This is a genomic window from Rhabdobacter roseus (genome assembly GCF_014202275.1).
Taxonomy (GTDB): domain Bacteria; phylum Bacteroidota; class Bacteroidia; order Cytophagales; family Spirosomataceae; genus Rhabdobacter; species Rhabdobacter roseus.
In genome coordinates this window covers 1-57,671 of record NZ_JACHGF010000010.1, presented here as the reverse complement: position 1 = coordinate 57,671, position 57,671 = coordinate 1, and the positions used below count along the sequence as shown (strand labels likewise).

Sequence of the window (57,671 nt, the reverse complement as noted above, 5' to 3'; positions counted from 1 at the left end):
CCGGGCTTCATGAGCGCCACCATTTCCTCGGTCACCACCAGGGGGCTTTGCCCGTCTTCGGCCCGCATGGCCCCGATGATCACGTCGGCCCGGCTGATGGCCTCCGTCAGCGTATCCGAATCAATGATGGAGGTGTAGAGGTTTTGGCCAATGGCGTACTTCAGGCGCTGAAGGCGGTAAATGTGCTTGTCGAATACCTTGATGTCCGCCCCTACGCCAATGGCAGCCCGCGTGGCGTACTCGGCCACGGTACCGGCCCCCAGGATCACGATTTTGGTAGGAGGTACCCCCGTAATGCCCCCCAGGATGATCCCGCGCCCGCCGTTGGGATTGGAGAGGTATTCGGCCGCAATGAGCAGTACCGTACTACCGGCGATTTCGCTCATAGCCCGCACAATGGGCAGCCCGCCCACCTGGTCCTCAATGAGCTCGTAACCAATGCCCGTGATCTTGGCCTGGTTGAGCCGGTCGAAGTACCCCTTCTCGAGCGAGGGCAGATTCAGCGCCGAGATCAGGGTAGTACCCTGCCGGATGAAGCCAAACTCTTCGTCGATCAGCGGCTCTACTTTCAGGATGAGGTCGGCCTGGTATACTTCCTTGGGGCTGCTCACGATCTGCGCCCCGGCTTCGCTGAACTCGTGGTCGGGGTAGTTGGCTCCTTCACCGGCTCCGCGCTCCACCCGCACTTCGTGCCCATTCCGGACCAGCAGCTTAACCGCCTCCGGCGTGAGGGCGATGCGATTTTCCTGCAAAGAAACCTCCCGGGGCAAACCAATATGCAGCGCATGTTGATTCTTCTTTACCGCCACCAGCGACTCCTGCGGATAAAGGGTCGTTTGCTTGGCAAGTTCTTCGAAGCCGGATATTTGAGGCTGTCCCATAGGCGCGTCGGTCGTTAGTAAGTGGTTACGACGGAGGCATTCAACATGCGTTCGCCGTCTTCGTTTGCAACAATGTTAATCAAAAAATAGGCCAGGGGCCAAAGCGACCGAATGCGTCCGGGCCATTCGATAAAGCAAAAAAAGCCGGAATCCAGGTACTCTTCTACCCCAATGTCCAGCGCTTCGGTTTCGTGCTGGAGGCGGTAAAAATCAAAATGGTAAATCGGGGCGTCCTGGTCGGTATTGTACTCATTTACCAGGGCGAAGGTGGGGCTTTGCACCGTAGAGGTAACTCCCAGCTGCGCACAAAGTTTCTGGATGAGGGTCGTTTTGCCAACGCCCATCGGGCCTTCAAACAGCCAGACCGGTACCTCGGCACCCAGCTCAAGCAGCTGGGCGGCCACGGCGTCCAGGTCGGACAGCGAACGAAAACGAAGCGAAACAGAACGGGCTTTCATGCTGCAAAAATATTACTTTTTTAGCACGAAAGCCCGCAATCTTTTAGGATGAATACAAATCACACCCGCCACTCCTTGCGCAGCGAGCGCCCGGTCAGCTTCGTGGCTTCTTTGTCGTCCACGAATTCTTCCTTCCCGGGATTCCAGCGCAGCGAGCGCTCCAGTTGGTAGGCGATGTTGCCAATGTTGCAAACCGATGCCGTGCGGTGTCCCACTTCGACGTCGCAGATGGGCGGCTTGCGGGTACGGATGGCGTTGAGAAAGTCGGTGTAATGATTTTCACTGACGTACACCTGGTGCCTGGCGTAGTCCCCGGCCGAAAAGGACTTTTCTTTCAGCGACTCGGGCGTGGTCCGTAGCTCGCCCCGCGCTACCCATACTTCGCCCTCGGTACCCACAAAGTGGCAATGCTGCTTGCCCTCTACTGGGCGGTGCACCATTTCCACGCCGTTGGCGTAGCGGTACACCAGGCCACTGGTTTTGCCCGCTCCCGGATGGATAATTTCCACCGGCCCGCTGTCGTCCATGCCCAGCCCCCACTGCGCGATGTCGAACATGTGCGCGCCCCAGTCGGTCATGCCGCCCCCGCCAAACTCGCGGTAGTCGCGCCACTTAGGCCAAAACTTTGCATCCAGGGCCGGAGCCAGCTCGTTGTTGTAGGGGCGTTCGAGGGTGTTGGGGCCCATCCAGCGTTCCCAGTTCAGGTCGGCGGGTAGGGTTTCGGGGGCCAAGTCCCACACCTTGGGCGCGCCGCCTACGTTCACGTATACTTTTTTCACTTCGCCAATGGCCCCGCTACGCACCAGCTGCACGGCCTGCCGAAACTCCGGCCAGGAGCGCTGCATACTCCCCGTCTGAAACACGCGGTTGTGCTTGCGGGTGGCGTTCACCATGGCACGGCCTTCCTTCACCGTGAGCGAGAGGGGTTTTTCGCAGTAAATATCTTTCCCGGCCTGCGCGGCCCGCACGGCCATGGCGGCGTGCCAGTGGTCCGGCGAGGCGATCACCACGGCGTCGATATCTTTGCGGTCGAGCAGGGCGCGGAAGTCGTCGTAAGAATCCATCCCTTTGTAGGTACCTTGGCCCGCCTTGGTAGCGTGCCATTGGTTGGCGGCCTCCACGAAGGTTTTTAGTTTCACGCCGTATACGTCAGAAGCCGCTACGGCCTGTACCTCCCCCGTGTCCAGGAAGCGGTTACGAAGCCCTCCGCTTTGCCGGCCGCAGCCGATGAAGCCCAGCGCGATCTTGTCGCTGGGAGCCAGGTACCCCGGCCCACCCAGGACGTGCCTAGGTACTATAAAAAAGGTAGAAAGTACGGCCCCCGCTTTCAGGAAGTCACGGCGTTTGATCACGTCATTCATTTTTGTCAAGGGATTTAGAAATCAATAAATACTGGATTTAGTTATGTACAAGCCTACTTTAAAGTGCCTCGTAAAAAAGGAGGAGTCGGCGTGGCCAGGCAAGCCTGGCTACGCCGACAAAAATGGATTAGGCAGGTTATGGCTTATAGACCCATTATCGTAATAAAAACCCTTACTGGTACTCTTTATACTACTATCTATTTGCTAAATAATAGCACAATTTCCAAAACGATCCCCTTCCGGGAATACCATCTTGATGGCTTTTTGGCCATTTTAGGATTACCAGAAAGGTACTTTACGTAAAGTACCTTTCTAGAAAACGGCTTGGACTTTGGGGCGTAAAAATCGTCAATGCCCACTTTTTTTGCTTCCTTCCGTAAATAGAAAAATCCTGAATAAGGTACTTCTTCAAGCACTCTTCCTAGGCTCACTTTCCCAAAAATAGTACCTTTGGCTTCCCTTTCGGCCCTAGCTGGCCGAAGTACCTTTCCAAATAATCCTTACAATTTTACCTTATGTCGACAAAAATTCTCAACGTAGGTCTTATTGGCTTTGGCCTCTCGGGTCGGTACTTTCACGCGCCTTTTTTGGCAGTCAATCCCCGTTTTCGTCTCAAAAAAGTGGTGGAGCGTTCTAAAAACGAAGCGCAGGATTTTGACCCATCCATCGAAAATGCCCGCTCCGTGGACGAACTCCTGAGTGACAAAAGCATCGACGTGGTGTTTATTTGCACGCCCAACGACACGCACTTTGCCTACGCCCAGGAGGCCCTCGAAAACGGAAAACACGTGGTGATCGAAAAGCCTTTTGCCAATACCGAAGCCGAAGCCCGCCAACTGGTGGAACTCGCCGCGCAAAAAAAGCTGATCATCACGGGCTACCAAAACCGCCGCTGGGACTCCGACTTCCTGACCATTCAAAAGTTAATGGCGGACGATACCATGGGCGAAATTGTCGAATTTGAAAGCCGCTACGACCGCTACCGCCCCGTGGCCCAAACCAACACCTGGAAGGAGCAGTCGGGCGATGGCGGCGGGAACCTCTACAACCTGGGCCCACACCTGGTGGATCAGGCGCTGGTCCTTTTTGGCCCACCTGCGGCCGTTTCGGCCGAGGTAAAAACGCTCCGGGAGGGTAGTTTGATCGACGATTTCTTCGCCATCCGGCTCCACTACCCCGACAAAAGCGTGCTGGTGAAATCGAGCCTGCTGGTGTATGATAATAGCTTTCGCTACATTCTGCACGGTACGAAAGGCTCCTACCTAAAGACCGGACTGGACGTGCAGGAAGAAACCCTGCGGCAAAACGTACTGCCCGATGCTTCGCCCTGGGGCGAGGAGCCCGAAGACCGCTGGGGAAAGCTCTCCACCGACGCCTACAGCGGCATTCATAAAAGCCTGCCGGGCAACTACATGCCTTTCTACGATAATATTTACGACGCCATCGTACTGGGCAAAGAGCTGGCCGTGAAGCCCGAAGAGGTACTTCGCACTACCCGCGTGATCGACCTGGCCTGGCAGAGCAGCCGGGAGCGGGTGATTTTGGCGTTCTAAATAACCAAAAAAACAGTCCGAAGTACCTTGAATCAAAGGTCCGGTTGTCTTTCAAGAAAGCCGCATGGAACTGCCCTCTGTGCGGCTTTTCCAACGTACCTCTTGCTTAGCCAGGTACCACACCCGAGTACCCGCTAGGTGCTATTTAGCGAATGGTAGCATACATATCCCGCCGTTCCTTTATTTTTGATTATATCCTATACACAACACTACTTTTTGGATTCCACCCTTATGAAAAAAAACTACTTCCTGTTGCTGGGCGCGCTGTGCCTTTCTATTGCCGCAACCTACTCCCAGGCACTTTACATCAACGAAATAATGGCCACCAATAGCCGTACGCTGGCCGATGCCACGGGTGGCTACGAAGATTGGATCGAGCTCTACAATCCCGGCCCTACTCCGGTTAATATTGCCAATTTCTACCTTACTGACAGCAAAAATAACCCTACCAGGCATCGAATTATGCCAGGTACCTCCTCTACGGTGGTTCCTGCTCAGGGCTTTCTGCTAATCTGGGCCAGTGGAGTGGAAAGCCGGGGGAATCTTCATCTGCCTTTCCGGCTCTCGGCCGACGGGGAGTACCTGGCTCTTTACGCCGACGACGGCACTACCCTCATCGACAGCCTTTCGTTTGGTCCTCAGCGCACGGATGTTTCCTGGGGCAGAAAGCCCAACGGAACCGCCGATTGGTTTTACTTTAAACCCGCTACTCCCAACGCCAGCAACAATGCATCGACGGGCTATACGGCTTTGCTGGATCCGCCTACGTTTTCGCATCAGGCTGGTTTTTATACGAGTGACTTATCGCTTAGCCTACAGGCCCCGGCCCCCGGCGCTACGATCCTGTACACCCTGGACGGCTCCGATCCTGACCCCGCCAACCTGGCCGGTACTACCTTTATTTATAAAAATCAGTACCCCCGCGACCCCGGCCAAGGCGTAGGCCCCAACTTACTCGAGACCCTCCAGACCTACGCTTATACTAATCCCATTACCCTCACCAACCGCGCCAATCAGCCCAACAAGGTATCGGTGAAGTCATCTACCTTTGACTATACGCCCTACTATTTCCCTTCCGCTCTGATCAATAAAGCTACCGTGGTGAGGGCCATTGCGTACCAGGAGGGTACCTTGCCCAGTGCTATCATAACCAATACGTATTTCATTAATCCTGCGGGCAGGCCGCGCTACAGCCTGCCGGTTATTAGCCTCTCTACCTCCGAAAAAAAACTTTTTGATTACAATACCGGTATCTATACCGCGGGTAAAGACTTCGTAGATTGGCGCAATGCGTTTCCCAACGAATCCGTCGGGAAGCAGTCGGGCGGAAACTACTGGCGCGAAAGCGACTACAGGTACCCCATGCACTTTGAGTTTTTTGAACCTACCTCCGAGCCCACCAGCGCCCGGGCGCATCGGCAGGATATGGGTTTTCAGATCCACGGGGGTTTCAGCCGCACCAATCCGCGCAAATCCATCCGGCTGTACGCCGATAGTGATTTTGGCGACAACGAATTGGCCTACCCCATTTTCCCCCGTCTTCCTTATACGTCCTACAAACGGCTTATTCTGCGCGACGGCGGTACCGACTGGGCCAAAGCGCTTTTTCGGGACGCCTTTGCTCAGGATTTAGTTCGGTCCCTGAGATTTGACATTCAGGACAATCGCCCCAGCATTGTATTCCTGAACGGAGAGTACTGGGGCATCCATAACATCCGCGATCGGCACGACCGGTTTTACCTCGAAAGGGTATACGGCGTGAGCCGCGACAGTGTCGATATGCTGGTTTTGGATCGGGAAGTAGAAGAAGGGAGTAGCGCCAAGTACACCGAACTGATCAACTACGTGAATGCCAACAACCCGCTCAATGCCGGCAACTACGCCCACGTCCAAACGCTCATGGATACTGATAATTTTGTGGACTATACCGTAGCGGAGATCTTTTCGGGCAATAGCGACTGGCCTTTTAATAACATTCGGTACTGGCGAAAACAAACAACCGGGTATCTTCCCAATGCTCCCTACGGCCACGATGGGCGCTGGCGCTGGATGATGTATGACGTGGACTACTCCTTCGGTTTCGGAATATTTAATAAAGCCAGTTACAATACGCTGGAGTACGCCACGGCCTCCAACGAGACGCTCCCTCCTCCCTGGTCAACGCTGCTTTTGAGGCGTTTATTAGCGAACGAGACGTTCAGAAATAGCTTCATCACGCGCTTTGCCGACCTGCTCAATACCATTTTTCAGGCCAGCCACACCTCGGCCCTACTCACTACCTACCAGCAGGCTTTCCAGCCGGAGATGAACGAACACGTGGCCCGGTGGAACAATAACCCTTCCCTGACCGACTGGAATAACGAACTTACTGAGATGTTCACTTTTTCGCAGCAGCGTCCCGCCCACATGCGTAACCACCTCCGGGCCAAATTTGGGCTTTCTTCGGATCGAAACCTGACCATCCAGATTTCTAACGCCGCCCACGGTCACGTACGGGTAAATACCATTGATCTTCTCCCCACGACCCCCGGCGTAAGCGCTACCCCCTACCCCTGGACGGGCGTGTACTTTCAGCAGGTACCCGTCGTGTTACGTGCCCGGGCGGTCCAGGGTTACCGGTTTGCGCGCTGGCAGGAAGGGGCTAATACGGTGTCTACGGATACGGTATACTCCGTTACGCTAGCCGCCAGCCGTACGTTACAGGCCGTTTTTGAAGTAGATCCCAATTTCTCGCCCATTCCCGCACCCTACACTTTTTCGGATTGTGCCTACGAATTCAGTGGCTGGCCCGCCGATACTACCGCGGGTGTATTTCCCACGCACATGGCTTTCGTCTACATGAATCAGCCAGACCCTCCCCTGACCGCCGAAATAGAAGGCTTTACCAGTGGCGTTTATAATTTTGAAACCCGCAGTAGAATTAACGGCCTGGGGGAAGATGGGATAGCTTTCATCAATACCACCAGTGATACGCCGTCAAATTTTAACGATGGGTACCCCATGGGTAGAATGGGCGGTGCCTTGCTGGGCCTCAATACCCTTGGGCAAAACGCAGCCTACGTGAGCTGGACCGGCGGGACGGTACTTCCCAATAACCGGGAGTACGCCATCCGGCTTCAGTACCGGGTCGGAGACAGCGGGCCTTTCCTGGATTTGCTCGACGAGCAGGGGCAGGTCGTGGAGTACGTGCGAAATCCTACCGCTGGCCATAGTCAGCGCTTTGGCCCCACGGCCCTACCGGCTAACGCCCTAAATCAACCCTACGTACAGCTCCTTTGGCGCTACTACCTACGTACGCCCGGCTCCAGCAACCGGGCTCAGTTGCGCCTGGACGACATCGTGGTGAGCCGGGGTACCTGCGAAAGCCTGGCCTCCGGCGATTGGAATAGTACAAGTACCTGGTCGTGCGGTCGCGTACCGACGCTTTGTGACGAGGTAGTACTACGGCCCGGACACATTGTGACGCTCACTACCCCCGAAAACTACGCCAAAACCCTTCATATTGAGGAGGATTCGCAGCTGGTTTACTTAGAAAACAACACCTTACAGCTTGGTTATTGAAGCCACACTTTGCACGGCTCCACCTTAAACGCCAACGCCCCGGAATCTGCATTCCGGGGCGTTAACCTTTATAAAAGGTACTTCTATTTCAGGCCCAGCTCTTCGCCGATGGCTTTTACTTTGTCCTTCAGGCTGGCGTAGACTTCGTCAAAATCTTCGTTGCGTGTTAGCTCGGCGCGTACGCCCACGTAGAATTTGATTTTGGGCTCGGTACCCGACGGGCGGCAGGTAAACTTGGTGCCGTCGGCGGTGAAGAATTGCAGCACGTTGGATTCTTCGATCCCCATTTTTCCGGCTGGGATGTTGAATACCGTACCGTTTCGCAGATCGGTATTGGTCAAATTTTTGTAGTCGTCCATCCGGATCACCTCCGAGCCCGCCAGGGTTTTGGGGGGATTGGCCCGGAAATCGGCCATCATTTGCTGGATCTCCTCCGCGCCGGTCTTGCCTTTCTTGGTGAGGGAAATCAGTCCTTCGTAGTAGAAACCAAACTGCTTGTACACCTCCATGAGCATATCAAACAGGCTCAGGCCTTTGTCCTTGGCGTAGGCCGTCAGCTCCGCGATGAGTCCGCAGGAAGCAATGGCGTCTTTGTCGCGCACGGCGTCGCCGATCAGGTACCCGTAGCTTTCTTCACCTCCACCGATGAACTCCTCCAGCCCTTCCTTCTCCCGGATCACCTGGGCAATGTACTTAAAGCCCGTCAGGGTATTGTAGCACCGCACGTCGAAGGCATCGGCCATGTTGTCGATGAGGTCGGTGGTGACGATGGTTTTGCACACAAACTGCCGACCCGTCAGCTTCCCGGCTTCCTTCCAGGCGTTGAGCAGGTAGTAGATCAACAGGCTCGCGGTTTGATTGCCGTTCAGAAGCTGGATCTCCCCGTGGTGATTTTTGGCGGCAATGCCCACGCGGTCGGCGTCGGGATCGGTCCCCATCACCAGGTCGGCGTCAATTTCTTTGGCCTTTGCCATAGCCATGGCCATGGCTTCGCTTTCTTCCGGATTGGGGTATACCACCGTCGGGAACTGCCCGTTGCCTTGGGGCTCAGCTTGCTCTTCAATGACGGTTACGTTTTGGAAGCCCATACGGTCCAGCAACGAAGGTACCAGCTTCACGCCGGTACCGTGGATGGGCGTAAAGACAATTTTCAGATCCTTCTGCCGCGCAATGGCCTCTTTGGAAATAGATAGTGTCAAAATGTGATTGAGGTACTTGTCGTCTACCTCCTCCCCGATGGGATGGATGCGCGAGGCGTCGCCCTCAAAGCGGACGTCGTCTATGGACGTAATGGCGTTTACTTCGTCAATGATATTCTTGTCGTGCGGGGCCACTACCTGCGAGCCATCCACCCAGTAGGCTTTGTAGCCGTTGTACTCCTTAGGATTGTGGGAGGCCGTGACCACTACTCCACTGTGGCAGCCCAGCAGCCGAATGGCAAACGAGAGCTCCGGCGTAGGGCGTAGCGCGTCAAAGAGGTATACTGTAATGCCGTTGGCCGAGAAAATATGGGCGATCGTGCGAGCAAACTCATCGGACTTGATGCGGCTGTCGTGCGCAATAGCTACCTTGATTTCCTGGTTAGGAAACGCTTTATTGAGGTAGTTGGCCAATCCCTGCGTGGCGGTCCCTACGGTATAGCGATTCATGCGGTTGGAGCCAATGCCAATCAGGCCGCGGAGCCCGCCCGTCCCAAACTCCAGGTCTTTGTAGAAAGCGTCGGTAAGCTCGGTGGTACTTCCTTCGTCCAGCAGGCTCTGGATGGCCGCTTTGGTGTCGGCATCGTAATTACCCTCCAGCCAGGTATTGACTTTATCTTGTACAGTAGGTTCTAGTTGTGCGGCCATAATCTAGTTTACTTGCAGGTTTAGCTTACGTTAAAATGAATACCGGCAAATGTAAAAAAACTGCGCGTTTTTCCCGTTTTATTCTTTTTCCATCATCAGCTGTTTTTCGGGAACGGCCCGCGCCTGGGCGGTTTTCAGGATCAGCTCCGCTACCAGGCCCGTCCAGCCGGTTTGGTGGTTGGCCCCGCAGCCCCGGCCGTTGTCGCCGTGGAAGTACTCGTAGAAAAGAATATGGTCGCGGAAGTGGGGGTCGGTCTGGAGCTTTTCATCCTCCCCATACACCGCTCGCCGCTCTTGTTCATCGCGCCGGAAGATATTGATCAACCGCTCGGCTATGCCCATCGCCGCCTGGTGGATGGTGGTGAGGTTGCCGGAATTGGTGGGGTACTCTACCTCAAACTCATCGCCATAGTAGGTATAAAACTTCATCAGCGAGTCAAAAATGAGGTAGTTGAGCGGAAACCAGATCGGCCCGCGCCAGTTGGAGTTCCCTCCCATGATGTCGGTCAGGGCTTCGGCGGGCGTGTAGTCTACCTGAAGTACCTCGCCGTTGATATAAAATTTGTAGGGGTTGTCCTGATGGTACTTGGAAAGCGCCCTTACGCCGTAGTCCGAGAGGAACTCCTGCTCGTCGAGCATCCGCTTCAGGATCATTTTCATCCGGTGCCCGCGCAGGATCGACAGCAGCCGGTTTTCACCCTTACCCGACTCAAACCAGCGCGAAATCAACCGGGCCAGGTCGGGGCGGTTGGCCAGTACCCATTCCACCCGACGCTTAAAAATAGGTAGTTTATCCACCATTTGCGGGTCCAGGATTTCTACCGCAAACAGCGGGATCAGCCCCACGATGGAACGTACCTTGAGCAGGATACTTTGCCCGTTCGGAATGTGAATGACATCGTGGTAAAACTGGTCGTCTTCGTCCCACAGGCTGATGGAGGAGGCGTTGCCACCGATGGCTTCCATGGCTCCGGCAATGTGCAGGAAGTGCTCGAAAAACTTGGAAGCCATGTCCTGATAGACGGGTTTTTTGAGCGAAATTTCGACGGAGATGCGGAGCATGTTCAGGGTATACATGGCCATCCAGCCGGTGGCGTCGGCCTGCTCGAGCTTTCCCCCAAAAGGCATGGGCGTGGAGCGGTCGAAGACGCCGATGTTATCCAGGCCCAGGAAGCCCCCGCTAAAGATGTTGTTGCCGGTATCATCCTTTTGGTTGACCCACCACGTAAAATTCAGGAGTAGCTTGTGAAATATCTTTTCCAGAAACTCCACATCCCCCACGCCTTCGTTCTGCTCGCGGTCTATTTCGTACACCTTCCAGGTAGCCCAGGCGTGCACGGGCGGGTTTACGTCGGAGAAATTCCACTCGTAGGCGGGTATCTGGCCATTGGGATGCATGTAGTATTCACGCAGCAGGATTTCGAGCTGGCGCTTGGCAAAATCCGCATCGACCCGCGCCAGCGGAATGCAGTGAAAGGCCAGATCCCAGGCCGCAAACCAGGGATACTCCCACTTATCGGGCATCGAAATCAGGTTCGCCGAGTACAGGTGCCGCCAGCCCGAGTTGCGTCCCCATTTGCGCCCGTAAGCGGGCTCGGGCTGCGAAGGGTCCCCTTTCAGCCATTCGTACACGTTGTAGTAGTAAAACTGTTTGTTCCAGAGCATGCCGGCGTAGGCTTGCCGCTGGATGGAACAGAGGTCGGGCTCTTTGACGTCTTTCTGAAGCTCATCATAAAACTCATTGGCCTCGCGAATACGCTTGGCAAACATATCGTCAAAGCCCCCGAAGGGCTCCGAGATGGTGTGGTTCACCAGCCGCAACCGAATCGAAATACTTTCGCCGGCCTTCACCGTACGGGTAAAAAGCCCCGCCGCCTTGGTACCTATGTGGTTGGGGTTGATGGTGGAGGTACTGCACCCGCCGACTACGTAGTCGTTTATGCCGTCTTTGGGGTAGGCGGTGGCATTGGGCGTACCGTAGAGGCGCTTAAAATTGGTCTCGTTTTCGCAGAAGAGCAGCTCATCCGCGTTATCGAGGTACAGGTTGAATTTCCCGTGCTTGCGGTGCGTCACTTCGATGAGCCGGTTGGCAATGCCGTTCATCATGGGTTTGTAGTTGAAGGCCTCGTACCCCCACGACCAGGTATTGCGGAACCAGATCGTTGGCAGAATGGTAATGGGTGCATCCTCGGGGCCGCGGTTGTGCACGGTCACGCGCATCAGCACGTCTTCCTGGTCCGCCTTGGCGTATTCGATGTCGATGTCAAAGTACTCGTCCGCCGCGAAGGTACCCGTATCCATGATCTCGTACTCCGGGTCGTCCTTGCCGCGACGCGCACTTTCCTGCCGGATTTTTTCGTAGGGAAAAGCCTGCTGGGGGTACTTATACAGCATCCGCATGTACGAGTGCGTGGGCGTACTGTCGAGGTAGTAGTACATTTCCTTGACGTCCTCCCCGTGGTTGGACTCCCGGTTGGTCAGGCCAAAAAGCCTTTCCTTCAAGAACTTATCCCGGTGATTCCAAAAAGAGAACGCCATGCAGATGTGCTGCTTGTTGTCCGAGAAACCGCCGATGCCTTCTTCGCCCCAGCGGTAGGCTTTGGAGCGGGCCATTTCGTGCGTGATGTAGTTCCAGGCGTCGCCGTTGTTACTGTAGTCTTCTCGTACGGTACCCCATTGACGTTCAGAAAGATAAGGCCCCCATTTTTTCCAGCCTTTGTTTTCTTTCTGTAAAGTGAGACGTACCTTCTCTGCGCCGTTAGCCATTCTTTTATCAGATTAGAGGAAATTCGTTACTACTACTTTTAACGACCAGGTGTGGGTACTTTACGGAAAGAGAAGCCGTGGGTGGCTTCAAACAAATATACCTATTTCGTTCGGCAAGCGTAAGGGGCACAGGTACTTCTAAAAATTCTTTCCTGCTAGTTATAACCTCCTTTTTTATCAAACGTTTGCCGGACTTAGAACTATCCAATTTTCTACCCGATCGATACTACTCAAATCCGCTACCCAGGCTACTTCCGCCTGCACCGCACCGGCGTAAAAGGTCGTGATGGGAGCGGCCTTCTGCACGGTTTCTTCGATCAAAGCATCCCGCTGGGTTTGCAATTGGGCCAGTACCTCATCTACCGATTCTTTAAACATGAGCTGGTTTGGTAGAATAAAGTAGTTTTCTTCGCCCTGCTTCAGCACCACCACCGGCCGCGCTTTTCCTTCGGCGTTCAGCTGGCTGTACGCCGCCCGCGCCTGGGCGTACTGCTCGTCCGTGGCCGAAAACACAATTCCCACTTTGGGCCAATCCTGCTGGTGGGCGGCGGTGATGTTCTGGTCCAGCTTTTCCAATAAGCTCCGCAGCTCCCAGGTACCTTTGCCGGTGCGAATCCGCTCCCGGATCGACTGCCGGATGAAGTACGTGATCGCGTGCGTGACGCTCAGGCCAATCTCGGCCATTTGCTTAAAAATCAACGAGCTGGGCGACATGCCCGGGATCGTGTTCGGGTCGTGCAGCAGCACGGTGTCGTCGGCCGTCAGGAAACCGTCGATGCGGGCGCAGACATTCATGCCCAGCCGCTGAAACACCGTGGCGATATGCCGCTGGATGTTCCGGTTGTTTTCCAGCGAAGTACCTACCGGAATGCGCTTGCGGGTAGTGCCGGGCCGGTACTTGGCGTTGAAATCAAATACCTCCACTATCTTCACGACCTCCGTCGGCGGCAGGGCCAGGGGCGTGCCGTCGTCAAACTGGATACAGCCGCAGGAGAACTCCTGGCCGTTGACAAACTCTTCCAGAAGTACCTGATCTTCGGCGTTGCTACTGGCGATCAGCGAGGTACCTTGCTGCTGCGCGTCGAGGTACGTGACGAGCTCCTGCGGGTGGTAGAGCGTAGTACCTCCGGCTACCACCGGAAAGCCGATGCCCTCGTCAAGGTTTGTCACGCGCTGCGCCCAGTGGTGCTTTTCTTCTTTGGCGAGCCGGTGCCAGGCTTCGGTAGGTACCTCCAGCTGAAAAAAGCACTGGTTTATGGCCGCCACAAAGTCGTCGTAGGCGTCATTCTTCACAATGGCTACCCCAATGGAAGAGCCCTGATGCGGTGCTTTCACGACCAGCGGTAGGTCCAGGGTTTCTTTGAGTTTGGCAAAAAGTACCCCTCGGTCTTCCTTCTGCCACTGCTGGTGCGTCACCACCGCCATGCGCTTTTGCTGGCCGTTGGCCAGGGCAATCATCTCGTTTTGAAGTACCTTATCAATCCCCACGGCCGAGCCCATCAGCCCCGGCCCGCTGTACGGAATGCGGTACCACTCCAGCAGGCCCTGGATGGCGCCGTCTTCGCAGTCGGGGCCGTGCATGGCCAGCAGTGCAAAGTCAAAGTACCCCTTGAACTCGTCGGGAGTGATCAAAGTACCTACGCTGGCGGGTACCTCTTCCTGGGCCAGCTGCGGCAGCGACTCCACGTAGGTAAGGTACCCCTCGCGCTGGCTGGCGGGAGCGGGATAAAAATCGCGGATGCTGGTCTGGTACATCCATTCTTTGCGCAAAAGAATAAACCGACCGAAACTATCCACAAACACCGGAACGGGCTGAAACAGGGATTTGTCCAGGTGCTCAAAGGCCGTTTTGCCACCCGCGTAGGAGATTTCACGCTCGCGCGAGGGGCCACCAAAAAAAATTCCGATACGCATACATCAGTAGTTAGGAAGGAATGCAAGATAAGGCTAGAAAATGAAAAAAGCACCTGACAACTACCATCCAAAGGTAGTTGCCAGGTGCGTACTGGTATTGTACAAATTTCTCTTAGGCCAATGCTGCAACATTCACGGCCTCGACGCGCTGCACGTGGGGTACCGCTTTTCGAATGGCGTCCTCGAGGCCCGCCCGGAAGGTCATGACGTTCATGGGACAGCTTTGGCAGGAGCCCATCAGCTCCAGCCGTACCACCAGCTCGTCGGTCAGCTCTACCAACTTCACATCTCCGCCGTCCGCTTTTAAGTAGGGCCTCACCGATTCAAGGGCTTGCTCGATGAGTACCTCGGTCTTTTCTCTTTGGTTTGCGTCCATTGTTCGTAATAATATGCGCTAAAATGCAAAATTTCGTTCAAAATATCAAATGATTGCTCCTTTATCCGCCTCAGACGCGCAGCTCCACCACCTTGGTTTTATCGGCCGAAGCGTTCCGAATGGCTACTTGCTGGGCCAGCGCCTGGGCCACACTCTGGAAGGCCTGGGTTACGAGCGGGTCCTGGTTCATCACGGCGGGGCGGCCTTCGTCGCCCGCCTCGCGGATTCCCTGCACCAGCGGAATTTGCCCCAGCATGGGTACTTCGTAGCGGTCGGCCAGGTACTGCCCGCCGCCTTGCCCAAAGATAAAGTACTTGTGGTCGGGTAGTTCGGCGGGAGTAAAGTAGGCCATGTTTTCCACCACACCCAGCACGGGTACGTTGATTTGCGGCTGCCGAAACATCGCCAGCCCCTTTTGGGCGTCGGCCAGGGCTACCTTTTGCGGAGTCGTGACAATCACGGCACCCGTCACGGGTACGGTTTGCACCAGCGTGAGGTGAATATCAGAGGTACCGGGCGGTAGGTCAATGAGCAGGTAGTCGAGCTCGCCCCAGTCGGTGTCGCCAAAAAACTGCCGTAGCGCCTGGCTCGCCATCGGCCCGCGCCACACCACGGCGCTGTCGGGCGGGGTCAGGAAACCGATGGAGATCATCTTGATGCCGTACTGCCGGATGGGGTTGATGAAGTTTTTGCCGTCGCGGACGGTAATGGTAGGCTGCATGTTTTCGGCCCCAAACATGACAGGCATCGACGGACCCGAAATGTCGGCGTCGATGATGCCCACGCTCGCGCCCGAGCGGTGCAGCGCCATGGCCAGGTTGGCCGTTACGGTCGATTTTCCCACGCCGCCTTTGCCCGACGAAATGGCGATGACATTCTTGACGCCCGGAATCAGCGACGCCCCCTGCCGGATGGACGTCACGTTGGCCGTAAGGTTTACTTTTACTTCTACTTCGGGGCTTATGAGCGTATGAATCGCTTCTTCGCAGCTCCTCCGAATCAGCTCCTTGAGCGGACAAGCCGGGGTGGTCAATACCACCGTAAAACTTAGCTGCCCTACCCCAATTTCAATATCCTGAATCATCCCCAGCGTCACCAGGTCTTTCTTCAGATCCGGCTCCTGAACGGTGCTGAGGGCTTTAAGTACTTTTTCTTTATTCAGTGTAAATTCTCCCATGAGTTGGTTGTGAATCAAAAAAATAGATGGGGGGTCGTTAAAGCCTGATCATTATTGGTTAGGGTACCTTGAGAGGTACTTTCTTCAAATAAGGAACTGGTTATTGAAATACTAACACCCTTGCGCACGAATCAGTTTACGACCGGACCGGAAAGTTCGCCAGTTGCTGATTTACTTCCCCGAGCTCGGCTTGCACCTCCACCGTAGCCGGAAGTTGGTGCAGGCGCTGCCGAAGCTGAAGCAGCAGGCTCCGGTAGCTTTCCGTGAAGCCATGCTGGGGCCGGTGCTGCCGCATCTTTTGGATCGCGTCCCACTCTTCCAGCCAGCGCTGGCTGGCCTCGTCCAGGTAGGTTTGGGCAAAGGTACGAAAGATGTAGGCTTCGGCCAGGGGCGTGGGGTGAATCATGTCCGGCTCGTAGTAGCGGTAGTCGCGCAGCTCATCCACCATGATTTCGTAGCTCGGAAAGTACGTGACGTTGGGAAACGTCTGCGACAAGGCGTGGCAGGCTACCCGCAAGATCGACTTGCTCACCTGGTTGAGCGGAATCGTATCGCGCGTGTGCCGGACGGGACTCACCGTCAGCACGATTTTCAGGTCGAGGCGCAGGGCGCGGATGAGCTTCTCCCACATCCGGACGATCTGCTCCACGCTCAGCAGCTCTTTGATAAACTGCGGCTGGGGTACTTTGTGGCAATTGGACACCACCGCCAAGGTACCTTTGTGGCGGTAGGCGTGGGCCGTACCAAAGGTAAGTACCAGTACCTGCGCCCGCGCCAACTGCGCCCGCACCGCCTCCAGCCGTTGGGTCAATAGCTGCTGCAACGCCTCCCGGCTGGGTGCCCAGAGTGAGGAGTGGAAGTCGTGATGCAGGCAAATGCCGTCGGGGGTAGCTAGGTACAAGTGCGGATTCGGGGCGCGGTTTTCGACCACCATCGTGAGTAGGTTGGCCATTGAGTAGGGATTAAAAACCGTCCCGAAGGGATTGGAAAGTACCCTGAATTTATACGCCTCCAGCTGGCTGCCCAACACCTCCGCAAAGCACGAGCCCAGCGTCAGGATTTCGGTGTGATGGTTGATTTTCCAGTCCGAGGGTTTTGGGGCTACCTCGGTACGGAATTGAAATGACTTCATTATATTTAACATAAATTGTGCTTCTAGCTACAAACTACCAAACCGAAATGAAACAATTCGTACTACTAAGTACCCTGGCCGCGCTGATCGTCTTCGTGGCCTGCCGGGAAAAAGACCAGGTACCTCGGGCCACCGAATACGCTTTTGGCGATAAACCCAGCTGGCAGGATGAGTTCGACTACACGGGCAAGCCCGATCCGCAAAAGTGGGGGTATGATGTGGGTGGCGGTGGCTGGGGCAATAACGAGTTACAAAACTACACCGATAAGTTGGAAAATGCCCGCGTTGAGAACGGAATGCTCGTCATCGAAGCCCGCAAGGAGCCCTCAGGTAACCGTGCGTACAGCTCGGCGCGGCTCGTAAGCAAAGGCAAGGGCGACTTTACGTACGGCAAATTGGAGATTAAAGCCAAACTACCCACCGGCCGGGGTACCTGGCCGGCCATCTGGACGCTGGCCAGCCAAAGTACCTACGGGGAGCGTTTCTGGCCCGACAACGGCGAGATCGACATCATGGAGCACGTGGGGTTTGATCAGGATCGGGTACACGGCAATGTACACACCAAGGCGTTCAACCATTCCATCAAAACCAACAAAGGGAATAGTGTGATGGTACCCCTCGCCTCGGCCGACTTCCACGTGTACGGCTGCGAGTGGACGCCCCAGGAAGTACGGATCCTGCTGGACGGCCAGCCGTACTTTACCTTTCCCAAAGCCGCGGGTTACGGCTGGGCGGAGTGGCCCTTTGACAAACCTTTTCATCTGCTGCTCAACATCGCCGTGGGCGGCAACTGGGGCGGACAGAAGGGCGTGGACGACAGCGTTTTCCCCCAAAAAATGGAGATCGACTACGTGCGGGTTTACCCGCTGGTGGAAAAAAAGTAGCTTTGAAATCCCGCCGCGCGGCGCTAACTTGCACGCATGGATCATTTTGTTGTATCGGCCCGGAAGTACCGTCCTATCACCTTCGACTCGGTGGTGGGGCAGTCGCACATTACTACTACCCTCAAAAACGCCATTCGGACCAATCACCTCGCACAGGCGTTTCTGTTTTGCGGTCCGCGGGGGGTTGGTAAAACGACCTGCGCGCGTATTCTGGCCAAAACGATCAACTGCCAAAACCTCAGCGACGACGTGGAGCCCTGCGGCCAGTGCGAGTCGTGCGTGAGTTTTCAGAACAACGCTTCCTTCAACATCCACGAGCTCGACGCCGCCTCCAACAACTCCGTGGAGGACATCCGTAACCTCATCGACCAGGTAAGGTACCCACCCCAAACGGGTAAGTACAAAATCTACATCATCGACGAGGTACACATGCTGTCGCAGGCGGCTTTCAATGCCTTCCTGAAAACGCTCGAAGAGCCGCCCAGCTACGCCATTTTTATCCTGGCTACCACCGAGAAGCACAAAATTCTGCCCACGATCCTGTCGCGTTGCCAGATTTTTGATTTTAACCGCATTCAATCCGTCGACATCGCCGACCACCTGGCGCGTATTGCCGACAAGGAAAATATTAAAGCCGAGCGCGAAGCGCTGGAGCTCATTGGTCAGAAAGCCGACGGCGGACTGCGCGACGCGCTCTCCATGTTTGACCTGAACGTAACCTTCTCGCAGGATAATTTCCTGAGCTACCAGGCCGTGCTCGAAAACCTGCACATCCTCGACTACGACTACTACTTTAAAATAACCGACGCCCTGCTCAACGGCAGCGTGGCGCAGTCGCTGATCCTGTTTGACGAGATCCTGCGCAAGGGATTCGACGGGCACCTATTCGTGGTGGGCCTGCTGGAGCACTTCCGCAACCTGCTGGTGTGTAAAGACCCGGCTACGGTGACGCTGCTACAGGTATCGGAGTCGGCCCGGCAAAAGTACCTGGCGCAGTCGGCCCGGGCGGAGATGAGCTTCCTGCTCTCGGCCCTGAGCGTGGGCAGCCAGTGCGACATCCACTACAAGGCGGCCAAAAATCAGCGCCTGCACGTGGAGCTGTGCCTGATGAAGCTCGCCAACCTACCCCACATACTCAACCTGGGAGAACTAGCGGCCGTTGACGAAACGGCAAAAAAAAAAGTTGATACCAGCCCGCCCCTAACGGCCAGTACCGAGCCCGCCGCCCCGGCCTACGAAAAACCCAACGGGGTACCAGCGCCTACCCCCTCTCCGGTGGCTACCGCCGCGCCCACTCCGCCCCCGCCGGTGGTAGCCGGTACGGCGCAAAGCCGCCTGCGCAGCACCGTGCACCTCACCGCTCCCGTGGCCGCCCAGGTACCTACCGCCCCCACCGAGGAAGCCTCGGCTATTGTACCTACCCTACCCGACCGACCGGCGCTACCGCTTACCCTGCACAACCTGACGGAAGCCTGGCAGGAATTTGCCGCCGAATGCAAGCGCCTCCGCGACTCCACCACCGAAGAGGTGACCCTCAACCGTGAGATTGAGCTGGAAGGTACTTTGATCCGCCTGGCGCTCGACAACGACCTGCAAAAAGAAACCCTGCAGGCATTAAAAGGTACTTTGCTAGGCTTTCTGCGGAAGCGGTTCAACGAGCCGGGCCTGCGCCTCGAAGAGCGGGTGGCCCCGCAGGAAGTGAAGCGTATGCCCTACACGCCCTCGGAAAAATTTAACTACATGGCCGAAAAAAATCCTCACCTGCGCGAATTGCAGCAAGCTTTGGGGCTGGACGTGGATTTTTAGCTTATCTACCACCAGGCGTGGTTTGGGCATGGGGCAGAGGGCATGGGGTACTTTTGCTTGCGATCCCCTAGGTACCGACCGCGGGGCGGTCGCCCGTTTATAGAAAAAGTGCGGCCTCCACGCGGTATCTCTTCGGTTCCGCTGGGAGTCGCACGAAAAGCCAGCAGTTGCAAAATAGCCGTATCGCTAGCCTTGAAAGTACCCCTTTCAAGGTACCTTACATTCGTCAGACGGTTTTCAAAAAGTACTCATGCAAGCGAAGTACCTGCGGGATAAGGGGAAGGGAATCGTCGTTGGTCAGGACGAAATCGGCCAGGGCCAGCCGTTCGGCGTCGGGTAGTTGCTGCGCCATGATGGCCCGGATCTGGGCGTCGTCGCGGTGAGGGTCCCGCTGCCGGATGCGCTGCAGACGCAGCTCGGCGGGAGCCTGCACCACCACCACGAAGTCGAGGGTATTGTGGTGGCCGGCCTTGTTCATCAGAGCCGCTTCCTTCACTACGTAGGGTACTTCGGCCTGGCGCGCCACCCAGGCGGCGTAGTCGGCATGTACCCTGGGATGAATCAGGGCGTTCAAGCTTTTTAGTAGTTCGGCGTTGCCAAAAACCCGCGCGGCTACGTAGGGGCGGTGGTAGCGTCCCTCGGCGGTGTAGGCTTCGGCGCCCAGCAGGGTACTTATGGCTTCGCGCAGCGGGGGATCGTGTTCGGTGAGCCACTTAGCCCGTTCGTCGGCTTCGTAGACGGGTACTTCCAGGCAGGCAAACAGCCTGCACACTAGGCTTTTTCCGGAACCAATTCCTCCCGTGATACCTACCTGTAGAGGACGTGCTGACTTCATAGCGGCGGCGCTTCGGCGGGAATGGGGCGAAGTACCTGAGCCACCTCAAAGCTTACGTACACGTCGGAGTGGCTCAGCTGCACCAAGGGATGCGGCTGGATGGGTATACGCAGGCTTTCGTCGTAGTTATTCTGGATTCGACGGGTAGGAATCCGGATGTAAAGGGTACTTGGGTAGCTATTTACCAACGAGGCGGGGCCTTCCACGGAAATCAGCGAAGGAGAGACGTTGATGAAGCTCGACACCACGTAGCCGTCGCGCATGTCGATACCCAGGCTATCTACCCGCAGGGGAATGATGCGGGATACCTTGCGCTCAAAACCCAGCTCGAAGGTATCGGCCACGACGTAGTTGACCCGCAAATCGGGAAAATGCTCCGCGATTTGGTCCGTCAGCGAAATGGAATTGATCACCGTGGCGCGCAGCGGGTTGTTCACCCGGTACTCCACCGGTGCGGCGTTCCTGCTCAGCCACGACTTCCGCAGTAGCTTCCAGCCTTCGCCGGAGACATTCACCGAAACCGTCTGGGGCAGGGGCTGCACCGGTACGTAGATGGAATCGTTGTAATCGAAGCGGACCGGGTAGTCCAGCCTCATGGAGTAGTTGTCCTTGTTGAGGGCGTTCATCAACCAAAAAAACGCGGCAGCCAGCAGGCATACCACGTAGGTTTTTAGTCTACTCTTACGGGTAGGTTGACTACTCACAAAACGAAAATTTAGGCCACCACGGCGCGCGAAACCGCCGATTTATCAAACGTAAGCTTCACGCCTTTATCCAGCTCCAGGGTGATGGTCGTTTCGTCCACGGCAAATACTTTTCCGTGCATCCCCCCGATGGTCACAACCTGATCTCCCTTTTTGAGGTTATTCAGCATTTGCTTCTGGTCCTTTTGCTTTTTTTGTTGGGGACGAATCATGAAGAAATAAAATACCCCAATGATACCTACCCACATGACGACCTGGTAAATCATGGCTTGCGAGCCACCGGGCTGAGCCTGGGCTAAAATAGAATAGTGCATAACTTAATAGTAAAAAATTGAAATAATGAAGGTAGTAGGTTCCGGGTACTTTGGAGCCAGGTACCTTGCCAAGGTTAAATTTGGGTAGAGTCAGGAGCCGCTTCTACGATTCCCTGAATGCGCAGCTCCGAGGTGGCGGGCAAGGTGTTGGCGTACACCGTCACCGTCTTAACCTGCGGACCAGGCTTGCCTTTGCTGTTAAACCGCACCAGGATCGTCGATTCGCCGCCGGGCGCAATGGGCTCGCGGGGCCATTCCGGTACGGTACAGCCGCAGGAGGCCGTCACGTTATTGATGATAAGCGGAAACTGTCCGTCGTTCCGAAAGGCAAAGCTGTGCTCTACCGTGGCCCCTTCCTGGACCGTCCCGAAGTCGTAGGCCACGCTGTCCAGCACGGCAAAAACGGGCATTTTGTCGTTCAGCTCCTGAGCCTGCTGCTGGTTATCTTTTTGGGTACAGCTGGCTACGCCCAGTCCCAGCAGGAGCACGGCAATGGCTAGATTTTTCATCAGTGGGGCGTGTTTCATCAGAGGTTTTGGCTTTTTATCTGGGCCATCAGACGGTCCACGTCTTCCAGCAGGCGCTCGGCTTTTTCGCGGGCATCGCTCACTACGCGCTCGCCTTCGGCTTTGGCGAGGCTATCGGGAAAATTCTTCCCTTCGATCAAATCCGCGATCAGTTTTTCCAGTTGCTCCCGGTACTTCGAGAGGCGGTACGTCAGGCGGTCACGCGTTACTTCTCCTTTATCAGGAGCATACAGTACTCCCAGTAGGGCACCCGAAGCGCAACCTAGCAGGAAAGATATCAGACTACGGCTGGTATTACTCATGGCTTAGTATCGATTACGGTATTCAGTTTTTTTTAAACGTTTCCTAACTTTTTGCTTCACGCATGGGGGGCGAGGTGCCGGGTAGTTTGGTAGCTGCACGGGCCCAACCTACCGCACCATTCATTCATCCGGAGGTACTTATTTATTGTCAATAAGCCCCCGTCCACTTTTCCGGATGACGCCCTGCGCCTTTAATTTTTCGGCCAGTACGTCCAGGACACCATTCACAAATTTGCCACTTTTCGGCGTGCTGTAGCGCTTGGCAATTTCAATAAATTCATTGATGGTCACTTTTACCGGAATGCCCGGAAAGTGAATCAACTCGGCCAGCGCGGTTTTCATGATCACCATATCGACCAGGGCGATGCGTTCCAGGTCCCAGTTTTTGAGCTGGTCTATGAGGTAGGTTTCGTACTGTTCATCGTTCTCGATCGTTTGCCGAAAGAGCTCTTCCACAAAAAACTTATCCTCTTCCCAATCCTCGGTCAAGGCCGGGAGCTGCATGGTGGCTCCTTTTTCGGCCGACTTGAGTGTTTTGATGGCCAGGCTGCGTATGAGCTCACTGTGGTCGGCCCAGTAAAGATCGCGCTGTTCGAAGAACTCAACGGGTACTTCGTGTTTCAGCACGATGCGGCGCAGTACGTGCTGAGCCATTTCCTGATCTTCCTCGGCGGTATGGACGTTCTGGCGGCAGTAGGCCTGGTAGGTTTCGTCTTTCCGGACCACGTCGCGAAAAGTCTTGCGCACCAGGCTCATGTCGTTGCTCCAGCTAATGCCCCGCCGGATCACCTCCACCTGGAAGTCATGGTGCTCGCGGAGCTGCCGAAGTACCGAGTTCGTGTCCAGCCCCGACTCGCGCGGCATCTCGAACTCCAGGTCCTGGAAGGCGCGTTCGCGTTCAATCTGGGACTGATGCGCCAGTTCCACCAGCAGCTGCATCACCAGCAAAAATTCGTCGTAGATGGCTTCCGTTTCCTGAAGTACCCGCCGTACCATCTGCTGGCGGTCCGCCTTGGTACTTTTCTGGTAGCCTTCAAAAGCCTGCCGGGCGGTTTGAATCACCTCGAAGGGTACTTCCTCGTCCTCGCTGGGTTTGCCGGTCTTGATGAGCTCATCGAGCGTTAGCGTGGCCAGTCGCTTCATGCCTTCCAGCTTCGGGCGGTTCTGGGGCTCCATGGAGTTGAGATCCGGCAGGTAGGCCTCGGCGATCTCATCCATCGCCAGCATCCGGTTGGAGTCGGTGGCTAATTGGCTGGCATATAGTGCCTGAACGGCTTTGGTTCTTAACAATCTTCTATTGAGCATCGCAACGAGCTAATGGTGATTTAATGAATGGTGCAGTAAGACAAAGAACGTGCCTGAATTAGTAAATAATTGTTCAGAAGGTGACGGCAGGTACTTTCCCGCTCTCTATAACAAAACAGTACTTAGCCTCCGCCCATTTCCCCGTACGCTCCAAACTTACTGCCAAGCGGGAAACTCCGGCCCTCCTTATTTTAGTGCAAAATTAGATTTTTTTGTCAAGAATCGGAAAAGAGAGTTCGGATTAGGAATTTATTTTTGCAACGTTTTGAGAAAGTTGTGTGTTTAAAATTTTACCAGGCCCCCTTAGCCTCGGCCCGTATTCCCCAAAAACCTGTCCGCGTGAAAGCACTTTCGTACCTCAATAAGTACTTAGTCAAATACAAATGGTACCTGATCCTGGGTACTATTTTCACCATCATTTCCAACCTTTTCGGGATCATCCCGGCCCAGCTCGTACGCTACGCCCTCGACCTGGTGGGCGAAACGCTGGACATTTACTACCTCTTCGAGGGGGCGGCCATTCAGTCCAAGATCTACGATATATTCACCTTTAGTATTTTGATGTACGGGCTGCTGATCCTGGGGATGGCCCTGCTCAAGGGGATTTTCCTGTTCATGGTCCGGCAGACCATCATCGTGATGTCGCGCCACATCGAGTTCGACCTCAAAAACGACGTATACCAACACTACCAGACACTCCCGATGAGCTTCTACCGGCGGCACAATACCGGCGACCTCATGGCCCGTATCTCCGAGGATGTGAGCAAAGTACGGATGTACGTGGGGCCTTCGATCATGTACGGCATCAACCTGCTGGTGCTCTTCGTGATGCTGATCGGGTACATGCTTTCGGTGAACGTCCGGCTTACGGTGTACGTCCTTTTGCCGCTACCACTGCTGTCCATCAGTATCTACATCGTCAACAGCATCATCATCCGCCGCTCCGAAGAGATCCAGCGGCAGCTCTCCAACCTTTCTACCTACGTGCAGGAAGCGTTTTCGGGGATTCGGGTCATTAAATCGTTTGTGCAGGAAAGGTACTCCTTCGGTAATTTGCAAAAGGAGGCGGAGGTATTTAAGGATAAATCGTTGAGCATGACGCGCGTCGATGCGCTCTTCTACCCACTGATTCTGCTCCTGGTGGGGTTCAGCAACATTCTGGTGGTGTACATTGGCGGGCAGCAAATCATCAACGGAACGCTCACGCCCGGCAACATCACGGAGTTTATCCTGTACGTCAACATGCTCACCTGGCCGGTGATGGCCCTGGGCTGGACCACCAGCCAAATCCAGCGGGCGGCCGCCTCGCAGGCCCGCATCAACGAATTCCTGGAAGAAAAAACCACGCTGGTATCTACTGAAAACCGGCGCACGCCCGTCGCCGGGGCGCTTTCATTCCGGCACGTGGGCTTCATCTACCCCGACTCGGGCATTCAGGCCTTGCAGGATTTTAGCCTGGAAGTCTCCCGCGGCGAGACGGTGGCCATCCTGGGTACCACCGGCTCGGGCAAAAGTACCCTGGCCAACCTCATCTGCCGCCTCTATGACCCCACCCAAGGGCAGATCCTACTCGACGGCCAGCCGCTCGCAAGCTACGACATCCAGTACCTGCGGCGGCAAATGGGCTACGTACCGCAGGATGTGTTTCTTTTCTCCGACTCCATCGCCAACAACGTCCGCTTTGGTATCCCAGACCTCCCCTTCGAGCAGGTAGAGCAGGCCGTCAAAGACGCCGACTTGTACCAGAACATCGTGGAGTTTCCGCACGGCTTCGATACCCGCCTGGGCGAGCGGGGCATTACCCTCTCGGGCGGTCAGAAACAGCGGCTGTCGATTGCGCGCGCCATCGCCCGCGACCCCAAGATCCTGATCCTGGACGACTGCCTCTCGGCGGTCGATACCAACACCGAGAACATCATCCTCAACAACCTCAAGCGCATCATGGCCAACCGCACGTCGGTCATTATTTCGCACCGGGTTTCCTCGGCCAAACTCGCCGATACCATCGTGGTGCTGGACGACGGCCGCATCGTGGAGCAAGGTACCCACCAGGCCCTCATGGAGCGAAACGGTACCTACCGCGAGCTGTACGAAAAACAACTGCAGACGGAGGAAGTGTAGGGGGGTACTTTCAAAGAGCTGCTATACGGCTCCCTTTTTATTGAAAACCCAGTTATTTCTACTATTTTAATAGTTTATCAAAAAGGCTTCTGATTTTTGGATCACTGGGACGAGGTGCATCAGCATCTATTACTTTTCCATCCTTATCAATAAGGACATAACGTGGGATGGTTGAAATATTAAATTGCTTAGCAATGGTTGAATTTTTTGAGCTAGGCAACAAGTAGCTGCTAGCATCGGGTATGCCTATTTGCTTAGAGGCTCGCTCCCAGGCGGCAGCATTGTCATCAATTGAAACATAAACAAAATTTACTCCTTTTTTTGTATATTCTTCACTTAATTGTTTTGATTCAGGCATTTCTGCACGGCATGGCGCACACCAAGAAGCCCAAAAATCAATATAAATAATTTTTCCAGCATGCTTAGTTTTTAAGTCTTTTAAGGTAAATTTATTTAAAGACTTATCAAAGAAATAAGATGCATTATTGTTTACTAATAGTTTGCTCCTGAATTCAGATTCAATATGATTAATTAGCAAACTATCTTTTACAATTACTTTAAATTTTTTATAATACTTTATATATTCATCACTAGGAAATCTAGATATAATTAACTTTAATTCTTTTGACAATAATCTATTCCTATAGTACTCTCCAAATATTTCACTATTTTCGATCATTTCAAAAACTTCTCTATAATCACGATTCACTCCATCTTGAAAATTCATCTTTTTGACATTTGGCAAAAAATACTTTTCTCTAACATCATCAGTGAATTCCTTAAAATATCGATCAGGAAATAGATTATTTGGATTTGTTTTTAAATTTAATATTTGTTTCACTTCCTCAAAAGTTAATTTATCCAATTTTAAATCTAATGAATAAAGTTGCATTTTTATCCTATCTTTATAAAATAAAAATGCTGAAAATGATATGTTATTTTGTTTATATATAGAATCTAATAAATCATCCTGTTCATTAAATGAATCACGGCTTTTTAAATACAATTCTGAGATTGTATTTTCTATAAAAATAGAGTCTTTTTTATTATCTATTTTTATAAAATATTTTAAATATTTCAATTTTGATAAAGGAGAGTAGTAGTCTGGTTGCACATTTGTTTTGAAAAATTTATCGAATTCAAATTCCATCATAGGAGTTTTTCGATTTAAAACAGAAGGAGTAGGCATTCCTTCTACATAATTAAAAAGCACTGTGTCGCCATTTTGAAAAACAAAATCAAAATAATTCACTGCATCATATCTATGCCTAAGTGTTACTAAACTATCCCGAGTCACAACAGTAATTGTGTCAATTTTATTCAATGGGTTAATAATCAAACCCTTAGAATTATCCCATAATACTACTTCTGGTATCCCTGTAAAAAAAACCGGATTAGTTGATGTTAATTTTTCAATTTTGGGATATTCTTTAAAAATGAAAACCACTTCATTTTTTTGGATGGTTTCTATATTTATTTGAAATAAATTTAATTCTAATAATAGAAATACAATTATTTGAAACATATTTTTTAGTTAAAAGTTTTGTATGTAATTATTTCGATACTAACATATCATAAAAATATATAATTGTGATTTTCAGAAAAAAATTAGGTATTTATTGATACGTGAGTTAGTTCGTAAATTCTTTTGGAGCCTGTACTAGCATCCCCATGATCAGGTAAAGGAAATCCTGTCAGGTGCTTTACAAGCCTCATCAATAATAACTGTTCATTGCCATTAATGGCAATGAACAGTTATTAAATACCTCTCAATCTGGATCGTAGCACCATTTTGCAGTATAACAGCTATCACAGTAATAATTCGTATTTGCTGCTTTTGCTGCTTTCCTAGCTGCTTTTAAGCCTTTAACATAGTACCCACCGGATCCGTTATTTACATAACATCCTCCTCGTACTGCCTTCATCTCTGACCTAGTTAGAGTGAAATCATTGAAATTTGATAATCTGTTCAAGATTTAGAATTTTAAAGTGAATAAAAATTATCTGAATTGGCCAATTCCGAGGTTGGTAAAGGAAGCACAGAGCCGGGGTAGCTCATGCGGGAACAAAAAGCGGGGCAGCTCCACCGCATTTAGAAAATAGGTGGGGGCCTGCATGACACCGGCTAGGTCCATCCACCGCAGATGCAAACCCAATTGCCGGGCGCTTTCTTCATGGGTTTCAGTAGGCGGGTAGGCTGCGCTCCACTGTGCAAAGCGGGCCTCCCCTAACGCAAACCAGTCGCTGAGGGCCGTCGGCCTCTGCCCGGCAGGCAATGCCAGCAGTCGGCGGGCCACCTGTCCGGCAATATCCTCCGCCTGGGGCGAGGCCGCCAGCACCATCAGCACGTGCAGGTTGGTGTACGTTTACACCTCCTTTTAAAGTACCCAGTGGTTGTGGAGGCAGGCGGTACAGCTGGGACTTATCACCATGATGAGGGTGTTCTCGGCCGCGAGGTTGCTCAGACTGATCGTCTGCGTACCCTGGAAAAGTGGGAAAAATCCCCAGAACTCAGCCCTCCCGTCACATTCAAAGATCCAGTTATTGTTTTTACCGGGCTATCTTTTCCTTCAAGTACCCTACGACTCTCGTTATATTACTACCTTGATCAATGATAGCAATCTTGCCGGTCGGGTCTATTAGCACTGTTTTGGGGACTCCCCAGACACCATACTCCCGCAGCAGGGCGTCATCATTCACCACCTGAAACCAGTCCATCCCTTTGGCGGCTACGTGATCCTTCACCTTTTCAAGCTTGTCATCCTTGGCAAAAGAGATAATCACTAAGTCCGAGGCCTCGTAGGCGTCATGGAGTCTCCTGAGGACAGGTATTTCTTCCTGGCACGGGCCGCACCAGGTAGCCCAAAAAACCATCAGTACGTGTTTTCCTTTGAAGTCGGCCAGATGGAGCGGCGTGCCGTGTATGTCCACTGCCGTAAAATCAAGAGCCATAGAGCCTTCACGCTGCAATTTGCCGGTGATCGTACGAAGTACCTCCTGGCCTTCCGGGCTTTGCCGGAACCGCAGCGGGAACGATTCAAACACCTGGATGATACTTGGCTCTAAAGTACCTTCAATACCAAAGAGTACCTCTCGAAACCTGGCGAAGGAGTATTCGTCGGGATGCTCCTGAAAGTACCTTAGTTTCCGGGTAAAGATCTGTTTTTTAGCCGCACCTATAGCATTGTGGGCCTCTTCTGATTGGTAAGCTAGGGTGTCGCCTCCTTCAAACCGGGCTTGAAGCGAGCTGCTGATCGAGTCCAGCACCGCCACTTCCCTAGAAATGAACGCCGCCCATTGCTGGTCATGGTACTGAACGTCGATCACGTTGGTGAGCTTAAAATCAGCTAACGGACAAGTAATTTCCGAGTTACTTTTAGCGAGAAAATGAATTTCGGCCGGTCCCTTCCCTACCCAAAACCGATGCACACAGGTGGGTTGGCCTTTGGCCGCAAGCCTGATGACCAGCCCGGTATAGGCCACATCGGAGAAGCCGGAAACAAAAAAAGTATCCTTTTCGACGCGAACCTGCGTTGGCAGAGGCCCGGAGCCGTTGTCGAGTTCTACATGAACCGTTCGGGGTTCCACCCTTGTCTCAAAGGTGATCTTGACCTGTACCAAATCGGCGCGGGCCGTACCCGTACTGGCTAAAAAAACAAACAGGGAAAAGAGGAATGGGGAGAAGCGTGTCATCATCAATAAGGCGTTGGTGGATAGGGATTAGTGGAGGAACAATCTGGCTTTTGTAGCCCTAGTCAGCCCGTAAGCAAGATACTACATTTCCTTGGTATTCCTCACCGGTTTCATAGTACTAGACGTTGACCGCATCATGAAGTAAGGTACCTATCAGGTACCTCAAGGAGCGCAACGATATTTACCGCGAGCTCTACGAAAAACAACTGCAGACGGAAGAGGTGTAGGGGGTACTTTGAGAGGTACCTACTTGCCACCATCCTGGATTACGGCGAGCAGCCGCTCGGCCAGGCGGCGATCAGCGGTGATGATATCAGCAGAGCCTTTCAGGCCGTTGCGGTAAGCCAGGGGTTTGTTGTAGCGGGTGTGCAGGCCACGGGGTAGGTCTACGTACCCCCAGTAGACACTATCTTTGCCCGGCGTAACGGAGAGCTGCGACAACGTACCTTCCACCATGCCATACTCACGGAAAGGGTAGCCATCCAGTTTGATCAGCACGGTCTGGCCTTCCCGTATTTTACCCAGGTTGGCCTGGGGTACTTTCACCAATCCCTGAAAATGGCTGCTGGGCGGCTCGATGGTCAGTAGTTCCTGCCCAGCGGAGAGACTTTGCTGTTCCTGCCAGGGGGCCGAGAACGAAACCTTACCGGCCACGGGGGCCTGGAGCACGTAGCGCTGCTGCCAGGCTTCCACTCCACTGCGGAGCGTTTGGAGGGCCTGGAGGAAAGTACCCTTTTGCTCGGCGATGGCGTTGTCCAGCTCCAGGAGCTCCTTCTGTTTGGCATTCTGGGCTGTGCGATTTTGGATCAGGGCGGAAGCCAGCTGCTTTAAGGGCATTTCGCGGGTGAGGAGCTTGGCTTTTTCGCGCTGGTACTCCAGCGGCGCTATCACCTTATCCTGGTAGAGCTTTTCCTGTACGTTGAATTCGTCGCGCGCCAGGTCGTAGTCGCGGCGCTGGAGGTCGAGCTGTTCGGCCAGGGTTTGCTCCATCGCGCGCAGGTCGCGCACGTCTTCTTCCAGAAGCAGGCGTTTTTGCAGGTGAAAACCTCCGCCCAGAAACGCTTTCAGCTGGGTTAGCTGCTGGTGGAAGCTCTGGAAGTCATTTTGCAATTCACCCAGTCGCGTATACGGCTGCACGGCAAAACGCGGTATGGCTGCCCAGTTTTGCTGGTCCAGCGCCTGCCGGAGCTGCGTCAGCGTGTGGGCGAGTTGGAGGGCCTGGGCGTGGTCGGTGGTACTTTCGGAGTAGGCAAGTACCTGCCCGGCCCCTACTTCCTGGCCGTCTTTGACCAGCAAGCGGACCAATTTTCCCTCCGCCCGCACGACCACCGTGCGTGGGGCGTCGGTGGCGGTAAGGGTAAACGAAGCCGTGACAATATCGGGGTAGCGCACCCACCAGCTTCCTAGTCCGAGCAGCAGGAGTAGAGCAAAGAACACGGTCATGCCCCAGCGCACCAGGCCGGGTGGCGGGCGACTGATGATCTCGTGCACCTCTTCGCTGTGGAGTTCGCGGAAAACCGTCTTTGCAGGCGGGGAAGAAAGTGAATCGTGCATAGGAAAGGTTGGGTTTAGCCCACGGCCAGCTCCAGCTGGTTACTCACTAGTTCAAAGTACTTGCCCTGCCGGGCTACGAGCTCGGCGTGGGTACCTTGCTCCACGATCTCCCCCTGCTCCATCACCACGATCTGGTCGGCATTCTTTACCGTGCTAAGCCGGTGGGCTACCACGACCACCGTGCGGCCCCGGAAGAACGATTCCAGGTTCTGGATGATGATGGCCTCGTTGTTGGCGTCGAGGGCGTTGGTGGCCTCGTCGAAGAGCAGGAGCTGGGGATTTTTATACACCGCCCGGGCAATCAGGATGCGCTGCTTCTGGCCCTGGCTGATGCCGTTACCCTCGGCCCCGATTTTGGTATGGTAACCCAGGGGCAAAGATTCGATGAAGTCTTGAATATTAGCCATATGTGTGGCTCGGTAAAGCCTCTCCTGATCAATGACCTCTTCGCAAACCGCAATATTTCTCGCAATACTATCCGAAAACAGAAATCCCTCCTGCATTACTACCCCACATTGCTGCCGCCACGCACTGTGCGAAATCCGGTCCAGATTCAGTCCCCCCGAAGCCTTAACAACACCTTCCGGGAGGTCGAAACGGATACTATCCGTCAGTGCCCCCCCTTCTCCTGCCAGGAGAGCGGTCCGGCGTTCCGGGGGCTGGGGGCGGTCCGTCGGTACGGTGAGGTAAATTCTGCCCTTCTGGGGCGCATAAAACCGAAGCAGCAATTTCAACAAGGTCGTCTTACCACTCCCACTGGTACCGACGATAGCCGTAGTCTTCCCGTGCGGAATAGTCAAATTGATGTTGCACAGCACGGGTTCATTGCCCGCGCCGGGATAAGTGTAGGTGAGATTCTCGATCACGAGGTCCTGCTGTGGGTTCCAGTTCTGGCGGAGCGGTGTACCGGCGGGTTCTTCGTCGGCCAGACCGTGTACCTCGTTGAGGCGTTCGAGGCTGATCTGGGCGTCCTGCCAGGCTTGCAGAAAGCCGATCATCTGCTCGATGGGGGCGTTGAACTGCCCCAGAATGTACTGCACCGATACCAGCGCGCCCAGCGTCATCTGCCCGTCGATGACGGCCTTGGCCGCCAAGAAGGTAATGAAGATGTTTTTGCCCTGGTTGATGACCAGCCCCCCGGCCTGCTGGAACTGCGACAACGAAAGACTCTGCACCGACCACTTGAAGAGACGCGCCTGCGTCCGCTCCCACTCCCAGCGCTTGCCCGTCTCGGCCCCGGCGAGTTTAATATCTTGCATGCCCTGAATGAGCTGCACGATCTGGCTCTGGTTCCGGCTTGACACATCGAACCGCTTGGTGTCCAGTTTGCGGCGCTGCCTTAGAAACGCCACCACCCACAGCGCGTAGGCCACCGACGCCCCTGCTGCCACCAGAAAAATCGTCATATTGTAGTAGGCCAGCACGAAGCCGAACACCAGCAGGTTGAACAGAGAGAAGACCACGCTTAGCGTTTGGCCTGTCAGAAATTGCTCGATGCGGTGGTGATCACCGATGCGCTGCATGATGTCGCCGAACTGCTTGACGTCGAAGAACGACAACGGCAGTCGCATGAGCTTGGCCAGAAACTCGGACAGGATGGTTAGGTTGAGCCGGACACTGATGTGCAGCAAGATCCAGCTTTGCAGAAAGCCCACCGCCGAACTGCTCAGCATCAGTACCATCTGGGCGATCAGCACCAGGTACAGAAAGCCGACATTTTGGGTGCCGATGCCGACGTCCACCACGGCTTGCGTGAGGAAGGGTAGTAGCAGCGACAGGCCGCTGCCCGCCAGCATCCCCAGGCCGAGTTGTGCCACCAGCTTTTTGTAGCGGAATAAATAGCCCAGCAGTTGCGTAAGCCGCAGTCCCTCCACTTTCTCACCTTCCTCCTCGTAGAATCGCGTACCCGGTTCCAGCAACAGGGCCAGGCCCTTTTTCTCGCCCTCGTGCTCGCTCGACAGCCAGCGCCGCTCGAACTCCTCCGCCGTGTAAGTAATCAGGCTCGCCGCCGGGTCAGCGATGTGGAAGAGGGCGGTACTGATGGTGGGTTGGGCGTGGGGAGCGTAGGTTTCTTGCTGGTCTTGTCTTAGGATGGAAACGGGTTCCAAATCCAGTGTGGGTTTGCGCCCACCCCGGATGCCTTGGAGAAATCGTCGACTGACGGAGCCCTGGCTTACTTTGTAAAGTACCACAAAATGGTTTTGCCCCCAGTGCAGGATGCAGGGCAACGGGGCTTCCTCCACCAGCTTTTCCAGCGTAACCCGCACGCCCACCGTCTTGAACCCCACCCCCTCGGCGGCCTCGGCAATGCCCAGCATACTCACCCCGTCCTTTCCGATCTGCGCCTTCTCCCGCATGGTCTGCGCTGAATAATGGCGACCGTAGTGTTTGGCCACCATGCGGAGGCAGGTGGGGCCGCAGTCCATTTGGTCGAGTTGGCGATAGTGGGGGAATTTTTTCATATATATTGGTGGGTGAACAGACGTTTCTAGCACACCGGGCCGACGCTTCGGGCCATTTGTTCAAGTTGGCTGCTGTGGGAAAAGGGCTTCATCTCAATGCTATGAACGGATACAGGTTGAAATGATCAAAAGAGTTCTTTAACTGATCATCATTTTTATTCAAGATGACATTAGTATAGTAAAGTGATGTAGATTGGCTGTCCTTCACCATCCTAAAATGAATATTGTGCGGTAATACTCTTCTGGATTTAGTATTATTCAGCAAGGCACAACACTTGAACCAAATATCGTCACCAGTAGGAACTATCTCCATAAAGAGCGATTTGTTCAATACTTCTTCATGTAATGAACCGGGCGGATACAGCACCCCGGAAACTCCAGTCGGCATCAATTCAAAGCTGCTTTCGGTTGATAAGTTATTCTTTCTCTTCATTTCTTTATAAGGCATAAGCGTGACAGTATCCCTTAATCTCAAATCATGCCCCCGATAACAGATAATATCGTTTGGATGGGTCTGATTTGCTTTCATAAGCCCCTCTAACCAATTTCTTGGATAGATGATGTCATCGTCAATAGTGATGATCTTTGCCTTGGGATATTGCTGCCAAGCATAGTATAACTTATTATACGGCCGCAAGTTTTCATCGACAAAATCAATACGCACTCCTCTTTTTTGGAGCCTAAGTAATGAATTGGGTATTGAAGGTTTAGAAAACTCCTTTTTTGCCAGCCACACGTGTATAATATCCGGCTGAACATTTTGCTGAAAAATGGACTCAATGGTCTGGTACAACTTATGCACTCTGGCCGGATACGAGGTAACCGACACAACAATTCCATCTATTACATTAGATAGTTTAACTTTGCTAAACCGATTAAGCAATTTCCAACTTATTTCGAAGAGAAGAGGATTAGAGTACAAGTTCATTTGTAACAGTTTTTATGCCCCTCCCTCATTGTATCGTGCCCAAGGCAATTGGTTGTTGTACTTATCTAACATGAATTGATTTCCTTGCAAAAAATAGTGAGGAGTTGGGGGCCGTCCATCGGTAAGTCTGTAGTTTACAGTATATTTATCTGTAGACTTATATCGAGGTGAAGCTTTTTTTAAATGACTAAAAAAATAGCGATCAGCTCTTAAAGGGTGATACCAATAATGAGCAGATTTTACAAGTGTACTCCGCTTGAACCCATAGCAATTTGTATCTACCAATTTTGGTAGCCTTGAATAAGGACGGTAATCACCAAGGCTCTCACAATTGTCGTTAGCTATAAATTCTCCTTGCTCAGTACATATTTTCCGCATACTATAGGCCCATTCAAGCTTATTATATTCTATAGCATCAATTAAAGAGCTTATATGATTAGGGTCAAACCAATTATCTTCATCCAAAAAGAAAATATATTCTGAATTAATTAAAAAAGGGAATGCTGCATATATTCTATGACCATTCATACCGCCATTACCAGTATTATGTGGCAATACTACAAGTTCATATTTATTAAATTTACATTTAGAGATCGCGGTATAAACTTTCTCTCTAAATTCCATTCCGTCTACTATAATAAAATGAGTGGTATCTGAATACGATTGCTGACATACACTTTCTATAGCGGTAATCAACGATAACTTCCCAATTGTTGGGGTAATTACAGCAGCCTTCTTTGAATTATTATTATTATTAATAATATTATCAACATTAGACCAAATATACTCATTCGCTAAATCATTATTTAACCTTTTATAAAAACAATATTTATTTAGTATATTTTTTATAAAAATCATATATATTTGTAAAACTTTGTACACAACGAGTCTTATTTAATCTTAAGAATATGAAAGCTATAAAGCATCACACACATTTACTCCTCCATTATTATTTATATTCAATTCAGCCATAGTTATAAAACTAGAATAACTATGGCTGATAATAACTTTAAATACAATATTGCAATGTTACCGAATCACATCCAGAACACTCGACAGGCGCACAGTGAGTTTGTCCATTTTCGTGATCATGTTGACATGTTTGTCGCACTTCAAAGCAAGGTTGCAACCCTACACACCCTAAATATATACATTCACTATAACCTCCTTTAATTCTTTTCATTTCACCCCTTGATAGGATATTTTCGGCAAATTGGATTAATAACTTTTTCATAAGTAAAATAGTTTAATTTAAAAATTAGGACATATATATTAAATTTAGACTTTATTTATTAACCTCTAAGATTCGTTTTCGAAAACTCGGACTGGACAACATTTTATTAATTTTTTTCTTTATATGGCTAGAAGTATCTTTATATATATTCCCCTGAAGCCCAAAGCCCTTAGATACAATACGGGCAGCATTACCTGGCTGGTCACTATTATTGCAATTCAGTGGATAAATTAAAACGGGTACTGCTGCCTCTATACATTCACAAACTGAATTCATTCCACCGTGACTAATCATAAGGTCACAATATGGGAGAAGAACCTGCTGCGGAACACTTTCAAATACAAATATTCTAGATTTATTATAAAAATCACCATTCATAGCAACACCTCCAGTAGAAACGATTAAATAAACACTCTTCATTTCTTCTATTGCTAAAAATAATCTCTGATAAAAACGCTTAACTGTTTTTTCATACAATCCACTTAGTGTTCCAAGAGAAACATAAACTAAATAAGCGTTACTATTAGGCAGTAACTTGATTGAATGTACAATTGTTAATAAATTCAAATTTTCTTCGTTCTTTCTAATGTGATAATAATAAGTAAACTCCTCAAATTGATCACATTTATACCAATTATATTCCAAAAATCTTGGCAAGATATGAATAGTATCTACCTTCCTAACTCCCTCATACAATAAATTATATCGATTATAAAACTCATCGAATGGTACGCCATTTTTTTTACTAAATCTTTTAAAAAACAATTTATCATCCGCTCCTAAAAAAACCACATCTCTAAAAACAAAATTAAATTTAGAACTAACTAGATGTCTTAACCAAAAAAACTCTGAAAGCAACCAATAAAATAAATTGTTTTTAAATGGAATAGAACAAGTCAACGGAGGAATACCTAGTTTATGACGAGTAGGTAGTTTTGTATTAATAATTGTAATCTTAGTACTTTTATTTTTTAACACAAAAAAATAAAGGCTCAAATGTTCATCAATAAATATTTCTTGGGGTTTGATTTCCTTACATATTTCTTGAATTGCATAAACAGATTTTAAGAAATTCCGATATCTAACCTTTAACAATTTCTTACTAACTAAATTTACAAATAATAACTTTAGCCCTGTCATAATATTATTCACTACATATTCTTCTACAAGAGGCACATCAACAAACTCAAACCCCTCTTTTTGAATATGGTATCGAAAATTGTTTGATCCAGTAAATACCACCCTACACCCTTTACTTTTCAAAGTATCAGCTAATCCAAAGCTTGAATTATAGTGACTTACAAATGGCAAAATAATAAATAAGGCTATTTTATTCATTAATTTTATCAATATAAAAAATAAACTATAATAAAAACTTTAAAGCCCGCGCATGTATCACAATAACTATTACTTTTTATAAAAAGCTTAACTTCTACATATCATCAATAAATAGACACCAATTTAATCATTTACATTAAGGTATAATAATATATTTATAATAGCAGCTACTTCAAGCAATCTATCTTTATTCAACAAACATTCTAAAAATATACAACTATCATTTGACAAATCCAATAACATATAATAATTATCAAGTAATAGGTTTACATATTTAATTTATAAGACTCCCTCATAACTAGTTCACATGAATTATCAGCTGACACTTTACCAACTTCAATACTCCATTCCTATTCCTCTATCAGACAAAATACTAGCTAGTATTGGTAAATCTTTAATTGTATATGATACAGGTAAACTTACACCGTTAAAATATACAGTTGGCGTTGCTCTAATTTGGGCTAATTGGCACCAACGAGCATGATAATCAACCTGCCATTTAACATCTAGATTTTCCTGCTTGGTAGTAATAGGTATTGAAGCAATCCAGGTTTGAATCGACTGGCTATTATTGTTATACCAATTATGCAAGGCTTTTAGCGCCTTATCCTGAGGAAGTTCGAGTAATTTCTCCGCTACTTGTAAAGCATGAGAAGTGCCAAAAAAAATAAACTGGCATTGAATATTATTCGTTACCCTCATTAATTCTTCGAGCTGTGTATGTAAGCGGCCACAGGGGGCGCATAAAGGATTGGTAACCACGGTCAGTGTATGCTGAGCCCCAGGATGACCCATTTTGATGGTTTTCATTCCTTCAAGGATGGGAGGCATTGTAGGCTGTTTATTAAATAGCTCATTGACATAGTTTGGGTTAAACTTCGTCTTATGAAGTTCCCGCAGGAGTGGGTTTACTTGATAAGATTCCTGTAGTGGCTTTTTGAGCAAAACCCATATTATGATAGGCAGCAAGTAGGAAAGGATTAGTACCGTTAGCGTAGATAGAGATAGCGCAAATGATGTAGAGTGCCATAAACTAAGACTCAAAGCCACTTCTAATCCTAGTAATATTTGCACAGAGAGGCATAGCAGGCACCATTGTCTGGCTACCACAGCCTGATAGTATACTGAGAAGAGAGTATAGGGTAGTGCCAGTAGGCTGCCTATAAGCAGCCAGGGGAACACATTTGCCTGAGGATTAGATAAAGAGAGGAGCAAAGCCGTCAGCCCTCCAGCATAGTAGACGAAGCCGATTTCGGACCACCCGAGCCAGCCCCACAGCCGCGCGGCTTTTGAATGAAGGATGCTGTTGCAATGGTTGCGGCTATCTAAGCTACAAAATGTGCGGATGAAGGGGTTATCAGCGTCGATGCTATGCCAAAGTAGAATACTACAGACCAATGTACCGACTACTTTTACGGCCCATAAAGCGTTAAGTGACCATAATGGAGTAGGAAAGATACCAGGTACACTTACAAACCAAAGTAAGAAACTGGCTACTATACCTACTACTAAAAAGGGGGTCCGTAAATTTTGCCGGATCTCTGCTCTCCTCTTGGAGATATAGTCCGTTTCTCCCGAACGCTCGTCAGGCTCAATTAAAAGCGCGATGCCACTCCACTTTTGGGTGAAGGTAGCTAAAGTTTCGGTTTGCCACCCCTTTTGGGTATCCAACCACTCCACCCTCCCCTTTGACGAAGCTTCACGCACCGGCGCAAAGTACCCTCCGTTGACTTCCAGAAAGGCGATAGCGGGTAGTGGCACTTCGGTAAGTTGCTGGGGCGAGATACGCGGCGCTAGGTTGGGAATATTCCATTCAGTAAGTACATCGCTTAAAGCAGCCATAGAAGGGAAATCGGGATGCAGGTACAAGCGCTCCCGGATCGTATGAGAAGTAACTTGTAGCCCTAAGGCCTGAATTACGTATTTCAAGCTATCTATAGCATTCTTTTCGGTGGCCGTTAGTTTCATAGCAATAGTCTGCAATAACTTTAAAGGCTACATAATGCCTTATAGTAATTTTGGGATAGTCCTCTATGATAAAGCGAGAGTAACAAGTATAGTCTTTCCCATTTCTAGGGAGCTGCCCCTACTCCTACTTACTCTGTAACCCTGCCTATCTACCAGTTTGACCAGGACGAGGTTATGCTGGCAAAATATATAACTGTATTCTTCTAGCAGGGAGCTATATAAGCGAAAGATGTGATATGACTGTGGATAGGAGCTGGTAAAGTTTGCTTATCTATATGAATTAGGGGTAGCACAGTAGCTGATGTGAATGTCTGATTTGAACAATAATTCGATGGAGAAGTAAAACAGATATAGATCATATACAGTGAGGTTTCATAAACGTTGAGCGAGTCAAAATTAAAGCTTCCACAAAAGGAAAACAATGTAATTTCTCAATATTACCATACAAATAATCAATAAATTCAACTCATTGATAATCAATACCCTAACGAACAATAATAAATAATCTCCTTAGTTAAACCTTAATTTATCGCTTTTTTATATAAAAACTACTAGGAGAAATCAACGTCAACCTCTATTTTAGTGACAAATTATCTCTACATCATATAAAGGCTCTACACCATGCCACTGCCCACCCAGCTCAAAGCGCTACGAAAAAAGCACCAACTCTCCCAGACCGTCCTCGCCGAAAAACTGGGGATCACCCAAGGTACCTACTCCGCCTGGGAAAGCGGTAAGACCAGCCCCTCGGCGGCACTACTGGTTAAAATTGCCCAGCTCTACCACATTTCTATCTCGGAACTTGTTTCTTTAGAAATAGAGCAGTCAATAGTAGCGCCTGAAGAAAAAACGTCGGCCCTTGACGCCATCCGAAAAGTCTACGAAGAGTTGATCGCGAGCCAGCGGCACTATTGCCAGCAGCTCGAAACCGAAAATCAACAGCTACGACGAGCGCTGGGACAGAAGCAAATTAGTCACTAAGCAGCCCATAGCTACTTACCACCTCCTACCGGAGAAGGTACCTGACCAGGGTACTTGTCGCGCCGGCTTTTTTGCACAACAACCATCACCTACGTTCCCAGGTCGACCTTACTTGCCAAAAAGCCCCAATAACTTCTTTTTTAAAATATATTATTCCCTAATTTTGTCTAATCGGCTCCGGGAAGGGAAGTCCTGCGGACGAAGCTCCCCGACTTGAAGACCCGCTAGACAAAGTACTATGAGGGAAACGACGGCTCAGGATATTGATCATAAGCATTTTAGTTCTGCGGATGAAGATCTGGGGTACTTTGATGGCCTGTATGAGCAGTACCACCAGGCCGTTTATGCCAACATCCTGAAGCTGGTCCGGCAGCCGGAGCTGGCCGAAGACTTGCTCCAAGACGTTTTTCTGGCCCTTTGGGAACACCGAAGTACCCTGGAGCGCGAGCGCGTAGCCAACTGGCTCTTTGTGGTGAGCTACAACAAGTCGGTATCATACCTCAAAAAAGTACGGCGTGCGCCCAGCCTCACCGACCCGCAAGCCGCCGAGCTGGAAAACGTAGCCGACGGCGTCGAGCTGAGCGAAGAGGAATTTATGGCGCGGCTGGCCATGATTGAAGAGGCCGTGGCGCAGCTGCCGGAGCGGAAAAAGGAGATTTTTCGGCGGTACCGGTTTGAGGGGAGGTCGCTGGAAGAAATTGCCCAGGGCCTGAATCTCTCCGTGCACACCGTCAAAGATCACCTCAAGGTGGCCAACAAGAGCATCCGGGAGTACATTGCCCGCAAGTACCCCCTTTCGCTGACCGCTGACCTCGTGCTCTTGCTGCTCTACTTTTCATACTAGGTACTTTTTTTAAAAAAATTCACAAAGTACCCATCCCTTTTGGGCTTCCGGAGTATTTAGTGGTACCTACTGACTGGTACGACAATGCCCGACATGACCCAACTTCTGGAAAAGTTCTCGCGGGGTGAAACCACACCTGAAGAAGAAAAGTACCTGTTTGCCTGGCTGGAAACGCAGCGCGACGAAGGGGCGCTTTCGCTCTACGAAGAGTACCGCCAGGTACTTTACCAACGGCAACAACCGCTCAAAATCGAAAAATCGGAGCAGCTACTCCGAAAAATCCACGCCCGCCTTCGGGCCGAAGAGCCCGCTCCCGAGGCCACCCGCGCGGTGGCGCTGTGGCCCCGGTACCTCCGGCCGTTGGTCGCGGCGGCTTCGGTGCTGCTGGTGGCGCTGGCGGGCTGGTGGTACTTACAGCCACGGCCAGGTACCCTCTCGCCTACCGAGCTGGCCGTGGCTCCCCTCGCCATGGTTGAGAAAGTAAACCAAACGACGGAGGTACTTCCCATTGCCCTGCCCGACGGGAGCGCCATCTGGCTGCATCCGGCGAGCCGGGTCCGGTACGCAGCGGCCCTGGACGGCCCGCAGCGCGAGGTCCAGCTCTGGGGAAAGGCGTTTTTTGAAGTAACCAAAAACCCCGCCCGGCCGTTCGTGGTCCGGGCCAACGAGCTGGTCACTAAGGTACTGGGCACGAGCTTTATGGTGGAGGCCTTTGAGCACCAGTCCAGCTACGCCGTCACCGTGAAGACGGGTACGGTGTCAGTAACGACCCAGGCACATGACGCCGAGGCAAGTACCCTAAGTACCCCCTCGCCCGTGGCGCTGAAGGCCAACCAGCGGCTGGTTTTCGACCGGACCCGGCGCGCTTTTACGGCGGCGCAGCTGCCCGTTCAGGTAGCTCCGGAGGTACTTCCGCCCACTCCCATTACGTATACATTCAAAGAGGTACCCGTAACCGACATCCTGGCTACCCTCAGCCGCGACTACGGCGTGCCCATCCGCGTGAACGAGCAGGTACTTGCGGGTTGCTCGCTCACAACCACACTCACGGACAAACCGTTTTTTGAAAAATTGAAGATTATCTGCGAGGGCGTGGGGCCCGGCACGTCGTTCACGCTGGAAGACGGTGTCGTGGTCCTTACTTCACTCGGTTGTAATTAGGTTAACCCAAAAAACCCTTTGCCTATGACTTAAAGTACCTTTGATGCTCCTAAACCCCATGTAAAAAGGCCGGTCGTGTTCGCACCACGACCAGCCTTACATCCCCCCGCTTAGCACAACGGGCCTCCCGAAGGAGGCAGGGGATTGGTATGTTTTCCCAGTTCAAGAAAAACAGTTAAATCTATGAAAAAAAAGTGTACAACTACAACCGTATGGTTGACCGTCATGAAAATAACGGGCTTACAGATTTTCTTAACGCTGCTCCTGATGAGTACCGCCCTGGCGGGCAGCTCGGCCCAGGAAATGCTGGACCGCCGCATCAGCATCTCGTTTGACAACGTGCAGCTGGGTACGGCGCTGAACCGGCTCAGTGAAGTGGCCAAGGTACCCATTACCTACAACTCTACCGTACTGCCACGGAGCCAGATGGTTTCGCAGCAGTTTCAAAACAAAAGCGTGGCGGAGGTACTTACGCAGCTTCTGCACCCACTGGGCATTACCTACGTTGTGGTGGACGACCAGCTCATCCTGCGCAAGCAGAAGTCGCTGTTGCCCACGACGATCCTGAAACAAGCGACGAGTGAAACCAGTCAATCCGAGCTGCGTATAGAAGGTACCGTTACGGACGAAAAGGGCGAAGAACTACCCGGCGTGAGTATTGTGCTCAAAGGTACCTCGCGCGGTACCACCACCGACGCCGCGGGCCGCTTTGAGCTCACGGTACCCGACGCCTCGGCGGTGCTGATTTTTTCCTTTGTGGGGTACTTGCCGCAGGAAACCACGGTGGGTAACCAAACCCAGCTGAACATAAAACTGCAATCCGACACCAAGGCCTTGGAAGAGGTAGTAGTGGTGGGGTATGGTACCCAGAAAAAAGCCAACCTGACCGGCGCCGTTGCGACGGTCGATTTCAGCAAGCAGGCCGAGACGCGCCCCATTACGTCGCTTTCCTCGGGTTTGGCGGGACTGGCGGCGGGGCTGTACGTGAACCAGGGCAACGGCCGTCCCGGTGGCGACGGTGCCACGCTGCGCATCCGGGGCCAGGGTACTTTGAACAACTCCGACCCGCTGGTGATCATCGACGGCGCGGTGGGCAACATGAACCACCTCAATCCGCAGGACGTCGAGAGCATTTCGGTGCTGAAAGATGCGGCATCGGCGGCCATCTACGGCTCGCGGGCCGCCAACGGGGTTATTTTGATCACGACCAAAAAAGGGAAAGAGGGGGAATTCAAGGTCAACTACAATTCGTTTTTCTCGACGGCCAAGCCTTCCAACGTGGTGCGGACTATGTCCAACTACGCCAACTACATGGAGCTCATGAACGAGGGCTTCCGCAACTCCGACCCCAACGCTACGCCCATTTTTTCGCAGGAGAAAATTGACCTCTGGCGGGCCAATGAAGGCGGTGACCCGCTGAAGTACCCCAATACCGAGTGGACCGACGAGGTATTCAAACCCAACCTGATCCAGAACCACAACCTGTCGTTTTCAGGAGGTACTTCCACGATCCGGTACTTTGGCTCGTTTGGGTACCTGGACAATCCGGGGATCATCGAAAAAGCGGGCTACGAGCGCTACAGCCTACGGCTCAACCTGGAGGCCGACATCAAGCCCTGGCTCACGCTGGGTACTTTGTTGAACGGCATGGTAGCCAGAACCGACATTGGTACTAACATCCTAAACGATGTCTTTTCGTTTGCCGGCGCCAGTACCCCCGGCATGGTACTTCGCGCCCCCGACGGGCGCTTCGGAGGCCCCAACAACCCCGAGGACGACCCCCAGGCCAACAACGTACTGCACAATTTGTACAGCCGCCAGGGAGATATTCGACAAAACAAGCTCACGACGCGCCTATTCGGAAAGCTACGTCCTTTTGAAGGCCTGACGATTGAGGGCTCGTACAACTATGTCTTCGACGACCGCCTACAGTACCAGCAACCCGTCTTCAACGATCGGTGGGATCTCCTGACGAACACCATCTCGCGTACCGGCGTAGGACGTACCTCGATTATGAACCAAAACAACAAAGACTACCAGTACTGGATGGACGGGATTATTCGCTACGACAAAACCTTCGGCGAGCGCCTGACCATGAACGTCATGGTAGGAGCCAGCCAGGAGTACTACAAGGGTATTTGGTTCAATGCCAGCAAACTAGACTTAATCGACCCCAGCCTGAGCGTGATTGACGCCGCCACGATGGACGCCGCCGCCAACGGCAACGCCTCCGACTGGACCATGCGCTCGTACTTCGGGCGGATCAACCTGAGCCTGGACGACAAGTACCTCTTCGAGGCCAACCTGCGGCGCGACGGTACCTCCCGCTTCGCGGCGGGGAATAGCCGCTGGGGTATGTTCCCGTCGTTCTCGGCGGGCTGGCGCGTCTCGGAAGAATCGTTTTTTGACCTGAGCTGGATGCCTACCCTCAAGCTGCGGGCATCTTACGGCTCGCTAGGCAATAACGCCGTGGGCAACTACGAGTACCAGGCTGTTTATAACGCCGCCAACTACATCCTCAACAACAACCTCAACGTAGGCTTTGCCCAAACGGCCCTTTCCAACGCGGGCCTGACCTGGGAAAGTACCTACATCACCAACGTAGGCGTTGACTTTGGGCTGTTCAACAACCGGCTGGATGGCTCCATTGATGTTTTCAGTAAAAGAACTAAGAATATCCTCATCGACCTGCCCGCGCCGCTGGTGGTGGGCAATGCCTCCATTCCGAAGCAAAACGCGGCGGAGGTACTGAACCAGGGGATCGAGCTCAACCTCAGCTACCGCAACCGCCTCGGCGACTTCAACTACCAGATCGGTGGTAATTTTAGTTTCGTAGACAATACCGTGACCAAGTTCAAGGGCGACGAGCGCACCATCAGTGGCGCCTCGCTGTTGCAAGAAGGCTACGCCATCAACACGCTGTACATCCTGGGCGTAGACCGCATCATCCAGACCGAAGCCGACCTGGCCCTGGTACAAAGCATGATCGACAACGCGCCCGTAGACCCTAACACCGGCCAGAAGCGCAATCCGTTTGCGGCCTACGGCACCCCCAGGATGGGCGATTTGCTGTATAAAGATACCAACGGCGACGGCATCATCAACGACGAAGACCGCTACACCACCGGCCACGGCACGGCCCCGCGCATTGGGTACGGCATCAACCTCAGCGCCGACTGGAAAGGAATCGATTTCTCCCTGCTCGTACAGGGCTCGGGCGGCCTACAGGTGATCTGGCAGGATCTGTACCATACCACCGGCGTGCGTTGGGGCTACCAGATCAACCAGGAAATAGCCGAGGGCCGTTGGTACCCCGGACGCACCGACGCTACCTACCCGCGCCTGCTCAACTACACCGACGCGCGCAACACCCGAAACAGCGACTTCTGGTTGCAAAACCGCTCCTTCATGCGCCTGAAAAACATCCAGCTGGGCTACACCGTACCCCGGTCACTGACCGAAAAGGCCAAGATAAGTACCCTGCGCGTGTACGGTAGTCTGGAAAACTACCTCACCTTCACCCGCTACAAAGGCTTCGACCCGGAAGTGAGCGGCACGCAGTACCCTACCTTGAAGCAAGCGCTGGTGGGCATCAACCTTACGTTTTAATCTAGCACGATCATGAAAAAAATACTTTTCCTTTTCTGCCTGACGTTGTCCGTCAGCAGCTGCTACGACCTCGATACCCAACCCTTCGACCGGGTAAGTGCGGGCTCTTTCTGGAAAACCGAAGAACACGCCCTGCAAGGCCTCATGGGGGTTTATGCCGACATGAAACAGCACGACCTCTTCGGGCTCTATAACATGCTGGACAACCTGACCGACATTGCCGTGGGCTACGATCCGCAAGGCATGGGTGATATCATCAACGGTAATTTTACCGACCGCACCGGCATCATGGTCAACCGCTGGCGGCGCGGCTACGACGGTATTCAACGGGCCAACAACGCCCTGCGAAACCTGGCGGGCATGGACCTCCCCGACGCCTCCAAGAAAGTATTCATGGGGGAAGCCCGGTTTTTGCGCGGCCTGTACTACTTCCAAATGCTGAACCTATTCGGCGGGGTACCTATCTACGACGAAACGACCGACCTGAACCGCGATTTTAACCAACTGCTGCTCCCCCGCAGTTCCGAGGCCGAAGTACGGGCTTTCATCGTGGCGGACCTCACGGCGGCCATCGCCGACCTACCCGTGTCGTACCCGGCGGCGCAGCTGGGGCGCGCCACCAAAGGAGCCGCCTACGCCCTGCGCGGAAGAGTATACCTCTACCACAAGGAGTGGGACAAGGCGATCCAGGATTTTGAAGAAATTGTCTATAACAAATCCAACGCCTACGGTTATACGCTCTACAACGACTACGCCGGGTTATTCAAACTCAGCGGCCACAACAGCAGCGAAATGATCTTTGCCATTCAGAACAAAGGCGGGGTGGGTTTCCCCTACGGAATGCCCTTTGCGCACTACCTGGGTACTCGCTCGATCTTCGGTAGCAGTTGGAACAACGGTATGCCCACCACCACCCTGGCCGACATGTACGAGAACCGGGACGGCACACCGTTCGACTGGAACAAGCACTTCCCCGGCTACACCACCGACAACGCCGTGAAGCGGGCCGCCATGATGGCTACCCAGCAAAGCGGCCGCTTAGTGACCGTACCCGACACGGCCAAGCTGGGCGAAATCTACCGCAACCGCGACCCCCGTATGACGCAAACCCTCGTGGTACCTTACGCGTATCAACTGGGCTGGAACGCCAACGCCCCCCGGCAAATGCAACTGGTCCTGGCCACGGGCGTCAACGAAAACTTCGGTCAGATCCGGAACAACCGGGGCTGGTACACCTACGTATGGCGGAAGTTCGTACCCGAAGGGAATCTCAACGGTGAGCTCACCGACCGAGCCCATACACCGTTCAACTTCCCGCTGATCCGGCTGGGCGACGTGCTGCTGATGCTGGCCGAAGCCTACAACGAAACCAACCAGCTGGACAAAGCCATCGTAGAGCTCAACAAAGTACGCGCGCGCTCGTCCATGCCAGGGCTCAACAGTGGCGGAGCCGCGCTGGCCGTAAGTACCCAGGAAGCCATGAAGCAGCGGATCATTCACGAAAGGGCCGTGGAGCTGGCCGGCGAAGGCCACCGCTACTTCGACCTCAAGCGCTGGGGCCTCCTGAAGGCCTACACCGCCGGGGTGATTGAGAAAAGCATCGTGGGCGACAACCTCCTCACGCGTACCTTCCAGGACCGCCACGTGATCTGGCCCATTCCGGCGCAGGAGATCGAGGTCAATCCTGCCCTAACCCAAAATCCGGGCTGGCAATAACCTGCCAGGTACCCTCGAAGCAGGTAGTCTGGCCGGACTACCTGCTTTTGTTATTTTCCAAAGTACCTATTCCTGTACCCTTCATGAAAAAATACTTCCTGCTATTGGCCTGCCTGGGCCTGCTGACCAGCCCTGGCTACGGCTACGAAAAACGCGACCTTTTACAGAAAAAAGCCAATCTGGAGCAAGTACGTACCCGGCTGCTCCCCAACGCAAACTGGGTACCCTACCCCGCCTATACCGACCGCGCCGGGTGGGAGCGCCTCGCGGGTACCTTTCGGCAAGAACAAATCAGCGAGGGTGAAAAGTACCTTGATTTCGACTGGAAGATCATCAAAGCTACCGACTACCTGGAGTTTGAGCGCAGCGGCTCGCGTACCATCATGCAGGACCCCTTCGGAGCCAATAGCTCGGCTCTAAGCGCGCTGGTGCTGGCCGAGCTTTGCGAAGGCAAGGGTCGGTTCATGGATCAGATCATCAACGGCGTGTGGGTCTTTTCGGAAATGACGTCCTGGGTACTTTCGGCGCACCTGGGCCACTACCAAAAATCCCAACGTTCCCTGCCCGACCACAACGAGCACGTGATCGACCTGACGGCGGGTGACCTCGGCTCGCTGCTGTCGTGGACGTACTATTTCTTCAAAGTACCCTTTGACCGGGTCAATCCCGTCATCGCCCAGCGCCTGCGTCAAACCCTGCAGGAGCGCATCCTGGATACCTACATGCAGCGGAGCGATTTTTGGTGGCAGGCCTTCGATCTCAAGCCCGGCACGACGGTGAATAACTGGAATCCCTGGTGCAATTTCAACGTACTGACCTGCTTTCTGCTGCTGGAAGACGACCCCGCTAAACGCGCTGCGGGCGTACACCGCACGATGGTCTCGGTGGATGAATTCATCAACTACACCCACACCGACGGCGCCTGCGAAGAAGGCCCCTCCTACTGGGGCCACGCCGCCGGGAAGCTCTACGACTACCTCCAGATCCTGAGCTACGCTACCGGCGGTCAGCTTTCGATTTTTGAGGAACCCATCGTCAAAAACATGGGCGAGTACATCGCCAATTCGTACGTGGGCAACGGCTGGGTGGTCAATTTTGCGGATGCCTCGGCCAAGGGCGGCGGGCATCCCGGCATCATATTTCGCTACGGCCAAGCCGTGAACAGCCCCGTCATGACCCAGTTTGCCGCCTACCTGGAGCAGAGACACGCCACCACGGCCATCAACGCGGGGCGCGATCTGTTTCGGGCCTTTGAAGACCTGGCCTACCACGAAGCGCTGCGCAAAACGCCCGCCGCCCTGCCCGCCTACACCTCTGTATGGTACCCGCAGACGGAATTTTGCTATATGAAAAACGGAGGCGGCTTCTTCTTCGCTGCCAAGGGTGGCTACAACGCCGAAAGCCATAACCACAACGACGTGGGTACTTTCTCGCTGTACCTCAACAGCACGCCCGTCTTCATCGACGCGGGCGTAGGTACCTACACGCGTCAGACGTTTGGCCGTGAGCGCTACTCCATCTGGACCATGCAGAGCAACTACCACAACCTACCCCTCATCAACGGCGTACCGCAGGCCCAGGGCCGCCAGTACCGGTCGCGGTCGGTGGTGTTCGACGCGCAGAAGCAGCTCTTTGCGCTCGATCTGGCCGGGGCCTACCCCGACTCGGCGTTGGTTGATTCCTGGAGACGCTCCTACCGGCTGGTGGCCGACGGACTGGAAATTCAGGACGACTACCTACTCAAGGCCGCCAAAGTACCCCATCAGGTCCATTTCCTGGTGTGGCAAAAGCCCGACCTCTCCCAGCCGGGTGCCGTCCTCTTCGACGTCGACGGCCAGCAGGTACGACTCCACTACGACGCCAGGCAATTCACCGCCCAGGCCGAGGTCATCCCCCAGCCCGACACCCGCCTCTCGCAGGTATGGGGTGAGGCTATTCACCGCGTCACGCTCACGGCCACCAAGCCCAGTAAAAAAGGCAAGTACCTTTACCGGATTAGTCAGGTGAAGTGAGGGGGTAGTTTGAAGAAATAAGAAGCAATTAAGAGAAGTCGCTAGGTACCTCTGTGCCCTAGTGGATTCCTGACTGGCAAACTGGACCCAGGTGCGACCGCGCTGCGGTCGGTTTGAGGCGGAATGTCTTTTTGCTATAAACGGGTGACCGCTCTGAGGTCAAAGTTCGAAGAAAGTACCTGTACATCGGGGTAGGTTAGTTTTTTTTGCCCTGGGTACCTTCACTCAATCAATCCTTCGTACAAAACGCGCAGGGTGGAGGCCAGCAGCTCGTTGTAGCCGTGGCTGGCGATGGGATTACAGCCGTTGGTGATGGCCACGAACCCGTACTTTTTCTTCGGGTCAAAAGCCATGAGGCTGTACAGGCCGTAGGCCGAGCCCGTATGGCCCTTTAACGTTACGCCCGGTATGAGCTTATCGGAGGTCCACAGGGCCAGGCCGTAGCGTTCGGCTTTGGCCACGGGCGTTTGCATGCGCTTGGCACTTTTCCGAGACATGATTTTCGTTCCCTGGCTGCGCCCGTACTGCATGTGCATGGCCATGTAGCGCGCCAGGTCTTCGGCCGAGATCTTCATGCCGCCCGTGGGCGAAAAGATGGGGGCGCTGTACCCCATCACGTAGTTCCTAATTTCCTCGCGGCGGGGATTATAGGCCATCGGCGATGGCGTCATTTCGCGCGTGTCCTTATTGTATTCGTACAACGTAGCAAAACGCGTTTGATCCAACGAATCCACGCAGTAGCCGCCGTACAAGCCCAGCGGCTGCAAAATGTGGTGGTACACGTAGCGGTCGAAGCGCTCGCCCGACACCCGCTCGATAACGGTACCTATGATGTTGAAATTCAGGTTGCAATAATCATAGGTACTTCCGGGTTGGTTGGCGCTGTAGCACTTCGCCGCGTTGGGGTTGGTCTGCGGATTGATGACGTCCAGCTGAAAGTACCCCTGGCTGTCGTTGAGGCTGGAAGTATGCGAAAGCAGCATTTTGAGAGTAATGACCTCCTCAGGGTAGTGCGGATTCCGAACCTTGAACCCAATCAGGTTGCTCACGTCGTCGTCCAGCCGCAGCTTCCCGGCCTCCACGAGTTGCATGATGGAAGTAGCTGAAAAGGATTTGGAAATGGACGCAATCCGGAAGATGCTTTGGGTCGTCAGGGGCTCCTTACGCTCTATGTCTTTCTGGCCAAACGCCCGACTGTAAATAACCTCTCTCTTCTTCACCACCGCCACCGACAAGCCCACCGCCTCGTACTTTTGCATCAGCTCGTTGATCGAAGCCTCGATGGCCGCTGGTCGGGCCGCGGTCGATTGGGCCGCCAGACGCAGGGTACTTAATAAAAGAATAGCGACAAAATAGGATGATTTGAAGTTATAAAAAGGGGCCATATCGTACGAAGGGATTTTGGTTAAAGATAGCAAAATCAGCCGGTTGGTAGATTTCTCATCCAAGAAATTCTTGAATGCAACCTCTGATTACGGGAAGTACCTTTCCCACCTCTCACTAAACTATTTTGCTGCCGTTGATCGATGCAAGTACCTTGCTAGGCCGGACCTCGCCAGGCCGGACCTCACCTCGTGCCACCGCCCTGCGGTCGGATTTGAAAAGGGGTACTTTGTTTTCTATAAACGTGTGACCCCTCCGGGGTCGGTCCAACTAGGCGGCACTTCGCCGGGCGGCATCCCGCTGGCGGTCTACTACGTTTGTGCTTTCATAAGATTTCCGGCTGGCAAAAGTACCTCACTCTATTTTTCTATAACTACCTTCTCCAGCCCCGCCAGGTACCCTTCGTCCAGGTCGGCGCCGTGGCCGGGGGTGTCGGGTAGTTCGAGACGGTAGTGGTCGTGGTAGGTAGCGCCGCCCAGCACGGGGTCGTGCGCGTGCTCGAAGGGCGCGTCCAGGTCGTAAAAACGGATGTTGGCGCGGGCCGAAGCCAGGTGCGCATTGGCCGTAATGGCCAGGCGGCTTTCTGACATACACCCGATCATGCAAGGTACCCCGGCGGCCTCCGCGATGGCGTTGATCTTAAGGGCGTTATTGATCCCCCCACTCTTGGAAAGCTTGATATTGAAATAGTCTACGGCTTCGAGCTTAGCCAGCCGCAGCGCGTCAATGTGCGTAAAGAGCGACTCGTCGGCGCAGATTGGCACCGGGCTGTTTTGCCGCACGCGCGCCAGGTTATCCAGGTCCCAGTGCTTCACGGGCTGCTCGCAGTACTCCACGTTCCAGTCGGCAATGCGGCGAAGTACCTTCACCGCCGATACGTAGTCCCAGCCCTGGTTGGCGTCGACCCGAATGGGGAGCTCGGGGCCAATGGCCTCCCGAATGGCCTGCACGCGCCGGATGTCTTCCTGAGCCGAGGTACCTAGCTTCACTTTGATGGCCTCCGCGCCGCGCTGCCGGATGGCCACGGCGTCTTCGGCCATGGCTTCGGGCGTGCCGATGTAGATGGTTTCGTCGGTCACGATGGGGTGCTTTTCGCCGCCCAGGTACCTATACAGCGGCATGTGGGCGTACTTGGCGGCCAGGTCGTAGAGGGCCATGTCGAATGCGCTCTTGCAGGTGTAGTGCCGGGGCAGGTACCGGTCGAGTGCGGCCAGGGTACCTTCCAGGTCGGTGGCGGAGCGGCCCAGCAGCAGCCGGGCAAAATCCGCCCCCGTGGCCAGGCAGGTTTCCTGCGTTTCGCCCACGATCATCCAGAACGGCGAGCCCTCGCCCAGGCCGTAGAGGCCGTCGCTGGTATGAATGCGTACCAGGATATTCCGGGCTTCGGTGATGGTCCCGATCGCGATGGTGACGGGCGCTTTGAGAGGAATGTTATAGCGAAACAGCTCGACGCGGGTGATTTTCATCTTTTAAAATAATCGATACCAAGGCAAGGTACCTAGTTAGGAAACAAGCTCTTGTCCAGGCCGGGGATAATGGCCAGCGCATTTTTGTAGTAGAGTTTCTTAAGTACCTCGTCCGGCAGGCCCAGCCCGTACATGCGCCAGAAGGCGTGGTACTTTTTGTGGTAGGGAAAGTACTCATCCTCCGTTTCGAGCACCCGGAAGTAGGTGTTGTACTCGGCAGGTACCCAGCTGTCTTTGCCAAAAAGTACCCGGTCCTGGTACTTTTCAAAGAACGCCCGCGCCGCCCGCGGCTGCCGTCCCAGCTCCGCAATCACCGCGCCGATCTCGACGTAGGTATTGGGGAAAGCCTGCATGAGGCTATCGAGCTTCTTGAGGTTATTGGCGTACCAGCCCATGTGGGCGTTGATGAAGATCGTTTTGGGGTGCTTACGAAATATGTCGTGCTGCTCGGCGATGAGCGAGTCGAACGGGATCGGATCGTTGAGGCTACGCCGTCGTCCGGGATGCGTTTTTAACTCCAGCCAGCGCTCGTTGTAGCGGTCGAGGGGGTCCCAGAACGAAGGTACGTCGGCCGTATGGATCAGCACCGGAATGCCCAGCGCGCCGCACTTGGCCCAGACGGGGTCTAGGCGCTTGTCGTTGACGGGTACCCGCTTCCCCTGGTCGTCTTTGATGCCACTAAAGCCCAGACTTTTATAAATTTTCAGGCCCTTAGCGCCCAGCTTTACGTCTTCTTCCAGCTGCTGCACGGCGCGCTCGGACCAGCCTTTTTCTCCAAATCCTTTAAACTGAAGATTGGTAAATACCGCCAGCCGCTTGGGTTGGGTCTTGGCCACGTTGGCCAGGGAGCCTTTCAAATGGGCGGTACCTTCGCTCCATTCCTGCGTCCAGCCCCGTCCGCTGAGGTTCACCATGATGCCCATGTTCATGGAGTCCATTTGCGCCACGAGTTGGTTCAGATCCTGGTCGGGCATGCGGTACTGGTGGTTATGAACGTCGATGAAAGGGTACTTGGCGCGGGTCAGCACGTGCTCTTCCACTTTCAGCGTCGAGACGGGGTCGTACTCTTCAAAGCCCAGGGGCGCTTCGACGGGAGCGTTTTGGGCTAGGATTTGGCTGTTCCAGAGCCCTAGCCCAAACAAAAGCAATAAGGTACTTCTTCTCATCAGTCAGGAGGATTTTTTTAGGTTAAATTAGTCGGATTTCGGTTGATAAATCAGTGCCACGCAGTGGGCCGCAATGCCTTCCTGGCGGCCCACAAAGCCCAGGTGCTCGGAGGTAGTGGCTTTGATGGAAATGGCCTCCACGTCTACGGCCATCACCCGCGCCAGGCACGCCTTCATGGCCGGAATGTGCGGATTGAGCTTAGGCTGCTGGAGCACCACCGTCACGTCCACGTTCCCAACTTCGTAGCCTTTCTGCCGGATCATCTCAAGTACCTTGGCCAAAAGTACCTTGCTGTCGACGCCTTTCCACTGGGGGTCCTGATCCGAAAAATGGTAGCCAATGTTGCGCAGATTAGCCGCACCCAGCAGCGCATCGCACAGCACATGGCAAACCACGTCGGCGTCGGAATGGCCTTTGGCTCCGTGGGTGTGGGGAATCTGGATGCCGCCCAGCCAAAACGGGCGGTCGGCTTCCAACTGGTGTACATCGTAGCCTTGTCCTATGCGGAAGGGGACCATATGAAATGAAAGATTGAGGGTCGGATGAATCGAAGAAACTTCACGGGGAATTTAAAAATACAAAAAAGGAAAATCTTCGGCACATTTGGAAAGCACGTGGGTACTTTATAGAAATCGTCATTGCCTCACAAAGCACCCAGCGCGGTATGTAGAGAAATGCCTTAGGATCAATTTATGGCGTATTTTTCAGAATTGTATCCATTATTGTAAAATCTTTACCTAATTTTATACTTAACAATTAACCAAACTAATCTACATCATGAAAAAGCTATGGTTTCTATGCTACCTCAGCATAGCTTTTCTCCTTATTACCCGCCTCTCTCACCTCACACTTCCGGATCTGATGGTTGAGAAAAATACTTCCGCCGAACGAATCAAAGAAATGGAGCAGCAGCTGCTCAACAAGTACCAGCTACAGGCCAAAATAGAGGTACTGAAAAGAAACGTCGCCAACGAAATCACGAACCTGAAATTCACGCTCTTTGACCACAACGAACCAAAAAGTACCTGCGAGTCGGACAACTTTGGCTTGCTGGTGCTCCAGCCCAACGCTCCCGGCGGCTGCCGCTGCAGCATTGCCGACAAAGGTTGGGAGGATCAGTTGCTGGCCAAAATACGCTAGCCCCAACCGGGGCGGGGGTACCTGCTCAAAGTACCCCCAGTCGGTTTTATACCGTGGCCTTGGCCTCTGCCCTATAATAAAGCGTGGAGGCGTTTTCGGGCCGAAGTACCTCCCGGGCGGCGGCCTGGATAGCGGCGGCGTCGACGCGCCGGATCTTCTCGTCATCCTCGTTGACCCAGGCGGCATTGCCGGCGTTGGCCGCAAAGGCCAGGTTCATGGCACGGTTGAGCAGCTCTACCTCCGAAAAGGCCAGCGTCGCTTCCGACTGGTTTTTTACTTTCTCCACTTCTTCGTCGGTAGCGCCGTGTTGTGCCATGTCGGCCAGCAGCTCATTGACGGCGGCGTCGGCTTCTTCCAGCGTCACGCCGGGGTTTAGAAAGCCCCGGATCAGCAGCAGGCCGGGGTCCAGCGAGGACGTAATACTGGCGCTGATGCTGTTGAAAAGGGGCTTTTCCTTGAGAAAGTGCCGGTACAGCCGCGAGGATTTGCCCCGCCCCAGAATATCACTCAACAGATCGGCCGCAAAAAAGCCTTCCTCGAAGCGGCCCGGCATGTGGTAGGCTTTCAGCAGGCCGTCGAGGGGTACCTGGGCGGAAGTTTCCAGAAAGCGGGCCTGCGTTTGACGGGGTTCCCGGGGTAGGCTTCGCTCGTAAGGTACCCCGGCGGGGATGCTCCCAAACCACTTGGTCACCAGCTCCTTCACTTGCTCCAGCCGCACGGCTCCGGCCACCACCAGCACGGCGTTGTTGGGCCGGTAGAAGCGGAAGAAAAACGCCTGGACGTCGTCCAGCGTGGCCTCTTCGATGTGCGAAATATCCTTGCCGATGGTCGCCCAGCGGTAGGGATGTACCTGGTAGGCCAGCGGGCGCAGTTTCAGCCACAGGTCGCCATAGGGCTGGTTGAGGTACCTTTGCTTAAACTCCTCGATCACGACCTTGCGCTGTACCTCAAGTACCTTGGGGTCGAAGGAAAGGCTCAGCATCCGGTCGGACTCCAGCCAGAGGGCCGTCTCCAGGTTTTCGGCGGGAAGCGTGAGGTAGTAGTTGGTAATGTCGGGCGAGGTGAAGGCGTTGTTTTCGCCCCCTACTTTCTGCACGGGCTCGTCGTAGCTGGGGATGTGCCGGGAGCCGCCAAACATCAGGTGCTCAAAGAGATGCGCAAAACCCGTGCGGCTTTCGTCTTCGTCGCGCGAGCCGACGTTATACACCAGGTTCACGGCGGCCATGGGCGTGGAGTGGTCTTCGTGCACGTACACCCGTAGACCGTTATCTAACACAAATTCTTCGTAGCGAATCATAGTACTTTTAGAATACCCTTAGAAATTAGTAACCCGGTAAACCTGGGTGCGTTTTTTAACGTTATGAACAAAGCTACAAGGATGGCAGCAATCCGCCAAACCTATTTTTTACTTTGCCTCAGCCATGAAAAAGTACCTCTCCGCGTTTGTTTTTACCCTACTTTGCTTTGTCCAGGTACTTGCTGTTTTTCCCGCCAGGGCCCAGCTCCTGGACGACCCCGCTACCATAAAGCAAGTGCAGGAAGCCATCGACCATATTTATAGCTACGAATTTGAGGAAGCCCAGGTGGCCAGCCAACAGGTACGGGCCAAGTACCCCAACCACCCCGTGACGCACCTCCTCAGGGCGTTCCAGATGTACTGGCAGTACCTCCCGATACAGGACAACAAAGCCAAAAGTGCCGAGTACATCCGGACGCTGAACCAATGCCTGGCGGCCGTCGAAAAGCAATACGGGAAGGACTCTAAAAATCCGGAAGCGGTGTTTTTTACGTTGGCCGCGCGCGGGTACATGGCCGTCATGTACAACTACCAGCGGGAGTTTCTGAAGGCCGTCGGCGAAGCGCAAAAAGCCTACAACGCCCTGACCACCAGCCTGAAGCTGACCGAGAAAAACCCGGAGTTTTACTTCACCACCGGCATGTACAACTACTACGTTGTGACCTACCCCGAGGATAACCCCATTGTGAAGCCCGTGATGATTTTTTTTAAAAATGGCGACAAAGCGCTGGGTTTAAAACAGATCGACATCGCCACCCAGCGGGGCGTGATCACCCGCGCCGAGGCCTGTAGTTACCTGGCGCACATCTACCTGGAGCACGAGTCGCAGCCGCAGCGGGCGCTGGTCTATACCCGCAAACTGGCGGGCTGGTACCCGCAGAACCCCATCTATAAAATGATGCATACGGAAGCCCTGCTCCTCAGCGGGCGCTACGCCGAGGCCGAAAAAGAACTACCCGCCCTCCGCAAGCGCACCGACGGCTTTTACCCCATCGCCTGGCGTACCTTCCAGGGGATCTTGTACGAAAAAGACGACCGCAACGACGCCCTGGCCCAGCGAGAGTACCTGGCGGCCCTGCAAGTACCCCACGACGAGCAGTATACCCGCGAGTACCACGCCATGGCCTACGCCGGTCTGGCCCGGATCGCGCACCGCGCTGGCAACAAAGCGCAGGCCAAAGCGTACTACAAAAAATGCCTGGAAAAAGCCGAGTACAAAATCCTCATCAAAGAGGCTAAGGCGTATAAGTAGCAGAGGGCATGGGTTTGGGGTAGCTGACGCACCGAGGCGCTGATAGTCAAGTTCCAGGGTATGCAGCTAGAAGACAGCTGCCTTACGAAAAGTAGAGAACGGCAAGACAAATCCGCAGGCTTACCTTTACAGCGCAGGAGCTACTGTTTTTGGGATTGCTCTATGAGCAGCAGTTGTAGAGCAAGACTCTCAAGCGGCGTAATCCCTACGGGGCAGATCATCTGGCCTATGTCGCCTGAGTGATTGCCCGCCTGGGAGGCTGGGAAGGCCTCAATGGCCAGGGCTAAGCAAGCATTAAGGCCATGGCATAGGGATTGGGAAAACTTCACCTGCACTATCAAGGATACCCCTTGGCTAACTAGTACAGCTAAGCAGAAAAGTTGTGTGTAAAACTAGCCTAGAAGTGGACCAGGAATTCTTTTCAACATTTCCTGATCCGGCAATTGAAATTGTCAAAATCTACTCTGAACTTAAAATTACTTTTGGTACAAAATTCTGTCAAGCGCATTTTACATAAAGAATGTAAACGGACTCAAGCTGGGTGAAATGTACTAGCCCCCTAAAAACCTGGAACTGGATTCTACTAATTAAACCCCTTAAATTAGTAGGATTATGTCAAGGAGAAAATTTTCAGTCGAAGAG

Annotated in this window: 42 protein-coding genes (1 of these 42 running past the window's edge); 13 read left to right on the top strand and 29 right to left on the bottom strand. The window is 53.0% G+C overall.

Features of this window, described 5'->3' with window-relative positions:
- The 3 genes in view from HNQ92_RS22805 to HNQ92_RS22795 are tightly spaced (at most 59 nt apart) and all read right to left on the bottom strand, a layout consistent with a single transcriptional unit that may run on beyond the window.
- Positions 1-881, bottom strand: the 5' portion of a protein-coding gene (locus HNQ92_RS22805; RefSeq protein ID WP_184177716.1) for an alanine dehydrogenase. The gene continues 346 nt to the left of window position 1, outside the view; 881 of the gene's 1,227 nt are visible here — the first part of the coding sequence; its start codon is at positions 879-881; its stop codon lies beyond the left edge, outside the window.
- Between the two features lie 14 nt (positions 882-895).
- A complete protein-coding gene (gene tsaE, locus HNQ92_RS22800) occupies positions 896-1,339 on the bottom strand; it encodes a tRNA (adenosine(37)-N6)-threonylcarbamoyltransferase complex ATPase subunit type 1 TsaE (RefSeq protein ID WP_184177714.1) in 444 nt (147 codons plus the stop codon).
- A gap of 59 nt (positions 1,340-1,398) precedes the next feature.
- A complete protein-coding gene (locus tag HNQ92_RS22795; protein ID WP_184177713.1) occupies positions 1,399-2,700 on the bottom strand; it encodes a Gfo/Idh/MocA family protein in 1,302 nt (433 codons plus the stop codon).
- Positions 2,701-3,215: 515 nt separating this feature from the next.
- Between HNQ92_RS22795 and HNQ92_RS22790 the strand changes: the two genes are divergently transcribed.
- Together HNQ92_RS22790 and HNQ92_RS22785 are read left to right on the top strand one after the other, a co-directional pair.
- Complete coding sequence (locus tag HNQ92_RS22790) at positions 3,216-4,253, top strand: Gfo/Idh/MocA family oxidoreductase (RefSeq protein ID WP_184177711.1); 1,038 nt, start codon at positions 3,216-3,218, stop codon at positions 4,251-4,253.
- Between the two features lie 231 nt (positions 4,254-4,484).
- Positions 4,485-7,814: a CotH kinase family protein gene (locus HNQ92_RS22785; protein ID WP_184177709.1), complete on the top strand. Its 3,330-nt coding sequence runs from the start codon at positions 4,485-4,487 to the stop codon at positions 7,812-7,814.
- 83 nt (positions 7,815-7,897) lie between these two features.
- On the opposite strand, the gene HNQ92_RS22780 is transcribed toward HNQ92_RS22785, so the two are convergent.
- The 6 genes from HNQ92_RS22780 to HNQ92_RS22755 all read right to left on the bottom strand — a co-directional run bounded on the left by HNQ92_RS22780 (position 7,898) and on the right by HNQ92_RS22755 (position 17,026).
- Positions 7,898-9,661 (bottom strand): phospho-sugar mutase, encoded by a 1,764-nt coding sequence (locus HNQ92_RS22780; RefSeq protein ID WP_184177707.1) that lies wholly within the window; start codon positions 9,659-9,661, stop codon positions 7,898-7,900.
- Positions 9,662-9,739: 78 nt separating this feature from the next.
- A complete protein-coding gene (locus tag HNQ92_RS22775; protein ID WP_184177705.1) occupies positions 9,740-12,427 on the bottom strand; it encodes an MGH1-like glycoside hydrolase domain-containing protein in 2,688 nt (895 codons plus the stop codon).
- 177 nt (positions 12,428-12,604) lie between these two features.
- Entirely contained in the window at positions 12,605-14,341 is a 1,737-nt protein-coding gene (locus tag HNQ92_RS22770) for a D-alanine--D-alanine ligase family protein (RefSeq protein WP_184177703.1), read from the bottom strand.
- A gap of 112 nt (positions 14,342-14,453) precedes the next feature.
- Positions 14,454-14,717, bottom strand: a complete 264-nt coding sequence (locus tag HNQ92_RS22765; RefSeq protein WP_184177701.1) for a NifU family protein — start codon at positions 14,715-14,717, stop codon at positions 14,454-14,456.
- A 70-nt stretch (positions 14,718-14,787) separates the two neighbouring features.
- Complete coding sequence (locus HNQ92_RS22760; RefSeq protein WP_184177699.1) at positions 14,788-15,894, bottom strand: Mrp/NBP35 family ATP-binding protein; 1,107 nt, start codon at positions 15,892-15,894, stop codon at positions 14,788-14,790.
- A 136-nt stretch (positions 15,895-16,030) separates the two neighbouring features.
- A complete protein-coding gene (locus HNQ92_RS22755; protein WP_184177697.1) occupies positions 16,031-17,026 on the bottom strand; it encodes a GSCFA domain-containing protein in 996 nt (331 codons plus the stop codon).
- 47 nt (positions 17,027-17,073) lie between these two features.
- Here HNQ92_RS22755 and HNQ92_RS22750 point away from each other — a divergent pair, with 47 nt between their 5' ends.
- Entirely contained in the window at positions 17,074-17,910 is an 837-nt protein-coding gene (locus HNQ92_RS22750; RefSeq protein ID WP_184177695.1) for a glycoside hydrolase family 16 protein, read from the top strand.
- A 36-nt stretch (positions 17,911-17,946) separates the two neighbouring features.
- On the top strand, positions 17,947-19,716 hold the full coding sequence (locus HNQ92_RS22745) for a DNA polymerase III subunit gamma/tau (RefSeq protein ID WP_184177693.1): 1,770 nt from the start codon (positions 17,947-17,949) through the stop codon (positions 19,714-19,716).
- A gap of 226 nt (positions 19,717-19,942) precedes the next feature.
- Here the strand turns inward: HNQ92_RS22745 and coaE are convergent, their stop codons facing one another.
- From coaE to nusB, 6 genes are all read right to left on the bottom strand, one after another.
- The gene (coaE, locus tag HNQ92_RS22740; RefSeq protein WP_184177690.1) at positions 19,943-20,551 is read right to left on the bottom strand and encodes a dephospho-CoA kinase; all 609 of its coding nucleotides are present in this window, start codon (positions 20,549-20,551) and stop codon (positions 19,943-19,945) included.
- Positions 20,548-21,255 (bottom strand): YbbR-like domain-containing protein, encoded by a 708-nt coding sequence (locus HNQ92_RS22735; protein ID WP_343063036.1) that lies wholly within the window; start codon positions 21,253-21,255, stop codon positions 20,548-20,550. Before HNQ92_RS22735 ends, coaE begins: the two co-directional genes overlap by 4 nt.
- Before the next feature lie 11 nt (positions 21,256-21,266).
- Positions 21,267-21,569 (bottom strand): preprotein translocase subunit YajC, encoded by a 303-nt coding sequence (gene yajC, locus HNQ92_RS22730; RefSeq protein WP_184177688.1) that lies wholly within the window; start codon positions 21,567-21,569, stop codon positions 21,267-21,269.
- Between the two features lie 74 nt (positions 21,570-21,643).
- Positions 21,644-22,096, bottom strand: a complete 453-nt coding sequence (locus tag HNQ92_RS22725; protein WP_246440705.1) for a DUF1573 domain-containing protein — start codon at positions 22,094-22,096, stop codon at positions 21,644-21,646.
- Positions 22,096-22,398: a YtxH domain-containing protein gene (locus HNQ92_RS22720; protein WP_184177686.1), complete on the bottom strand. Its 303-nt coding sequence runs from the start codon at positions 22,396-22,398 to the stop codon at positions 22,096-22,098. Before HNQ92_RS22720 ends, HNQ92_RS22725 begins: the two co-directional genes overlap by 1 nt.
- Positions 22,399-22,536: 138 nt before the next feature.
- On the bottom strand, positions 22,537-23,703 hold the full coding sequence (nusB, locus tag HNQ92_RS22715; protein WP_184177684.1) for a transcription antitermination factor NusB: 1,167 nt from the start codon (positions 23,701-23,703) through the stop codon (positions 22,537-22,539).
- 339 nt (positions 23,704-24,042) lie between these two features.
- Here nusB and HNQ92_RS22710 point away from each other — a divergent pair, with 339 nt between their 5' ends.
- Positions 24,043-25,824: an ABC transporter transmembrane domain-containing protein gene (locus tag HNQ92_RS22710; protein WP_184177682.1), complete on the top strand. Its 1,782-nt coding sequence runs from the start codon at positions 24,043-24,045 to the stop codon at positions 25,822-25,824.
- A 61-nt stretch (positions 25,825-25,885) separates the two neighbouring features.
- Here HNQ92_RS22710 and HNQ92_RS22705 read toward each other — a convergent pair whose 3' ends face one another.
- The 9 genes from HNQ92_RS22705 to HNQ92_RS22665 form a co-directional block, all read right to left on the bottom strand.
- A complete protein-coding gene (locus tag HNQ92_RS22705; protein WP_184177680.1) occupies positions 25,886-27,349 on the bottom strand; it encodes a TlpA family protein disulfide reductase in 1,464 nt (487 codons plus the stop codon).
- Between the two features lie 475 nt (positions 27,350-27,824).
- Positions 27,825-28,163 (bottom strand): hypothetical protein, encoded by a 339-nt coding sequence (locus HNQ92_RS22700; RefSeq protein ID WP_184177678.1) that lies wholly within the window; start codon positions 28,161-28,163, stop codon positions 27,825-27,827.
- Positions 28,164-28,374: 211 nt separating this feature from the next.
- On the bottom strand, positions 28,375-29,520 hold the full coding sequence (locus HNQ92_RS22695; protein WP_184177676.1) for a TlpA family protein disulfide reductase: 1,146 nt from the start codon (positions 29,518-29,520) through the stop codon (positions 28,375-28,377).
- Positions 29,521-29,763: 243 nt separating this feature from the next.
- Positions 29,764-31,071 carry an HlyD family secretion protein gene (locus tag HNQ92_RS22690; protein ID WP_184177674.1) on the bottom strand — a complete coding sequence of 436 codons (1,308 nt, stop codon included), beginning with the start codon at positions 31,069-31,071 and terminating at the stop codon, positions 29,764-29,766.
- Positions 31,072-31,085: 14 nt separating this feature from the next.
- Positions 31,086-33,533: a peptidase domain-containing ABC transporter gene (locus HNQ92_RS22685; RefSeq protein WP_184177672.1), complete on the bottom strand. Its 2,448-nt coding sequence runs from the start codon at positions 33,531-33,533 to the stop codon at positions 31,086-31,088.
- A gap of 88 nt (positions 33,534-33,621) precedes the next feature.
- The gene (locus HNQ92_RS22680; protein ID WP_184177670.1) at positions 33,622-34,461 is read right to left on the bottom strand and encodes a glycosyltransferase; all 840 of its coding nucleotides are present in this window, start codon (positions 34,459-34,461) and stop codon (positions 33,622-33,624) included.
- 12 nt (positions 34,462-34,473) lie between these two features.
- Positions 34,474-35,319, bottom strand: a complete 846-nt coding sequence (locus HNQ92_RS22675; protein WP_184177668.1) for a glycosyltransferase family A protein — start codon at positions 35,317-35,319, stop codon at positions 34,474-34,476.
- Positions 35,320-35,746: 427 nt separating this feature from the next.
- A complete protein-coding gene (locus tag HNQ92_RS22670) occupies positions 35,747-37,033 on the bottom strand; it encodes a glycosyltransferase (protein WP_184177666.1) in 1,287 nt (428 codons plus the stop codon).
- A gap of 336 nt (positions 37,034-37,369) precedes the next feature.
- Entirely contained in the window at positions 37,370-39,001 is a 1,632-nt protein-coding gene (locus HNQ92_RS22665) for a vitamin K epoxide reductase family protein (protein WP_184177664.1), read from the bottom strand.
- 621 nt (positions 39,002-39,622) lie between these two features.
- Here HNQ92_RS22665 and HNQ92_RS22660 point away from each other — a divergent pair.
- From HNQ92_RS22660 to HNQ92_RS22635, 6 genes are all read left to right on the top strand, one after another.
- Positions 39,623-39,982 carry a helix-turn-helix transcriptional regulator gene (locus tag HNQ92_RS22660; protein ID WP_184177662.1) on the top strand — a complete coding sequence of 120 codons (360 nt, stop codon included), beginning with the start codon at positions 39,623-39,625 and terminating at the stop codon, positions 39,980-39,982.
- A gap of 238 nt (positions 39,983-40,220) precedes the next feature.
- On the top strand, positions 40,221-40,826 hold the full coding sequence (locus HNQ92_RS22655) for an RNA polymerase sigma factor (protein ID WP_184177660.1): 606 nt from the start codon (positions 40,221-40,223) through the stop codon (positions 40,824-40,826).
- A 93-nt stretch (positions 40,827-40,919) separates the two neighbouring features.
- Positions 40,920-41,987, top strand: a complete 1,068-nt coding sequence (locus HNQ92_RS22650) for a FecR family protein (RefSeq protein ID WP_184177658.1) — start codon at positions 40,920-40,922, stop codon at positions 41,985-41,987.
- Positions 41,988-42,170: 183 nt separating this feature from the next.
- A complete protein-coding gene (locus HNQ92_RS22645; protein ID WP_184177657.1) occupies positions 42,171-45,596 on the top strand; it encodes a TonB-dependent receptor in 3,426 nt (1,141 codons plus the stop codon).
- A 12-nt stretch (positions 45,597-45,608) separates the two neighbouring features.
- A complete protein-coding gene (locus HNQ92_RS22640; protein ID WP_184177655.1) occupies positions 45,609-47,312 on the top strand; it encodes a RagB/SusD family nutrient uptake outer membrane protein in 1,704 nt (567 codons plus the stop codon).
- 83 nt (positions 47,313-47,395) lie between these two features.
- Positions 47,396-49,324, top strand: coding sequence for a heparinase II/III domain-containing protein (locus HNQ92_RS22635; RefSeq protein ID WP_184177653.1), 1,929 nt, complete (start codon positions 47,396-47,398; stop codon positions 49,322-49,324).
- 221 nt (positions 49,325-49,545) lie between these two features.
- Here HNQ92_RS22635 and HNQ92_RS22630 read toward each other — a convergent pair whose 3' ends face one another.
- The 4 genes from HNQ92_RS22630 to ispF form a co-directional block, all read right to left on the bottom strand.
- Positions 49,546-50,709 (bottom strand): serine hydrolase domain-containing protein, encoded by a 1,164-nt coding sequence (locus HNQ92_RS22630; protein ID WP_184177651.1) that lies wholly within the window; start codon positions 50,707-50,709, stop codon positions 49,546-49,548.
- 357 nt (positions 50,710-51,066) lie between these two features.
- Positions 51,067-52,173, bottom strand: coding sequence for a mandelate racemase/muconate lactonizing enzyme family protein (locus HNQ92_RS22625; protein WP_184177649.1), 1,107 nt, complete (start codon positions 52,171-52,173; stop codon positions 51,067-51,069).
- A 32-nt stretch (positions 52,174-52,205) separates the two neighbouring features.
- Positions 52,206-53,339, bottom strand: coding sequence for an amidohydrolase family protein (locus HNQ92_RS22620; protein WP_184177647.1), 1,134 nt, complete (start codon positions 53,337-53,339; stop codon positions 52,206-52,208).
- 27 nt (positions 53,340-53,366) lie between these two features.
- Positions 53,367-53,858: a 2-C-methyl-D-erythritol 2,4-cyclodiphosphate synthase gene (gene ispF / locus HNQ92_RS22615; RefSeq protein ID WP_184177645.1), complete on the bottom strand. Its 492-nt coding sequence runs from the start codon at positions 53,856-53,858 to the stop codon at positions 53,367-53,369.
- 259 nt (positions 53,859-54,117) lie between these two features.
- Here ispF and HNQ92_RS22610 point away from each other — a divergent pair, with 259 nt between their 5' ends.
- Positions 54,118-54,480, top strand: a complete 363-nt coding sequence (locus HNQ92_RS22610; RefSeq protein ID WP_184177643.1) for a hypothetical protein — start codon at positions 54,118-54,120, stop codon at positions 54,478-54,480.
- Between the two features lie 46 nt (positions 54,481-54,526).
- On the opposite strand, the gene HNQ92_RS22605 is transcribed toward HNQ92_RS22610, so the two are convergent.
- Positions 54,527-55,777: a M16 family metallopeptidase gene (locus HNQ92_RS22605; RefSeq protein ID WP_184177641.1), complete on the bottom strand. Its 1,251-nt coding sequence runs from the start codon at positions 55,775-55,777 to the stop codon at positions 54,527-54,529.
- A gap of 124 nt (positions 55,778-55,901) precedes the next feature.
- On the opposite strand from HNQ92_RS22605, the gene HNQ92_RS22600 reads away from it, so the two are divergent.
- Positions 55,902-57,029, top strand: a complete 1,128-nt coding sequence (locus HNQ92_RS22600; protein ID WP_184177639.1) for an ABC transporter substrate-binding protein — start codon at positions 55,902-55,904, stop codon at positions 57,027-57,029.
- Positions 57,030-57,671 lie beyond the last annotated feature (642 nt).

Coding starts and splice junctions, on each gene's coding strand:
- HNQ92_RS22680 (WP_184177670.1), bottom strand. CDS start 34,461: ATGAACTTGTACTCTAATCCTCTTCTCTTCGAAATAAGTTGGAAATTG.
- coaE (WP_184177690.1), bottom strand. CDS start 20,551: ATGAAGTCAGCACGTCCTCTACAGGTAGGTATCACGGGAGGAATTGGT.
- HNQ92_RS22610 (WP_184177643.1), top strand. CDS start 54,118: ATGAAAAAGCTATGGTTTCTATGCTACCTCAGCATAGCTTTTCTCCTT.
- HNQ92_RS22675 (WP_184177668.1), bottom strand. CDS start 35,319: ATGATTTTTATAAAAAATATACTAAATAAATATTGTTTTTATAAAAGG.
- yajC (WP_184177688.1), bottom strand. CDS start 21,569: ATGCACTATTCTATTTTAGCCCAGGCTCAGCCCGGTGGCTCGCAAGCC.
- HNQ92_RS22785 (WP_184177709.1), top strand. CDS start 4,485: ATGAAAAAAAACTACTTCCTGTTGCTGGGCGCGCTGTGCCTTTCTATT.
- ispF (WP_184177645.1), bottom strand. CDS start 53,858: ATGGTCCCCTTCCGCATAGGACAAGGCTACGATGTACACCAGTTGGAA.
- HNQ92_RS22665 (WP_184177664.1), bottom strand. CDS start 39,001: ATGAAACTAACGGCCACCGAAAAGAATGCTATAGATAGCTTGAAATAC.
- HNQ92_RS22620 (WP_184177647.1), bottom strand. CDS start 53,339: ATGAGAAGAAGTACCTTATTGCTTTTGTTTGGGCTAGGGCTCTGGAAC.
- nusB (WP_184177684.1), bottom strand. CDS start 23,703: ATGCTCAATAGAAGATTGTTAAGAACCAAAGCCGTTCAGGCACTATAT.
- HNQ92_RS22780 (WP_184177707.1), bottom strand. CDS start 9,661: ATGGCCGCACAACTAGAACCTACTGTACAAGATAAAGTCAATACCTGG.
- HNQ92_RS22630 (WP_184177651.1), bottom strand. CDS start 50,709: ATGGCCCCTTTTTATAACTTCAAATCATCCTATTTTGTCGCTATTCTT.
- HNQ92_RS22655 (WP_184177660.1), top strand. CDS start 40,221: ATGAGGGAAACGACGGCTCAGGATATTGATCATAAGCATTTTAGTTCT.
- HNQ92_RS22625 (WP_184177649.1), bottom strand. CDS start 52,173: ATGAAAATCACCCGCGTCGAGCTGTTTCGCTATAACATTCCTCTCAAA.
- HNQ92_RS22775 (WP_184177705.1), bottom strand. CDS start 12,427: ATGGCTAACGGCGCAGAGAAGGTACGTCTCACTTTACAGAAAGAAAAC.
- tsaE (WP_184177714.1), bottom strand. CDS start 1,339: ATGAAAGCCCGTTCTGTTTCGCTTCGTTTTCGTTCGCTGTCCGACCTG.
- HNQ92_RS22720 (WP_184177686.1), bottom strand. CDS start 22,398: ATGAGTAATACCAGCCGTAGTCTGATATCTTTCCTGCTAGGTTGCGCT.
- HNQ92_RS22795 (WP_184177713.1), bottom strand. CDS start 2,700: ATGAATGACGTGATCAAACGCCGTGACTTCCTGAAAGCGGGGGCCGTA.
- HNQ92_RS22750 (WP_184177695.1), top strand. CDS start 17,074: ATGAAACAATTCGTACTACTAAGTACCCTGGCCGCGCTGATCGTCTTC.
- HNQ92_RS22770 (WP_184177703.1), bottom strand. CDS start 14,341: ATGCGTATCGGAATTTTTTTTGGTGGCCCCTCGCGCGAGCGTGAAATC.
- HNQ92_RS22695 (WP_184177676.1), bottom strand. CDS start 29,520: ATGATGACACGCTTCTCCCCATTCCTCTTTTCCCTGTTTGTTTTTTTA.
- HNQ92_RS22755 (WP_184177697.1), bottom strand. CDS start 17,026: ATGAAGTCATTTCAATTCCGTACCGAGGTAGCCCCAAAACCCTCGGAC.
- HNQ92_RS22685 (WP_184177672.1), bottom strand. CDS start 33,533: ATGAAAAAATTCCCCCACTATCGCCAACTCGACCAAATGGACTGCGGC.
- HNQ92_RS22760 (WP_184177699.1), bottom strand. CDS start 15,894: ATGGGAGAATTTACACTGAATAAAGAAAAAGTACTTAAAGCCCTCAGC.
- HNQ92_RS22745 (WP_184177693.1), top strand. CDS start 17,947: ATGGATCATTTTGTTGTATCGGCCCGGAAGTACCGTCCTATCACCTTC.
- HNQ92_RS22725 (WP_246440705.1), bottom strand. CDS start 22,096: ATGAAACACGCCCCACTGATGAAAAATCTAGCCATTGCCGTGCTCCTG.
- HNQ92_RS22790 (WP_184177711.1), top strand. CDS start 3,216: ATGTCGACAAAAATTCTCAACGTAGGTCTTATTGGCTTTGGCCTCTCG.
- HNQ92_RS22605 (WP_184177641.1), bottom strand. CDS start 55,777: ATGATTCGCTACGAAGAATTTGTGTTAGATAACGGTCTACGGGTGTAC.
- HNQ92_RS22765 (WP_184177701.1), bottom strand. CDS start 14,717: ATGGACGCAAACCAAAGAGAAAAGACCGAGGTACTCATCGAGCAAGCC.
- HNQ92_RS22640 (WP_184177655.1), top strand. CDS start 45,609: ATGAAAAAAATACTTTTCCTTTTCTGCCTGACGTTGTCCGTCAGCAGC.
- HNQ92_RS22705 (WP_184177680.1), bottom strand. CDS start 27,349: ATGTTTCAAATAATTGTATTTCTATTATTAGAATTAAATTTATTTCAA.
- HNQ92_RS22660 (WP_184177662.1), top strand. CDS start 39,623: ATGCCACTGCCCACCCAGCTCAAAGCGCTACGAAAAAAGCACCAACTC.
- HNQ92_RS22690 (WP_184177674.1), bottom strand. CDS start 31,071: ATGCACGATTCACTTTCTTCCCCGCCTGCAAAGACGGTTTTCCGCGAA.
- HNQ92_RS22670 (WP_184177666.1), bottom strand. CDS start 37,033: ATGAATAAAATAGCCTTATTTATTATTTTGCCATTTGTAAGTCACTAT.
- HNQ92_RS22600 (WP_184177639.1), top strand. CDS start 55,902: ATGAAAAAGTACCTCTCCGCGTTTGTTTTTACCCTACTTTGCTTTGTC.
- HNQ92_RS22645 (WP_184177657.1), top strand. CDS start 42,171: ATGAAAAAAAAGTGTACAACTACAACCGTATGGTTGACCGTCATGAAA.
- HNQ92_RS22635 (WP_184177653.1), top strand. CDS start 47,396: ATGAAAAAATACTTCCTGCTATTGGCCTGCCTGGGCCTGCTGACCAGC.
- HNQ92_RS22650 (WP_184177658.1), top strand. CDS start 40,920: ATGACCCAACTTCTGGAAAAGTTCTCGCGGGGTGAAACCACACCTGAA.